The following is a 57,671-nucleotide window of genomic DNA, read 5'->3' on the forward strand; positions in this document are numbered from 1 at the left end:
ACCGTGATTGAACATAAAATGCACGCTTTTGCATATTTAATCCACCTGTCTATCCTCTATCAAGCACAATTATTACCCTATAAGGGGAGAAGATACCTCGTACTTTTGTTTTGACAATTAGAACTGGTAATATTTTAAATGAAAACTATAAATGAAATGTCTATTTATTTGTGTGGTAGGACTTGTTGTAGCTGCAACCGCATGGTCTCGTACCTTTAACATGAAGGAGCTTGGAGCTGATCCCCGAGGTATTGAATCTTGTACGGGGTTAATAAACCAAACGATTGAAAAAGCATCTTTTGAAGGAGGAGGAACAATTTATTTTCCGGCAGGTGTTTATTTGACAGCCACTATTCACATGAAAAGTAATATAACTTTGTATGTGGAGTCCGGAGCTGTTCTTCGTTTCTCTGATCGCTTTGAAGATTATCTTCCTTTTGTGAAGATCCGGTGGGAAGGTACAGTGATGAATACTTTGTCTCCCCTGATTTATGCGCATGATGCGGAGAATTTGACTATAACCGGGCGCGGAACGTTGGACGGTAATGGATTCAAATGGTGGAGCTGGGAGAAAGAAACACGGGAGCTGATTAAAAAGAACGGAGGAAAATTGCCTGCTTTGAATAAACTACAACGAATGTGGGAAGAGGCTAATGAAGATCTGGAAATTTCGGATTATTATAAACCTTCTTTAAAGCGTCGTATGTTTCGGCCTCCTTTTATTCAGTTTTATGAATGTAACAATGTGTTGATAGAGAATGTGAAAATTGTCAATTCTCCTTTTTGGACCATAAATCCGGCTTTTTGTGATAATGTAACAGTGCATGGAGTGACAATATATAACCCATCAAAAGATCCAAAAGGTCCCAATACGGATGGAATAAACCCTTCTTCTTGCCGGAATGTGCGTATTTCTGATTGTTTTATTAGTGTGGGGGATGATTGTATCACAATTAAATCGGGGCGTGATGCTGATGGACGGAAATATGGAAAGGCTTGTGAAAATATAACGATAACTAATTGTGTTATGCTTTCCGGTCATGGAGGGGTAGTTATTGGCAGTGAAATGTCAGGCGGTGTAAGAAGAGTTACAATTTCTAATTGTGTTTTCGACGGCACGGATTCCGGTATTCGCTTGAAATCTTCTCGTGGGAGAGGAGGAGTTGTTGAAGAGCTTCGGGTAGATAATATCGTTATGAAGAATATTCAGCGGAATGCTTTCATCTTTGATTTGTTCTATGATAAGGAATCAAAAGTGGAACCTGTCAGTGAACGGACTCCTGTTTTCCGGAACATTCATTTGAGCAATATCACAGGTTCTGATATCAAGCAAATTGGTTATATTAAAGGGATTGAAGAGATGCCTGTACAAGGTTTGTCCTTTTCAAATATTAATATGCAGGCAGAGGTTGGATTTATAGTTGATATTGCTGAAGATATTCGTTTTGATAATGTGGATTTCTCTTCGCAGACTGGTTCACCGTGGCAATTCAGTAAATGCACGGGTATTGTTTTGAATAATATTCGTTCAAAGTATCCTGCCGATCAGCAGGCAATTATTACTTTTGATGATGTTGATAATGCTATTATTAATGGTTGCTTTCAGATAATTCCTGTGAAGGAATTTTATAAAGCTAACAACAGCCGTATTATAGAGGGGAATAATTATTGGAAAAAAGAGAATTCCAATGAGCCGGAATTATAATATTGTCTGTTGTTTTTTGTTGTTCGGTATATATGAAAAGAACGATATTACAGACAATGTAATATCGTTCTTTTATTGGCTAGTTGGTTGTTTATACCTTACTTGTTATCGTTTTCACGAATTTCCACCCGGCGGATTTTACCGCTGATCGTTTTGGGAAGCTCTTCTACGAACTCGATGACGCGTGGATATTTATAAGGAGCAGTCACTTTCTTCACGTGGTTCTGTAATTCTTTAATCAGTTCCTCTCCGGCACGTGCCTTATAGTCTTTGGATAGAACAATCGTAGCTTTTACTACCTGACCGCGAATCTCGTCGGGTACTCCGGTTATAGCACATTCCACAACAGCCGGATGAGTCATCAACGCACTTTCCACTTCGAATGGGCCGATGCGGTAACCGGAACTCTTGATAACGTCGTCTGCACGACCGACAAACCAAAGGTAGCCGTCCTCGTCTTTCCAGGCAACATCGCCGGTGTAATAAATACCATCGTGCCAAGCTTCGTGAGTGCGTTCCGCATCCCGATAATATTCTTTGAAAAGTCCGAGAGGTTTTCCTTTGCTGGTACGGATTACAATTTGCCCTTGCTCACCGGCTTCAACAGAGCGACCTTCATGGTCGATCAAATCTACATCATATTGAGGATTCGGCAACCCCATGCTTCCCGGTTTCGGTTCCATCCAAGGCATGGTGGCGATGGTAAGAGTTGTTTCTGTTTGTCCGAAACCTTCCATCAGTTTGATACCCGTCAGTTTCTTGAAAGTTTCAAATACGGCAGGGTTCAATGCCTCTCCGGCAATGGTACAGTATTTTAGTGAAGACAAGTCGAACTTTGTCAGGTCTTCGTGAATCAAGAACCGGAAGATGGTAGGAGGTGCACAGAGAGAAGTGACATGATATTCTTGGATTTTTTCCAGAATAGCTGCCGGGGTAAACTTCTCGTGGTCGTAGACGAAGATATTGGCTCCGGCAATCCACTGTCCGTAGAGTTTTCCCCATACTGCTTTTCCCCAGCCGGTATCGGCAATGGTGAGATGAAGGCTGTTTTCATCCAAGTTGTGCCAAAAGCTACCGGTAACGATATGGCCTAACGGATAAGTAAAGTCATGTGCCACCATCTTAGGCTCACCGGTAGTGCCGGAAGTAAAATACATCAGTGAGATGTCATCATTAGTGTTTGCATGGCGGGGACGTACAAACGGAGCGGCATTCTCGATGCCCTGATGAAAATCTTCGAAGCCTTCCGGGATTTCCGGGCCGACACTGACTAGTTTTTCAACAGTGGGACATTCGGGAAGAGCATCTTTGATATGTTGCAGGATGATTCCTTCGCCGGCAGCTACAATCATTTTGATATCGGCAGCATTGCAGCGATAGATAATATCCTTCTTGGTCAGTAGGTGAGTAGCCGGAATGACGGTTGCTCCCAGTTTGTGAAGAGCGATGGTGCTATACCAGAACTCATAACGGCGTTTCAGGATCAGCATCACCATGTCGCCACGACCGATACCCAGACTCTGGAAGTAAGAGGCGGTCATGTCTGTAGATCGTTTCATGTCGGCAAATGAGAATTGGCGACTTTCGCCTTTGTCATTTGTCCAAAGTAAAGCGTTCTTGTCGGGGTGTTCGGCAGCCCAGGCATCTACTACATCGTAACCGAAGTTGAAGTTCTCCGGGACGTTTATTTTCAAGTTTTTGATAAAATCCTCTTGTGAACTGAAAGAGGTCTGTGATAAAAATCTTTCTACCATGATGTTATTACATAATTACTGCCAGAAAACGTACCGTTTTGCCATCGAGCGCTTTCATGCCATGTGGAAGTTTAGAGTTAAAATAGATACTGTCGCCTTGGTTGAGGATGATTTCTTTGCCTTCGATGTTGATAAGCATACGGCCCTCGATTACCAGATTGAATTCCTGTCCGTTATGTTTGTTGTAGTGGATCGGTTCGTCGTTTGCTTTCGGTTCAACAGTGACGATGAACGGGTCAGCGGTACGGTTCATGAATCCTGAAGCCAGTGATTGGTATTTATAAGCTTTGGTACGTTCGATGCTGACTCCTTTGCCGGCACGAGTCACGAAGTAGCTGCTCATTTTAGGCTCTTCGCCAAACATCAGGGCGTCGAGAGCTACATTATACGTACGGGCTATTTTTTGTAGCATGCTGACAGAGATGTCGTAATCTCCGGTTTCTGCAAGTCGGTATTCTTCAGCAGAGATGTCGCTGTCGCGGGCGATATCCTCTGCGGTCAGTTCCAGTACGTCACGTAATCCGCGGAGGCGTTCTGCGATCTGTTTAATTTGTTCATTCATACAAGTGGTTCGTATTTTTATGATTAATAATTTTATGGTGTTATTTGGAGGCTTTCATGGCTTTGATGATAGCGGAGGTGAATCCGTTGTGTTCCAATTCATTGATCCCCTTGATCGTGATTCCGCCCGGAGTGGTAACCTTGTCGATTTCTACGCTGGGGTGGGTATCATTGTTCTGAATCAGTGCGGCTGCTCCTTTTAAGGATTGTGCTATCATCTGCATGGCATCTTTGGGGCGAAGTCCCATTTCGATTCCGGCTTGCGTGGCTGCCTGAATATATTTCAATACGTAGGCGATACCGCAGGAGGCCAATGCGGTGGCTGCCGCTATTTTATCTTCGGGGATAAGCATCACTGTTCCCATCTCACTGAACAACCGGAGGATGAATTTGTCTTGTTCATCGTTCGTATTGCGGGCGGCGACAAGCGTCATACTTTCCAGTTCGCTGATAGCGGTATTTGGAATCAGACGGAACATTGCCATTTCCGGTGCTACGACGTAATGAGCCAGTTCTTCAAAACTGATGCCGGCAGCTACGGAGATGAGTATCTGTTTGCTTTTCAGTTTCAATTCGCGCATCACCGGTTCCATAAACCACGGTTTGACAGCAAGGATGACAATATCCGCACCTGTGGCAGCTTCCACATTGCTGTTGGTGATAGAGATATCCGGGAATTCCTTTTTCAGTTTTTCTAGTTTTCCGGCACTCGGATTGGACACGATGATGTCCGAATCGTCTATCAGACTTCCTTTTGCCAGGCCACGGGCTATTGAACCGCCCATGTTTCCTGCACCGATAATGGCTATTTTCATATACGCTTATTTTTAATGAGTTGTTAAAGACAAAGGTAACAGTTAATTACGAAAAAACAAAAAGCAGCCAGAATAAGAAATAAATTTCTAATAAAGGCTGCTTTTATCGTTGGCTGTTTATTAATCAAATGAGCGATTAGAGTACTTTCTTGAACCGGGCAAGGAAGTCTTCCGCTTCCTCCATACTAAGGCAAAGAGGAGGTAACAGGCGAAGTACATTCGTACCGCTTGCTCCGGTAAATACATGCTCGTCATAGATGAGGCGGCTGCGTAGTTCTTTGATGGGTTCTTCGAATTCGAGTCCGATCATGAGTCCGCGTCCGCGTACCTCTTTTATTTGCGGGAATTTCTTCAGTTCTTCCAGTAAGTAGTTACCTACTACCTTCGCGTTTTCTATCAGATTTTCTTGCTCAATGACGTCCATCACGGCGAGTGCTGCCGAACATGCCAGATGGTTTCCACCGAAGGTAGTTCCCAATTGACCATATACCGGTTTAAACATCGGGCTGATCAGGACACCTGCCATCGGGAAACCGTTGCCGATACCTTTGGCTACAGTGATGATGTCCGGCTTGATGTCATTATATTGATGGGCGAAGAATTTACCGCTACGTCCGTATCCGCTCTGAATTTCATCGAGAATCAGGATCGTTCCTGTTTCGCTGCAAGCTTTGCGGAGTTCCTGCATAAATTCGGTGGTCGGTATCTTGATACCGCCTACACCTTGTATTCCTTCAATGATAACAGCGCACGAGTCTCCCTTAGACAGTTCCTGCTTCATCGCTTCAATATCGTTGAGCGGGAGATAGGTGACATGACCGTTGTTGTTGATAGGGGCGATAATGGAAGGATTGTGAGTCGCTTCTACCGCAAGAGACGTCCGTCCGTGAAACGCCTTATTGAAAGATACGATTTTGGTACGTCCGTTATAGAAGGAGGCTAGCTTCAGAGCATTCTCGTTCGCTTCGGCCCCACTGTTAATCAGGAACAGGCTGTAGTCTTCGTAACCGGAAATTTTGCCCAGTCGTTCGGCTACCTCTTGTTGGAGCTTGTTGATGACGGAGTTTGAGTAGAAACCAAGTTTAGATACCTGGTTACTGATCATTGCTGTATAGTGAGGATGTGCATGTCCGATAGAGATAACGGCATGACCTCCGTAGAGATCCAGATATTCTGTTCCGTTCTCATCCCATACTTTGCAACCGTCGCCCTTGACAATGTTGATGTTATATAAAGGATATACGTCGAATAATTTCATAATTCTTTGTTTTTAAAAAGCTGAAGGCTTCAAACGTAGTCCTACGGTTTCTTCCAGGTTGAACATCAGGTTCATGTTATGAACAGCTTGTCCGCTGGCGCCTTTCAGCAAATTGTCGATACAAGAGATAATCAATAGTTTGTCACCATGTTTCTCCAGATGTATCAGGCACTTATTAGTATTAACGACTTGTTTCAAGTCAATATTCTTGTCTACGATGTGCACAAAGGAGTCTTTTGCATAATATTCCTCATACATACGAACGATTTCCTCCAACGCTACTTTGGTCTTGACTACCAGTGTCGCAAAGATACCACGAGCGAAATCTCCACGGTATGGAATGAAGTCGATCTCTGCATCGAAGCTGTTTTGCAGCTGTTTCAGCGATTGCTTGATTTCCGGAACATGCTGGTGCTCGAATGCTTTGTACACACTCATATTGTTGTTTCTCCAACTGAAATGACTGGTAGCACCCGGTTTCACTCCGGCTCCCGTACTTCCTGTAATGGCATTTACCATTACATCATCCGTCAGCATCAGATTTTTGGCAAGCGGGAGCAAACCGAGCTGGATGCAGGTTGCAAAACAACCGGGATTGGCTACGTGCTTTGCCGTACAAGTGGCACGGCGGTTCAGTTCCGGCAGACCGTAGATAAAGTCGTGGTCGTCGCTCATAATACGGTAGTCCATCGAGAGGTCGATAATCTTTAGGTCTTCCGGTATGTTGTGACTTTCCATGAATTTCTTTGTATCGCCGTGGGCAGTGCAGAAAAAGAGAACGTCGATTTCGTCCAAAGGCAACTGGTCGGTGAATCTTAGATCTGTTTCTCCATACAAGCCTTCGTGTACGTCGGTAATTCTGTTTCCGGCATTACTGCTGCTGTTGATAAATACGATTTCAGTTTCCGGATGGTTGAGCAGCAGACGGATTAACTCGCCTGCTGTATATCCTGCGCCACCAATGATTCCTGCTTTAATCATATCTCTTCGTCTTTGTGGTTGTTATAGTAAACACGTAGCGGTGTAGAAGTTACTTTGATAAAGCCTTTTGCGTCTTCGGCTGTCCAGCCTTTCTGCATTTCACCGTATTCTCCGAATTTAGTCTTCACCAGATCGTCTTCCGATTCTACACCTACGGTAGAGAAGGAAAGAGGGCGAAGTTCGAGGATAGCCGTACCGTTTACGTTACGCTGGCTTTCCTGCAACATAGCTTCGATGTCACGCATCACCGGTTCCAGGTATTGGCTTTCGTGGAGGAACATACCGTACCAGTTGGCTACCTGGTCTTTCCAGTATTGTTGCCATTTGCTCAATGTATATTTCTCGAGGAAGCGATGGGCGCCGATAATCAACATCGGAGCGGCAGCTTCGAATCCTACACGGCCTTTGATACCGATAATTGTATCACCCACGTGCATATCACGGCCGATACCGTATGCTGCACCAATCTCTTCTACTTTCTGGATGGCTTTGATCGGGTCGTCAAACTTCTCGTCGTTGACAGCTTTCAGTTCCCCTTTTTCGAAAGTCAGGCGAAGCTGTTCGCTGCCTTCTTTTTCAACGTGTTTGAGGTAAGCAGTTTCCGGGAGTCCTTGCGCGGAGTCGAGGATTTCGCCACCACAGATAGAAGTACCCCACAAACCTACATTATAAGAGTATTTCAGTTTGGTGAAGTCTGCGCTGAAACCATGCTTGTTCAGATAATCAATTTCTTCCTGACGGCTCAATGCCATGTCGCGGGTCAATGTGATGATTTCCACATTGGGAGCCAGTACGAGGAAAGTCATATCGAAACGGATTTGGTCGTTACCTGCTCCGGTAGAACCGTGCGCGATAGCATCCGCGCCGATTTCGTTGGCATAGCGTGCGATGGCCAATGCTTGGAAAATACGTTCGGAACTAACTGAAATAGGATAAGTACCGTTACGCAGCACATTTCCGAAAACCATGTATTTCAGGCTCTTTTCGTAGTATTCCTGGGTAACGTCCAGTGTCACGTATTTCACTGCTCCCAGTTTATAAGCATTTTCTTCGTTTGTTTTCAGTTGTTCTTCGCTGAAACCACCCGTATTGGCACAAGCTGCATATACTTCGTAACCTTTTTCTTTGGCGAGGTACATGACGGTGAACGATGTGTCCAGTCCGCCGCTGAATGCCACCACTACTTTTTTCTTCTTTTCTTCCATAGTGCTGTATCTTTTTAAATGTTATTTCTTTCTTGTTCCTTTTTTATGTTCCGCGGGTCTGTCGGATCGTACAGCATGGCTGTACAGATACAGAACTTGCGGTTTTTCGCTACCAGAATATCATGATTGATACATCCTTCGCATCCTTTCCAGAAAGCTTCGTCGTCTGTCAGTTCGTTGAAGGTGACAGGCACATAACCCAGTTCGGTGTTCATCTTCATGACAGCTGCTCCGGAGGTCAGACTGAATATTTTTGCTTTCGGCCATCGGAGACGTGCCAGTTGGAAAGAAGCTTGTTTGATACGTTTTGCCAGTCCTAATCCACGGAAATCAGGATGAACGATCAGACCGGAAGTAGCCACATATTGCTTGTTTCCCCATGATTCGATGTAGGTGAATCCGGCAAAAGTATCGCCACAAAGAGCAATAATCGCCTTACCTTCTTTCATCTTTGTCGCTACGTATTCGTGTGTGCGTTCCGCAATTCCTGTTCCTCGTACGGCGGCAGCATTTCTGATAGTTTCCAAAATAGTGTCAACGTAAACCTCATGTGAGGCGTCGGCTACCATAACATCTATTTGTTGAGTGTCCATTTCTTTATTATATAATAATAGGTATAATTATTCGATATTGGGAATGATGAGTGACAGAAGCTGACGTATTTTGCTGATGGCAACTCCTTCACGCAACACCAACATGATCGTGTCGTCACCGGCAATGGTTCCCAGAATTTCACTGAATTCATTGTTGTCGATGTCATACGCCATGCTGCTGGCATAACCGGGACGGGTGCGGATAACGGCAATGTTACCGGAAAACTGTAAAGAGATAAATCCGTTGTTACGTAACATTTCACCGGCACTCTGGTCGGTAGAACGTTTATACATAATGTTGTTCGGCAGTACATATACGTACTTTCCGTTCATACTGGCAGCCTTGGCTACTTTCAATTGTTTCAAGTCGCGGGAGAGGGTGGCCTGTGTCAGTTCGAAGCCTTCGCGGTTCAACTCTTGCAGCAGTTCTTCCTGCGAACCGACCTCCTTGCTCGAGATAATCATTTTGATGGCGTCTAACCGATTTGCTTTCTTCTTCATTGTATAATTATTCTAAGAATGGTGCAAAAGTATGCATTATTTCGGAGAAAATATGCATAAAACCAAAGTTTTTTTGCATAAAAGTGAAAAATATGCTAAACGGTGAGAGCCGGCTTTTTTGTTTTGTGTCAAAATGTATACCCTTTCAATCAAAATACATAAGGAAAGGGAGGAGGGAATCGCCTATCTTTGCAATGTAGGTAAATGGATACCTTAAATATATAGACAGAATACCATGAAACAAAACTTTTTTGCAGTCGACCTGGGCGCAACGAGCGGCCGTACAATCTTAGGAACTTTCATAGAAGGCGGATTAAATCTGGAAGAGATTAATCGCTTTCCTAACCACCTGATTGAAGTGGGTGGACATTTTTATTGGGATATTTATGCATTATATCGTCATATTATTGACGGATTGAAGTTGGTTGCTCACCGTGGTGAATCCATTGCTTCTATCGGTATTGATACCTGGGGAGTGGATTTTGTATGTGTTGGAAAAGACGGCAACCTGCTTCGTCAGCCTTATGCATACCGTGACCCGCATACGGTAGGTGCACCGGAAGCTTTTTTTTTCCGTATTTCGCGTAGTGAAGTCTATGGCAAAACGGGTATTCAGATTATGAATTTTAATTCACTTTTCCAATTAGACACTTTACGTCGCAATCATGACAGCGCATTAGAGGCGGCAGATAAAATTCTGTTTATGCCGGATGCGTTAAGTTATATGCTGACCGGAGAGATGGTGACGGAATATACGATTGCTTCCACAGCGCAGCTGGTGAATGCGCAAACACGTCGTCTGGAACCGGAGTTGTTGAAAGCAGTAGGATTGAGCGAAAAGAATTTCGGACGTTTTGTATTCCCGGGCGAAAAGGTGGGAGTATTGACAGAAGAAGTGCAAAAAATAACCGGACTGGGGGCAATTCCTGTAATTGCAGTAGCCGGACATGATACCGGTTCTGCTGTTGCTGCTGTTCCGGCACTCGATCGTAACTTTGCTTATTTGAGCAGCGGAACTTGGTCATTGATGGGAGTAGAAACGGATGCTCCGGTGATTAATGCCGAAACAGAAGCGTTGAACTTTACCAATGAAGGCGGTGTGGAAGGAACCGTCCGCCTGTTGAAGAATATCTGCGGGATGTGGTTGTTGGAACGTTGCCGTTTGAATTGGGGAGATACAAGCTACCCTGAATTAATCAGTGAGGCGGATGCTTGCGAGCCGTTCCGTAGTCTGATTAATCCGGATGATGATTGTTTCGCGAATCCTGCGGATATGGAAAAAGCTATTGCTGAATATTGCCGGGTTACCGGACAATCAGTTCCCGAGAAACGTGGACAAGTGGTACGTTGTATTTTTGAAAGTCTGGCTTTGCGTTATCGTCAGGTATTGGAGAATTTGCGTTCACTTTCTCCACGTCCGATTGATACATTGCATGTGATTGGTGGAGGTAGCCGGAATGATTTGCTGAACCAGTTTACAGCTAATGCGATAGGAATCCCTGTGGTAGCCGGTCCGTCTGAAGCGACAGCTATCGGTAATGTGATGATTCAGGCAATGGCAGCAGGTGAAGCAACGGATGTTGCCGGTATGCGCCAGTTAATCAACCGCTCTATCCCGTTGAAAACTTATCAGCCGCAAGATACGGAAGCGTGGGATATGGCATATATCCATTTTAAGAATTGCGTTCGATAATGCATTGAACAACCGACAGAATAATCATTTATTTAAACTAATAGAATATCATGAAAAAAGAAGAACTGATTCAGAAAGCGTATGAGATTGCTGTGGAACGTTATGCAGCAGTAGGTGTGGACACCGAGAAAGTATTGAAAACGATGCAGGATTTTCATCTGTCACTCCATTGCTGGCAGGCTGACGATGTTGCAGGATTTGAAGTACAGGCCGGCTCATTGACCGGAGGTATTCAGGCAACCGGTAATTATCCGGGCAAAGCTCGTAATATTGATGAATTGCGTGCTGACATTTTGAAAGCTGCTTCTTATATTCCGGGGACTCATCGTCTGAACCTGCACGAAATCTATGGAGATTTCCAAGGTAAGGTGGTAGACCGTGACCAGGTAGAACCGGAACATTTCAAGAGCTGGATCGAATGGGGTAAAGAACACAACATGAAACTTGACTTCAACTCTACCTCTTTCTCTCATCCGAAATCAGGTGACTTGTCTCTTTCTAATCCCGATGAAGGTATCCGTCAGTTCTGGATTGAACATACCAAACGTTGCCGTGCAGTTGCGGAAGCGATGGGTGAAGCACAGGGGGATCCGTGTATCATGAATCTTTGGGTACATGACGGAAGCAAGGATATTACGGTAAACCGTATGAAATATCGTGCATTGTTGAAAGATTCTTTGGATCAGATCTTCGCTACCGAATATAAGAATATGAAAGATTGTATCGAATCTAAAGTGTTCGGTATCGGTCTGGAAAGCTATACAGTAGGTTCTAACGACTTCTATATCGGTTATGGTGCTTCTCGTAACAAGATGATTACATTGGATACCGGTCACTTCCACCCGACAGAAAGTGTAGCTGATAAAGTATCTTCACTGTTGCTTTATGTGCCTGAATTGATGTTGCACGTAAGCCGTCCGGTTCGTTGGGATTCAGACCATGTTACTATCATGGATGATCCGACAATGGAACTGTTCAGCGAAATCGTTCGTTGCGGTGCTCTGGACCGTGTACATTATGGTCTTGACTACTTCGATGCATCTATCAACCGTATCGGTGCTTATGTAATCGGTAGCCGTGCTGCACAGAAATGTATGACTCGTGCTCTGCTCGAACCGATTGCCAAGTTGCGTGAATACGAAGCAAACGGACAGGGATTCCAACGTCTGGCTCTGCTCGAAGAAGAAAAAGCGTTGCCTTGGAATGCAGTTTGGGATATGTTCTGCTTGAAGAACAATGTTCCTGTTGGCGAAGATTTCATCGCGGAAATTGAAAAGTACGAAGCCGAAGTAACTTCTAAACGATAAGTTATGGAAATCTTAATCGGCTTATTGATTATAGCTATCGGTAGCTTTTGCCAGTCCAGTTCTTATGTACCTATTAAGAAGGTAAAGGAATGGAGCTGGGAAAGCTTCTGGTTAATACAAGGTGTATTTGCCTGGTTAGTGTTCCCGTTCCTGGGTTCACTGCTGGGTGTACCCCAAGAGAGCAGTTTGTTCGACTTGTGGGGAGCGGGAGGTGCTGGAATGAGCATCTTTTATGGTATATTGTGGGGAGTAGGAGGTTTGACTTTCGGACTTTCCATGCGCTATTTGGGTGTTGCGCTCGGACAAAGTATCTCACTGGGTACTTGTGCCGGTTTCGGTACCCTTCTTCCGGCTCTTTTTGCTGGTACAAATTTGTTTGAAGGTAACGGGCTGATTCTTTTATTGGGTGTTTGCATCACGTTGGCAGGTATTGCTATTATCGGGTATGCCGGTAGTTTGCGTGCACAAAACATGAGTGAAGAAGAAAAACGTGCTGCCGTAAAAGACTTTGCGTTGACAAAAGGGTTACTGGTCGCACTCTTGGCTGGTGTCATGAGTGCCTGCTTTGCTTTGGGACTGGATGCAGGAACACCTATTAAAGAAGCCGCTTTGGCTGGTGGAGTGGAAGGACTTTATGCTGGTCTTCCGGTTATCTTCCTGGTTACGTTTGGCGGCTTCCTGACAAATGCAGCTTACTGTTTGCAACAGAATGTGGCTAATAAATCGATGGGTGACTATGCTAAAGGAAAAGTGTGGGGCAATAATCTAGTATTCTGTGCATTGGCTGGTGTACTATGGTATATGCAGTTCTTCGGGCTGGAAATGGGTAAGAGCTTTCTTACGGAAAGCCCGGTACTGTTGGCTTTCTCCTGGTGTATCCTGATGGCATTGAATGTAACTTTTAGTAATGTTTGGGGAATAATTCTGAAAGAATGGAAAGGTGTGTCAAACAAGACCATAACTGTGCTGATAGCTGGTCTGATCGTACTTGTCTTCTCTTTAGTGTTCCCAAATTTGTTTTAAAAAAATCAAGAACGGATTACACGGATTACGCAGTTTTTTTATAACTTGCGACAAAATCCGTGTAATCCGTGCCTAATTAAAATATATATATAATGAAATCAATTTTAGAGAATCGTCCGGCACTTGCCAAAGAAGTAAACAAGGTAGCAGAAGTTGCCGGATACTTGTGGCAAAAAGGATGGGCTGAACGTAATGGTGGTAATATCACTGTTAATATCACAGAGTTTGTAGACGATGAAATCCGTCAGATGAAGCCGATCAGCGAAGTAAAATCTATCGGTGTGACTCTTCCTTATCTGAAAGGCTGCTATTTCTACTGCAAGGGAACTAATAAACGCATGCGTGATTTAGCCCGCTGGCCGATGGAAAATGGTTCGGTAATCCGTATCCTGGATGACTGTGCCAGCTATGTGATTATTGCGGATGAAGCTGTAGCTCCGACATCGGAACTGCCTTCTCACTTGAGCGTACACAATGACCTGTTGAGCAAAAACTCTCCTTATAAGGCATCTGTACATACACATCCGATTGAACTGATTGCTATGACACATTGTCCGAAGTTTCTGGAAAAAGATGTGGCTACCAATCTGTTGTGGAGTATGATTCCTGAAACAAAGGCATTCTGCCCGCGTGGTTTGGGTATCATTCCTTATCAATTGCCTAGCTCAGTGGAATTGGCTGAAGCTACCATCAAAGAACTGCAGGACTACGATGTTGTGATGTGGGAGAAGCATGGCGTATTTGCGGTAGATTGCGATGCGATGCAGGCGTTCGATCAGATTGACGTACTCAATAAGTCGGCTCTGATTTATATCGCAGCTAAAAATATGGGCTTCGAACCGGATGGTATGAGTCAGGAACAGATGAAAGAAATGTCAGTAGCTTTCAATCTTCCTAAATAAAACAACAAATAGCACAATTATGAATCGCATTATTTTAAATGAAACTTCTTACTTCGGTGCCGGATGCCGTAGTGTTATTGCTGTGGAAGCAGCCAGACGTGGCTTTAAGAAAGCCTTTTTTGTAACGGATAAAGACCTGATCAAGTTTGGGGTGGCTGCCGAAATCATTAAAGTATTTGATGAGAACCAGATTCCTTACGAACTTTATAGTGATGTAAAAGCTAATCCCACTATTGCAAATGTACAAAACGGTGTGGCTGCATACAAAGCCTCCGGAGCCGATTTTATCGTTGCTTTGGGCGGCGGCTCTTCCATCGATACTGCCAAAGGAATCGGTATTGTTGTGAACAATCCGGATTTTGCAGACGTGAAATCTCTGGAAGGGGTAGCCGATACCAAACATAAAGCGGTGCCTACTTTCGCGCTGCCTACTACTGCCGGAACAGCTGCCGAGGTAACTATCAATTACGTGATTATTGATGAAGATGCCCGCAAGAAAATGGTTTGTGTAGATCCGAACGATATTCCTGCCGTAGCTATCGTAGACCCCGAACTGATGTACTCAATGCCAAAAGGACTGACTGCTGCTACAGGTATGGATGCTTTGACTCATGCCATCGAAAGTTATATCACTCCGGGTGCCTGGGTAATGAGCGATATGTTCGAATTGAAAGCCATTGAAATGATTGCTCAAAACTTGAAGGCAGCTGTGGATAATGGTAAAGATGTGGCAGCCCGCGAAGCTATGTCACAGGCACAATATATTGCCGGTATGGGATTCTCGAATGTCGGTTTAGGAATTGTTCACTCGATGGCTCATCCGTTAGGTGCGTTCTATGATACTCCTCATGGAGTAGCTAATGCCTTATTGTTGCCGTATGTGATGGAATACAACGCTGAATCTCCGGCAGCACCGAAATATATCCATATTGCGAAAGCAATGGGAGTAGACACTGCCGGAATGAGTGAAGCGGAGGGAGTAAGAGCTGCCATTGAGGCGGTGAAAGCACTTTCTGTCAGCATCAATATACCGCAGAAATTACATGAAATCAATGTGAAGGAAGAAGATATTCCTGCACTGGCTGTAGCCGCTTTCAATGATGTTTGCACAGGTGGTAATCCTCGTCCCACTTCAATAGAAGATATCGAAGCTCTATATCGCAAAGCTTTCTAAATCTGGCTGTATAGGGTTTGTCTCAGATAAACATCCGGAGATACCTGAAGGTACGTTCCGGATGTTTTTTTGTATCCTGGCGTGTGTTTTCTGAAAATAATGTCTATTTTTGTCCAACTCAATTGCATGAAAACACACTGATATGATCGAGGATAATAGTTTAGGATTAGAATTTAAATATCTGATTGTAAATGACATGGACCGTAAATTCGGCCTGTGGGTAAATACCGTCGGCTATCAGTCCATTCCTCCCGATTCACCTTATCCGTTGAAAGAGCATCCTTCCGGTTACTTCTTTAATGCGGAAAAAGGAAGAGTGCTTCGTGAGTATCAATTGGTTTATATCACCAAGGGACGTGGTTTGTTTTCATCCGATTCTACTTCCGAGAAGCAGGTTTGTAAAGGCCGGCTGATGGTATTGTTTCCCGGACAATGGCATACTTATCGCCCATTGCGGCAGACTGGTTGGACGGAATATTATATCGGTTTCGAGGGGCCTATGATAGACGCCATTGTTAATGATGCTTTTTTGTCGCAAGAACAACAAATACTGGAAATTGGCATTAATGAAGAGTTGGTCTCATTATTCTCCCGTGCTCTTGCTGTGGCCGAAGCAGATAAGATTTCCGCGCAACAATATCTTTCCGGGATTGTGCTCCACATGATAGGAATGATTCTTTCTGTTTCCAAGAATAAGTTTTTTGAGATGAGTGACGTGGATCAGAAGATTGAACAGGCAAAAATCATTATGAATGAAAATGTTGCCGGCAATGTGGACCCGGAAGAGTTGGCTATGCGACTTAATATTAGTTATTCATGGTTCCGACGTGTTTTTAAGGAGTATACAGGCTATGCTCCGGCTAAATATTTTCAGGAATTGAAACTTCGTAAGGCTAAACAAATGTTGGTCGGAACTTCCCAGTCAGTAAAAGAGATTTCTTTTTTTCTAGGTTTCCAGTCAACCGAATATTTTTTCTCTTTTTTCAAGAAACGTACGGGGCTTACTCCATTGGAGTATCGTTCGTTCGGGCGGGAAGAATGAATAGGATGAAGTTCCATATCTATTAGTTATTGGGTTCTGATTTTGGGAATATCATAAAAACAGTTACTTTTGTGGTAAGATTAATGTGTTATAAACCATCATTCTTGATATGCGCGGACAAAAACTATCTAATATCCATTTTCTTATTCTGCTATCTCTTTTTGGATTTGTATCCCCTCTTCAATCACAGGAATATAAGTTCAGAACATTAGGTGTGGAGGATGGATTGTCGCAAATAACGGTGAGCGATATTTGCCAGGATGAGAAGTCGCGTATATGGATTGCCACGCTGGATGGTTTGAATTGTTTCGATGGCAATCATATCAAAGTCTTTAATCATTTTCATAACGACTCCATCAGTTATGGTAATTTATATGTGACTCAGATGGTGGAAGACGGTCAGGGGAGTCTTTTTCTCTTGACTTCTACCGGACTTTTTCAGTTCGACCTTGAAACGGAGAAATATTATATTCTTCCGGTGTCTTCTCCTTCCACTCTTGCCAAAGGAAAGCTGGGAGTGTGGATTGCAGAAGGGGGAAAACTCTTCTTGTATGATAAGAATACCCGTTCCGTGAAACCAATGTATGCGGACTTACATTTGCCGGATAGTGGGCCGACGATGGTGGAAGGTTCGGAAGGAAATCTTTGGGTTGCTTTGAAGGATGGTGGGGTGATGCGTGTAGATACTTGTGGATCGATGTCGCTTCATTTGCCCGGAGTCAAGGTGATGAAACTGATAAAAAGTAACGATCAGAATATTTGGATCGGTTCGCAGGATCATGGCGTTTTCTGTTTTTCACCTCAAGGTGCAGTCATACATCACTATGAATATAATGACAAGAGTGTTTACACGGTCCGGGATGATATGGCAAGAGCGTTATGTCAGGATTTGGAAGGGAATATATGGGTAGGTTATAGAAGTGGATTGAGCAAGATTGAAGTGGCTACCGGTAAAATATATCATTATCAGGCGGATCCTAACCGGGTGGGGGCTATGTCTAATCGTTCGGTGACTTCTCTTTATACAGACAAACAAGGAACTGTCTGGGTGGGGACCTATTGGGGCGGTGTGAACTTCTTCTCCCCGGAATATCAACATTTTGTACATTATCATGCTTCAGACACCGGATTGTCTTTTCCGGTGGTGGGTGCTATGGCGGAAGATAAATCCGGAAACATATGGATATGTACTGAAGGAGGAGGGCTGGATTTATATCAACCGGAACAAGGAACATTCAAGCATTTTAATGCGCATACCGGATATCATTTTAGTACGGATTATCTGAAAGATGTCGTTTTTGATGAGGTTAATAACTGTTTGTGGATTGCCGCTGACTTTACAAATAAGGTCAACTGTTTTCATCTTGATAACTATCGGAATGACATATATGACCTCGAACCGCTCGGAGAGGAAAGTGTGGGAGAAGCCCTGTTTGCTTTGGCCGATACTCCTCGTAAGTTATATGTCGGCACAACATCAGCAGTTGTCAGTTTGGATAAACAGACCTTAAAAACTGAAGTGTTGCTTCATCAAAAGGAGTTGTTTACACATAATTATAACACTTTGTTGCTTGATTCGAAAAACCGGCTATGGTTTGCTTCCGATGATGGTTGTGTAGCTTATGTGATTGATGAAGGGCGGTTTGAAACGTATAGGATAAGTCTGAAGAAGCAGGTCAGATCTCAAAAAGAGCTGGTCAATGTCATCTATGAAGATCGAAAGGGAAACATTTGGGTAGGAACACATGGCAACGGGCTTTTCTTGTTGGATAAGAAAGACCGTTTGTTTCGCTTACATACTTCTGAAAGCGTATTGTCGGGAGAAAATATCAGAGTGTTGGGCGAAACACCTTCCGGAAATTTGCTGATTGGTACGGGACATGGATTGTCAATGTTGGAACAGAAAGACGGGAAAGTGATAAACTTCAATTCTAAAACAGGATTCCCGCTGACTCTTGTCAACCGGAAATCCATGCATGTATCCCGCAATCATGATATTTATATGGGAGGAGCTACCGGCTTGGTTACCATTCGCGAAAGTAGTTTGTCTTATCCTCCGAAAATATACGATTTGGAGTTGGCGCATTTGTATGTCAATAACAAAGAGATAACCACAGGCGATCAGACCGGAATCCTAAATAAATCTTTTGCCTATACCGACCGGATTAAATTGAATTATTTGCAGAATGTGTTTTCTATCGGTTTCTCGACAGATAATTTTCTGCACATCGGCGGTGGTGAGGTAGAATATCGATTGATAGGTTCTAATGATGAATGGAGTGAGAATCGTTTGGGAAATGATATTACTTATACGAATATATCTCCGGGTGATTATGTTTTTGAGATCAGGCTGAAGAACTTTCCGGAAGTAATCAGATCTCTTCATATAACGATCACACCCCCTTTTTATGCCACCTGGTGGGCCTATACCATTTATATATGTGTGATTCTGACAATTCTATTCTTTGTGGTGAGAGAATATAGAATCCGTTTATTCTTGAAAACATCATTGGACTTTGAACTTCGTGAGAAACAGTATATTGAAGAAATGAACCAATCCAAACTGCGTTTCTTTACTAATATCTCACATGAAATCAGAACCCCTATTACCCTTATCCTGGGGCAGGTTGATTTGCTGCTGAATTCCGGTAAGTTGTCTACCTATGCCTATTCGAAACTACTGAATATACATAAAAATGCCGGTAACCTGAAATCATTGATAACAGAGTTACTTGATTTCCGTAAACAGGAACAGGGACTTTTGAAACTGAAAGTTTCTCAATTTGACTTACATTCTCTACTCGAAGAGCATTATGTTTTGTTCAAAGAATTGGCAGCTAACAGGAATATTTCGTTTGTTTTGCATGCAGAATGTGAGCAATGTCTTGTGTGGGGAGATCGTATGCAACTACAGAAAGTGGTTAATAACCTGTTGTCGAATGCTTTTAAATATACTTCAGACGGTGGAAGTATCAGTATGGAACTGGCTGATGGAACAGATGAATGTATGTTTTCCGTTTCGGACAATGGAGCGGGGATATCTGAGGAAGATTACGTGAAGATATTCGAACGATTCTATCAGGTTGAGAATATAGGACAGTATGGAGGAACGGGTATCGGATTGGCTTTAAGTCAAGGTATTGTGAAAGCTCATCAGGGAGACATAACTGTAGAGAGTCAGTTGGGGAAAGGTTCATGTTTTAAGGTCACTCTGAAAAAGGGGGATGCACACTTTGATTCTTCTGTTGCCCGGGTTGAACCGGAGCAGGATAAGGAATATATTTATTATTCGGAAGATAAAGAACTATTGGTTAAGGAGGTACAGTCGGCTCAAAGTGAGAGTGGGACTACTGACTGCAAGCTATTGGTTATTGATGATAATGAAGAAATCAGAAATATCCTTGTAGATATCTTTTCTCCATTGTACACGGTTGAGACTGCAAGTGATGGTGAAGAAGGGTATGAGAAAGTAAAAATGATGCAACCTGATTTGGTTATTTCGGATATCATGATGCCCGGAATGCCCGGAACGGAATTATGTGCCAAAATTAAGAACAATATAGAAACCTGCCATATCCCCGTCGTTCTTCTGACAGCTCTTAGTGCGCCGGAACGCGAATTGGAAGGATTGAGAATTGGAGCGGATATTTATGTGGTAAAACCATTTAATATGCGGCGGTTGGTTATGCAATGCAATAATCTGATTAATACTCGCAGACTCTTACAGAATAAATATGCCCATCAGCTGGATAGCAAAGCAGAGAAGATTGCAACGAATGAACTCGACCAAAAGTTTATCGAACAAGCGACACAGGTGGTAGAAGATAATATGGAAAATCCCGAATTTAGTGTAGATGTCTTCTCACGTGAGATGGGGGTAGGGCGTACTGTCTTATTTCAGAAGATAAAAGGTATCACGGGAAGTACGCCAAATAATTTTATCATGAACCTGCGTCTGAAAAAAGCGGCATATTTTCTGCTGAATGCTCCGGAAATGAATATATCGGATATTGCTTACCGGTTAGGATTTGGAAATCCTCAATACTTCAATAAATGCTTTAAAGAACTTTTTGATATTGCTCCTACGCAATATCGAAAAGCTCATAATACCTCCTCCGAACCCTCTGTAAAGTGATTGAAATAAGTCATCTGAATTTTTAGACTAGATAAAACGAACAATTCGATAGGGTGCAATATGCTCAAATACGATACTTTTGTGGCGTTGGATAATGCCAGCTTGTACTTGAGTTTTCTTTGATTGGGTGTGTCCGCACACACTTTTATTTGGTAGACCGGGTACTGTGTAATCTTTATTCTAATATAATAATTATTGTATAGTATTATGAAAGACGAATACTTGTATAACAAATAGAAAGATAACATCTTATTGGAGAGAATCAATATATTTCCCCCAATTAATTAAGTAGTGAGTAAAACCTTGATAATTAACCAATTTAATTTTATTCTAGTTATGAAAAATTTGCAGAGTAGGACAAAAGTGCGGTTGTTGCAGTCGTTCCTTTTGATTTCCTTGAGTCTCTTTTTCCTTGTTGATCCGACTTATGCTCAAGGCGGGTTTGCAGTGAAGGGAGTTATTGTGGATAAAACAGGATTTCCTTTGCCTGGCGCCAACGTGATGGAGAAAGGAACATCTAATGGGACAATTACGGATTTAGATGGTAATTTCTCATTGAATGTTTCAAAGAAGGGAGTTACCTTGACTGTATCATTTATGGGATATACCCCTAAAGATGTAGTAGTGAAAGATAAAACAATGAATATTACGCTTGAAGAAAACTCTAAGCTATTGGACGAAGTAGTGGTAGTGGGTTATGGTACGATGAAAAAGCGTGATGTAACAGGAGCTATTACTTCCATCTCAAGCGAGGCTATTGAGCAAAAAATGGCTACCAATGTTTTTGAAGCATTGCAGGGTACTACTGCCGGTGTACAGGTTGTGTCCGGTTCCGGACAGCCCGGTGAATCTTCTTCTATTAAAATCCGTGGTACTTCCACTTTCTCTGCCGAAGGAGTGACTCCTCTCTATATTGTAGACGGTGTTCCTTTGGAAAGTATCGATGGTATCAATACCAATGATATTACTTCTATGGAGATTTTGAAGGATGCCGCTTCTGCGGCTATCTACGGTTCCCGTTCGGCGAACGGGGTGATTATCATCACTACCAAAAGTGGTCAGGAAGGTAAAGCCCGTATTGATATCAAGTATAATCACTCATGGGGTACATTGTCTCACAAGGTGCCACAGGCAAACCGTAAAGAACGTTTGTTGTACGACCAATATCGTAAAGAGTATTTTGAAACATACGGCGGAGGTAATCCGGATGAAAGTAGTGATATACTGAATGATCCGTTGAACTCTTTCTTTAATGTGGATAACGATTATTTGGACATGATTACAAGCACTGCACAAAAAGACCAGGTGGATATCAGTGTAGGTGGTGGTACAAAGAAACTGAAATATTTCATCAATACCGGTTATTATAACGAGAAGGGTATTATTTCCAATACCGGTTTCCAGAGATTGAATACTCGTATCAACTCCGATTATTCACCGACAGACTGGATGAATATGGGTAGCCGTATTTCTTTGACTTATTCTAAAAAGAAAGGTCTGAATGAAGGTACTTTATTGAGCGCAGTATTGACTCGTCGTCCTTATTTCAATACTTATTATCCGGATGGCTCTCTGGTCGGAGTGTTCAATGGTCAGAAGAACCCTATTGCGCAGGTCAATTATACCACCGACTTTACTGATTCTTATAAGGCTAACTTCTTCCAGTTCTTTGAAATCAAATTCAACAAGTATTTGAAGTTCAGAGCCAATATTAATGCCAATTTTTATCTGGATAAGCGTAAAAAACTCGAACCGAGTCTTATCACTGATGAATGGCAGAAACAGAATAAAGGTTATTCTTATAATTACTTGAACTGGAACTGGATGAATGAAGACATCCTTACTTATGCACGCAAAATAAAAGATCATAATTTTACGGCCATGGTAGGTGTCAGCGCTCAGCAGTGGCGTTATGAAAACGAAACATTTGTGGGGATAAACTCGTCTACAGATTTTATCTATACAATGAATGCTTTTGCCGCAAACCTGGATTTGTCATCTACAGGCTCCACATTAAGCAATCACTCTATGGCTTCCATTTTTGCCCGTGTGACTTATGATTATAAAGGAAGATATTTGCTCAATGCCATTATGCGTCGTGACGGTTCTTCTCGTTTTGCCAAAGAGAACAAATGGGGTAATTTCCCTTCCGTATCTGTGGGATGGCGCTTCTCGGATGAGAAATTCATGAAATTCTCGAAAAAGTTTCTCGAAGATGGTAAGATCCGTGCAAGTTTCGGTATCACGGGTAACGAAGCAATCGGCAACTACGACTATATCTACTCTTATTCTCCGAATTCTATTTATGACGGAGTGGGTGGCGTTATTCCGACTCGTATTGGTAAGGACAATCTGAAATGGGAGGAAACTAAACAATTCAACCTTGGTCTGGACCTGAATTTCTGGAATAGTCGTTTGACAATCACTGCCGATTACTACGATAAATATACAGACGGTTTGCTGGCAAACTACCAGTTGCCTAAAGAATCCGGTTTTGCATATATGAAAACCAATGTCGGTGAAATGAGTAACCGCGGTTTTGAAATAGCTGTTACCGGTGATATTATCCGCACGAAGGACTGGAAGTGGAATGCTTCTTTCAATATCTCCAGAAACATCAACCGTATTGAAAAATTGTCTGAAGGTAAGGCATATATGGAAGGTGATATTTGGTGGATGCAGGAAGGTGGCCGTGTGGGTGACTTCTACGGATTTAAAAGCGCGGGTGTCTTTGCATACGACGAATCGAATGCTTTCACTGATAAATGGGAACAGTTGACTCCGGTGTTTGAGAATGGCGTATTCCAATACAAGTATTTATTGAATGGAAAGGAATATGCAGGTAATATTCGTCAAAAGACATTGCCGAACGGTAAACCGTTCCGTGGAGGAGATTACAACTGGGAGGAACCGGAAGGAACCCGTGACGGTGTGATTGATGATAATGACCGTATGGTGATCGGTAATGCCATGCCTGATGTAACCGGAGGTTTGAACACAACGGTGACTTGGAAAAATGTAAGCCTGTATCTGGGATTCTATTATTCACTGGGAGGACAGATTTATAATTCGGCCGAACACAATCGTAACATGTTCAAATATACCGGAACCACTCCTTCACCGGAAGTCATTCATAATATGTGGTTGCATCCGGGCGATCAGGCCATCTATCCGCGTCCGTATAATGATGAATTCAACAATGCCCGCATGGGTAACTCGTTCTATCTGGAAGACGCTTCATTTATCCGTTTGCAGAACATACGTGTAGCCTACGATCTTCCTGAAAACTGGATAAAGAAGCTGATGTTGAAGAATATAAATATCTATGCTTTTGTAAACAACGCCTTGACATGGACCAACTACTCGGGATTCGATCCGGAATTCTCTACCAGCAATCCTTTGCAGGTAGGTAAAGACTCTTACCGTTATCCGAGAAAGAGAGAATATGGTATTGGTTTTTCTGCAAACTTTTAATTGAAGATATCGTATGAAGAATATTAAATATTTTGTTGGAGCTGTATGCCTGGCTCTATCATTGAATAGCTGTTCAGACTTTCTGAATGAGGAACCGGTAAGTGAAATTCCGGCAGGTGACATGTGGCAGACTGCCCGTGACGCTAAGGCAGGTATAAATGAAATCTATGGATTGTTACGTTCCACTTTACGGGAGAACTACTTCTATTGGGGGGAGTTCCGTTCGGATAATGTAGCTCCCGGAGCACCGGTAATGGCCGATCAGGCACGTGTTATCAACAACCTGATGTCTACGGACGAGAAATGCGCAAAGTGGACGACTCTGTATCAGATGATTAACCAGGCAAATCTGGCTATTAAATATATTCCTAATATCAGTATGCCTGATGTGGCAGACCGAAATGACTATCTCGGACAAGCTTATGCGTTGCGTGCTTTGGCCTATTTCTACGCTATCCGTGTTTGGGGAGATGTACCTTTGTTTACAGAACCTACAGAAAAGTATTCAGAAGCGATCTATAAAGAGCGTACGGATAAAAACTACATTTTGGAACATGTCATTCTTCCGGATCTGAAGAAAGCGGAAGGACTGATAAACCGCAACAAGAACTATGAACGCAAACGTATTTCTATTTGTGGCGTATGGGCCATCATGGCGGATGCTTATATGTGGAACGAAGAATATAATCTGGCCGATCAAACAATTGACAAGATGGCGACTATTGCTTCCAAAAAGGGCGGTCGTTTTGTAGACTTCGAACCTAACATTTCTACTTGGCATACCATGTTTACGGAAGAACTGACCAATAAACCTTCTGATGATACACCGGAAAATGATGAATATAACTCCAGAGAGTTTATTTTCCTTGTTCATTTCAATATGGATGAAGTCGGCACGAATGGTTACAGTTATATGTATCAATGGTTTTCCGGTTCAGGAAACCGTGCGGCAGTCATGTCTGATAAGTTTATGAGCATCTTTGATGAAAAGGATATGAAAGGTGATTTACGCAAAGATTATACAGTGAAGAATTATCAAAATGGAAATGAATTGCGTAAATATATGGCAGGTGACATCAGTAACTCTTTGAATAAGACATGCGAAGTAGCCTATCCAATCTATCGTTACACAGATATGATGTTGTTGCAAGCTGAAGCTCGTGCTCATCAGGGAAAATGGGGGGAAGCTTTGGATTTAGTAAAAACTGTACGTGACCGTGCCGGATTGAATACACTGACTGAGAATGATTTTGCTTCAGAAGAAGAGGTGGTCAATTATATCTTGCGTGAACGTCAGGTGGAGTTAGCCGGAGAAGGACGCCGTTGGTTTGATTTGCTGCGTACAGGAAAGTGGAAGGAAGTGATGAAACCGATTAACGGAATGGAGCAGGACGGCAATGAACTTTTCCCGATCCATTATTCACATATCTTGGAAAATCCGAAGATTGTGCAGAATACGTATTATGGTAATACTAACAACTAAAAAGGTAGAAGCAATGAAAAAGACAATATTATATAAGACTCTTTTCTTTTGTTGGACAATTTTGGCATTGACCGGTTGTGATCTGGACTTGCAAAAGAACTATGATTATGAGCCTTCGGTGGATGATCCGTATGTAAAAGTGACAGCGTGGGAATATTTTCAGGATCACAAAGATATGTTCTCGGAGTTGATAGCAGCTATTGAATATACAGGCTTGAAGGACTATTATACACAGACTGATAATAAATATACTTTTCTGGCTTTGAATAATGCCGGTATGCAGCTTTATCGGGAGAATGAATTTGCTGGTGTAGCTTCCATTACAGATTGTGATAAAGAAAAGGTGAAGAATATGTTGCTTTATCATATTGTAGATGGAGAATATAGTTCTTATGGGCAATTACAGGTAGAACCGATGTTCGTCTTGACTATGCTGAAAGGTGAGACTGGATTGATGACAATGTCTGTATGGAAAAATCCATGGCAGGCTGCAGTAGGTAAGATTCTGGTGAATCAGACCGGAAGCAACGGAAAATCTCCGCAACGGCAAGCTAAGACTAGCAATATTCTGCCGACAAATGGTGTGATTCATATATTTGAGAACTATTGCAAATATTCCAAATAACCACAGTTAATTAAAAAGAGAACTAATTATGATTCGTAAAATATATACCTTATTAGTATTAGGACTTTGCTTGGGCTTTACTGCCTGTGGCGACGATAATGATGGTCTGGATCCTAATGCAGCGGCTCCTGTGATCAATTTCCCTATGGAGCAACTGGACGTTGATTTGAATAAAGTAGACAATCTGCCGGTAGTGGCTGTTATTAAATCACAGGCAGGACTTCAGAGTGTGACAATGAAATTGCAGACAGTAGAGGGAGTGACAGAATATAAAACAGTAACCGACTTTTTCAATCCCAATTCTTATAGTCTCTCTGAAAACTTGGAATATAATGCTAACTACGAAGCCTTTATAATTGAGGCTACGGATAAACTGAATCATGTTACGAGTGGGACTTTACCAATTGCTGTTACCGATGTAATGGCACGTCCTGTCATAACATTCGATCCGGAAGAGATTGTATATGATGAGATGGATGAAAATCCGGTAATGCCTCGTACCACTTTTAAAATTATTTCGGAAGCAGGCTTGAAGAAAGTAGAAAGATTCTTAGTTTCTGTAGATGGACAAACATCGAAAGGTGGTGATATACTGAATGGTGACAAAACGTATGAGTATGATGAATTGATAGAATATAAAGAAGGTGATAAGGGCTTTAAAGTGAAAGCAGAAGATATATATGGTAATATCACCATTTCTACTTTGCAGGTGTCATATAAGACAGTTCCGGTTCCTGTATTGACTTTAAGTAAAGAACTTATTACTACTGATGAAGGAGTAGATACAGAAGTTCCAATGCATATTGAATCGGTTCGTGGCGTAAAATATGTGGCTATATCCCGAGTGGAAAATGGTATAAGTACAGAAATTTTCCGTGAGGAGATAGGTGGTGACAATAAGAACTTTGATTATACACCTAAAGTACAATTAACAGAAGAAACATCTCAATTAAAAGTGGTTGTTTCTGACGGTCGAGAGGGTAAAGAAGTAGTAGGGATCGTAAGAACTTATGTGAATATGGAAGTTGTCCAGCTCAAAGTCGGTAGCCAAGTTTTGGCAAATGCAGAACCGTTCGCTCTGATTTCATTGAAGGATATGAAGACGTATTCGGTGGATGAAGCCATTTCCAGTGTGGAAAGCGCTAGGAATGTTGATATAAAGTTCTTTATAAATTCTAATAGTGGTGTTCTTTCTTTCCGTTTTTATTCTATGGAAAATGTAGAAAGTAAAAATCCTTTATATAAAGGATCAGATGGAAAGACTTTGAGTAATTTACCGGCAAAGAATATGACTAAATATGTCCTATTCCCTGCGGATTTTGATTATGATACAGCTTCCCGTTCTTCTATTCAGAATGAATATTTGAAAGGAAATGCTGATCAGAAAGTGTATATGACAATTGATAATTTTGTCGGTAGTGTGATTGGATTTAAGACCGGTGGTGCCTCAAGTGCTGGTGGAGAAAGATACGGTGTTATAAAAGTGCTTGATGTTTCTGGCAAGATGGATAATAATACGATGAAGCAGATTGCGACTGTTGAAATCAAATTCCCTAAAAAGAAGTAAACAGGGTAGTATTACCTACTGCCTGAAGTCTTAATAGAAAACTTCTTTTCTATTAAGACTAAACTTCCCTTTCATTGGGAATAAAGTTGTTTTCTGTTCGATACAAACTATAAACGAAGCTTACGTTTTTATAAATGCAAGTTGCGTTTATAAAAACAAAGCTTGCAATTATAAAAATAAAGCTTGCGTTTATAGTTTATAATAAGGATAAAAGAAGTTTGCAACAAGAGGGAAGGAAGTTCTCTCCTAGTGGAGGATAACTTTTCTATTAATAGTCAATGCGAGAGTTATTAACAGCTATCCCGGTGAACTTAGATAGAATATACGAAAGATGCGATTGATAACAAGCACATTGGTTAAGTAATAATGTGCAGTAGCTGAAAGTAATATGAGAAAACATATAATATATAAGTATTTCCTCTTTTTATCTTTGGTCGGACTGATGCAGTTAACGCTTGGTTGTTCCTCCTCTTCCAACGAAATAGAACCTTTGAAACCGGAAGGAGGAGATACTCCTTTGGAAAAAGATGAATATACTTTTATGAATGTAGAATACCGGAAATGGCAGAACGGAACTTTCCAGGCATGGACAACAGCAGATTCAAGGGAAACCCGTATCATTGATAATATGAATTGGTATACTCCCTCTTCGGGTTATAGCCGGACTGCATGGGGAGGACGAATCGGTTTGCAACCTTCATCTGTGGTTGGAAAAGAAGGTTTTTTCCGAGTGGCTAGTTGTGGCGACCGTTCTTATTTGCTGGATCCGGATAATGGAGCTGTTATCATTCATGGAATTCAGCATGTTCGTCCGGGAGAATCTACTGCTCATAAGAAGGCTTTCAGTACTCGATACGGTAGTGAGGCACGATGGAGTGAAGAGACAGGCAAACTGTTGGCAGACAATCATATAAACTATATTTCGTATGGTTCAAACCGTATTGAAGTATTTCCTGCTGCAGTACGTGTTAACTTGTTGACGCCTAAGACGCAAAAGATTGCTTATGCAGAGAATCTGTATCTGCTCCGTACCTTTATGTGGGATATGAGTAAGAATTTGGGCTATGCGTTTGATGATGACAAGTATAATCGCTTAGTTCTTCTTTTTGAACCCACATTTGCTACGTACATAGATCGTCTCGTACAAGAGAAGTCGGCTTTATTTGCCGGCGACAAGCATTTTATCGGCTTCTATCTTGACAATGAATTGCCGTTTGCCAGTTATCAGAATACTGACCCTTTGCGGGGAATTGATCTGAAACATTTCTTGTCCCTGCCCGAACGCTATAAAGCTGCCCGGGAGTATGCAGAAAAGTTCATGCGGGATAACGGTATAACTTCTGTCGGAGCGATCACCAAGAAAAATCAGGAAGACTTCCGGGGCATGGTTGCCGATTATTATTATCAGTTGACTACTGCCACCGTCAGGAAGTATGATAAAGAGCATTTGATTTTGGGAACACGTTTGCATGACTGGAGCAAATACAATCAGAAAGTGGTGGAAGCTTGTGCCCGTTATTGCGATCTTGTTTCCGTCAACTATTATGCACGTTGGCAACCGGAGGCAGATTTCTTGGCGAACCTGAAAGCATGGTGTGGAGCGAAACCTTTTTTGGTTTCGGAGTTCTATACGAAAGCGGAAGATGCCGGTTATCAAGGAACTGGATATGCCAATACCGAAGGAGGTGGATGGTTGGTACGTACACAGAAAAACAGAGGTGAGTTTTATCAGAACTTCTGTCTTCGTTTACTTGAAACCCGGAATTGTGTGGGTTGGGTACACTTTGAGTATAATGATGGATACGGTTCGGATGGGAAAGCGTCCAATAAAGGAGTCGTTTCCATCGAATACGAACCTTATGAATCTTTCCTGTCGCAGATGCGGCAGTTGAATCTTGCTGTTTATTCATTGATTGACTATTATGATACCAAATCGGTTCAGTAGATCAACGTAAACCATTAAAAGACAAATAGGAAAAAATAGAATTAAAATAGTTATAACCATGAAGAAGTTTAGTTTATTCGCAATCCTTTTAGGATTTAATATAGCTTTGGGAGCTTGTTCCGATGACGATACCACTCCTGTAGTACAAAATGAAATCTTTCAACTGCCGGAAAAGGCCTATGTGTTGGCGGAGCAATCCAGACGGGCTATCGTCATTAGAGATGCGGAGACGAATCGCAATATCTGGAGTTGGGATCCTTATACAGCTTGTGTTCCTGCTGCCCAGCAGGGTTGGTTTGTCAATCCGAGCGAAGTAAAACCTGTTTTCAATAGACGCTATATCTTGATGACTGCCTCCGGCGGAGCTGTGGCTTTAATCCGTTTGTCGGACCATAAATTAATGTTCTATGCAAATTGCGGACAGAATCCTCACTCTGCAGAGGTATTACCCGATGGAAATATTGTGACGGCAGAATCGAAATCCGGTGAAATCAATACCTTTGTGGTTGACACGGTTAAGGTATTGGGAGCAAAGGCTAATACGGTGAAGCTGGGTAATGCCCACAATGTAGTCTGGGATAAGAAAAGGTCGTATCTGTATGCCACGGCTACAATAACGGGCGGAGTTACCGCATTATTCCGTTTTAAGTATGATGGTAACCGGAGCAATCCTAAACTGACAAATCAGACTCGTATTTATACGTTCGACAAAGAATCGGGCGGACACGATTTGTTCCCGGTATATGGTGAAGAAGATAAACTGTGGCTTACTGCCGCTTCGGCTGTCTACAAGTTTGATTTGACCGGAGTTACGGATGCTACGACCAATGCGTCCGCCGAACCGACTTGTGAAAAGGTCTACAGCATAGGCGATATAAAGAGTATCTGCAACGGACCGGACGGAATCCTGATGTTGAAACCGACTGAAGAGTGGTGGGCTGAAGGACTTGTAAATGAGAAGGGAGAAGAACTTTTCAAGATGGACGGAGCTAAGATTTATAAAGGTCGTTGGATGATAGACAATACTTTCAGTTATCCGGAGAAGCATGATTTCGTATTGGGAGAGGATTAATTTAAGTATCGTTGAAGATTGATAAAGTATATGTTGAATAATTAAGTTTGGAACAATGAGGAAACTTCTTCTTTTTTTATTGGTATCCATCTCATTACCGGCCTTGGCGCAGAACGGAAAGAAAGTGTATGCTGACTTCCACGGTGTGCGTTATACCCGGCAACATGATGGAAAGTTGGGGCGTTGGGAGATGTATGCCAATACGGAGAAATCAAGTACGGGAAGGAAATCCCTGTGTTATAATGCCGACCTGATAGACAGTGAAGGACGACATGAGATAGCGGCAGTGGCCTATCCCCAAGTCGGAATGCAGTCCAATCTCGATCCTGATTATATCGAATATCAGATATTGTCGGCAAAAGCTGCCAAGATAGACGGATTCTTCATCGAATGGGGATTCAAGCCTCACGAAAATGATATTCTGCTGCGTGAGATGCAGAAAGTGGCAGCGAAGTATAACTTCGAGATCGGTGTGAACTGGTGCGACGGTTGGTTGTATTATGACTGGATTACGAAGATTTATCCGGAAGTTAATACTCGTGAGGCAAAGACCGGATATATGGCTAAATGTTACCAATATTTAGTAGATAGTGTCTTTACCGGTCCGACTGCTCCTATGGTGAAGGGAATACCTGTCTTTTATCATTTCGGTCCTGGAGCGAAAGTGGATGAATACAAGAAAGTATTATCACTGGTGAAGTTTCCGCAAGGAATGAAGCAGCCCGTTGCCTTACGTCGTTGGGCGGATTGGGGAAAACTGGAAAACGATAAATACATTCCTGTCACCCGCAGTGATGATATGGATGCCTGGAAAGAAGTAGGGGAAATACCGACCGCATGGCTTCCTGCCCGTGTCCGTACAAGAGATCAGGCACATGCTGAATGGGATAATTATGCCACACAGGATGATGTTATTGAGTTTATGAAACCTTTCCGTGATTCGATTTGGCATAGTAACAATCCGGCTTATACCATTAAGTCGGGATTTGCCATGCCGGGAATGGATAACCGGGGATGTGCAGGCTGGGGACGTGGACATTTCTATTATATCCCTCGCAATAATGGAGAAACTTATCAAAGTATGTGGAAATTCTGTATGGCGGAGAAAGACAGTCTGGACATGATGTTTATCGCTTCGTGGAGCGACTATACCGAAGGGCATGAAATAGAACCTACCATCGAAAACGGTGACCGCGAACTGCGTACCACTTTAAAGTATGCGGCAGAATTCAAAGGCGAACAGGCGGACGAGCGTGGATTAACTTTGCCTTTAATGCTTTTCCGTTTGCGAAAAGAAGCCCGTTTCCTGGAAAAGACGAAGATGGACGTATCTGCTTGTCAACGTTCGCTTGATAAGGCAGCGATGCTGATTAGCCAGGGACGTTATCCGGTGGCGATAGGTTTGTTGTCACAAATAGAAAATGATGTCAAGACAGCCAAATCCGCTTTGGCGGTTGAGATGATGCGTTTGCGTGAGTCGGACATGAAAATCCAGGGAAAGCGAAAATCTGGTGGCTACAGTGCCGAAGAAACGCTTTCTATCTCTTTGCCCAAAGAATTGGTTTCCAAACTGCAAATGAATAACTATGTAGGGTATCTCTATTTTGAATACCTGGACAAAGGAAATGAATCTCTTTTTATACGTTCATCCACACAGCGTGAACCGAAAGAACCGTTTAAAATTGTATCCCGGATACGTACCGACAATACAGGTGAATGGAAAAGTGCAAAAGTGGAACTGTATAAAGATAATATCGTAAATGGATTCAATATGCCTACTTTCTATTTAAAAGGAAATGTCGTTGTCCGTAATTTATCATTAGGCTATACCATCTACACAGTCAAATAAATGTATTGATGAAGAGTTTGAATAATTGGTTATTAGTTTTATCCGTACTATCCTGTTTCGGGTGTTCCTCTACGGTTCATGAAGACAGCAGAGGATGTGCTTTCGTATCCGACAGTATCCAATACAGAATTGAGTTTATGTCGGAGGGATGCGTACGGATTCTGTCTTTTCCCGAAGGTGACACGCTGGTAACAAAAAGATTGGTTGTCGATTCGCAAAAGCCAGCCTTCAAAGATTATAAATGGAAAGATACAGGGCGGCAACTGATCTTTTCTACCCGTGAGCTTTCCGTTGCTTTTGATAAAGCCGATGCGGCTTTCACTTTTCAGGAAGTATCGACAGGAAAAATATTACTGAAAGAGAAAGAAGCTAAAAAGGCACGACACTTCAAACGAACGGTTGCCGGAGGTGAGCAATGCCTCGAAGTAACCCAACGTTTTGTTCCTACTGATGATGAGGCTATTTACGGTCTGGGGCAGTATCAGAACGGAATCATGAACTATCGTGGAAAATCCGTACTACTGTTGCAGGCAAATATGGATATAGTCAATCCGTTCCTTATCTCGACGAACGGATATGGTATTTTGTGGGATAATTATTCTTCTACAAAGTTTGAAGACACGGAGGAAGGATACTCATTTACTTCTGAGGTAGGCGATGCTTCCGACTATTATTTTGTATATGGCAAGAATATGGACGAAGTCGTTGCCGGTTATCGGAAATTGACGGGAGACGTGCCGATGTTCGGAAAATGGGTATATGGTTTCTGGCAGTCCAAAGAACGCTATAAATCGTTCGATGAATTGAAAGCTGTCGTAAAAGAGTACCGTAAACGGGGGATTCCGCTGGATAATATTGTGCAGGACTGGGAATATTGGGGAGATAAACCTCATTGGAATAGTCTGACGTTCCATCCTGCGAACTTCAATCATCCCCGACAGGTCATTGAAGAGCTTCATCAACAGCACCATGTTCACTTTATGCTTTCCGTATGGCCAGGATTCGGACCGGAAACGGCTGTCTATCAGTCACTCGATTCCATCGGTGCATTATTTAGCGAACCTACATGGGCAGGTTATAAAGTTTTTGATGCATACAATTCTGCCGCACGGGATATCTTCTGGCAATATCTCAAGAAAGGACTCTATGATATGGGCGTGGATGCTTGGTGGATGGATGCAACGGAGCCTTCTTTCCGGGACGGATTCACACAGTTGAAACAGGAAGAGAGGACGAAATCAGCCGGAAATACTTATCTGGGCAGTTTTCATCGTTATCTGAATACCTATTCTTTGGAAATGTTGAAGGACTTCTATCAACGTCTGCGGACCGAAAGCGATCAGAAGCGCATATTTATCCTGACCCGCTCCGCCTTTGCTTCGCAACAGCATTATGGTACGGCGGTATGGTCGGGCGATGTCTCGGCTTCATGGGAGAATATGCATAAACAACTGGTTGCGGGCTTAAACTTGTCTATGTCCGGCATTCCGTACTGGACTTCCGATACGGGAGGATTCTTCGTCACAGAACGTGATGCTAAATATCCCGACGGACTGAAAAGTAATGATTATAAAGAGTTGTATTCCCGTTGGTTCCAGTTCAGCGCGTTTACTCCTGTGTTCCGTGCTCACGGCACGAATGTGCCGCGTGAAGTTTGGCAATTCGGTGAAAAGGGGACACCATCTTATGATAATCAGGTGAAATATATCCATCTGCGTTACCGTCTGTTGCCTTACATTTACTCGATGTCTCACCAAGTCACAGCCAATAGCTATACCTTGTTGAGAGGCTTGGCAATGGATTTCACTACAGATACCCGGACTTTTGATATTGATAACGCCTATATGTTCGGCACTTCTTTACTGGTACGTCCGGTATTTCATCCGCAATCGGAAGAAAAGAACATCAGTGTTTATCTGCCGGAACACAACGGCAAATATTGGTACGACTTCTGGACCGGAAAGGCCTTTGAAGGAGGAAGAGAACAAATGCAGACAAATACTCTCGACATCCTTCCCCTGTATGTAAAAGCCGGTTCTATTTTGCCCTTGGCAGAAGTGAAGCAATATGCGATGGAATACCCCGACCGTGAATTGGAATTGCGTATTTATGGAGGAGCGGACACCTCTTTCTTATGGTATGAGGACGAAGGCGACTCCTACCGCTATGAAGACGGCGTATGTTCAAAAGTACCGATGCAATGGAAAGATTCGGAACGGACATTGACGATTGGGCTACGTGAAGGAAGTTATCCCGGTATGCCGGAACAAGTAAAAATGCGTGTGAAGTTATATCTGCCTGACGGTGCTGCTCTTGAGAGTAAAGAGTGTGTCTATACAGGCAGAGAGGTAAAAATAAAGTTTTAATTAGATGCATACATAGATTATGAAGAAGTTATTCTATATCTTTATTCTATTGTTTATTGTGGGATGGGCGCAGGCACAGCAACGCGTGGTATACACCATCAACGACGGATGGAAATTTACAAAAGGATCTCCGTTTGAAGCACAACTGACTGGTTGTGACGATTCTTCATGGGAGACGGTCAATATACCTCATACCTGGAATGATAAAGATGCAGACGATGAAACTCCGGGATTCTATCGGGGGCCGGTCTGGTATCGAAAACAGTTGTTTATAGACAAAAGCCAGGAGGGACGTCGGGCAGTGATCTACTTTGAAGGAGCCAATCAGGAAGTACGATTCTACCTGAACGGTCAGTTCGTTGGGGAGCACAAAGGAGGATATACCCGTTTCTGTTTTGACATCACTCCCCATTTGCGTTATGGACAGGAAAACCTGTTTGCCATTTATGTAAACAATGTCTATAATCCGAATATTCCCCCCTTATCTGCCGATTTTACTTTCTTTGGCGGTATCTACCGGGACGTCTATTTGCAGTTTATGAATCCGGTGCACATTGCAACGAATGATTACGCTTCGTCGGGAGTTTATATCCGTACCCCCGAAGTGAATAACTCCGCTGCTTCGGTAGAAATCACTACGCTATTGACGAATGATATGTCCCAGGCTACGGAAGTCAGGGTGGAGAATATAATCTGTGATGCGGATGGCAAGGAAGTGAAAAAGACGCAGGCAGAAGTAAAACTGGCAGCCGGTGAGACGAAGACGGACATCTCCAAAAAGATAAAAATAGATTCTCCTCGTCTGTGGGATATAGACGATCCTTATCGCTATATGGTATATACCCGTATTCTTGATAAAAGAAAGGGTACTTTGCTGGATGAAGTGGTGAATCCGTTAGGTTTACGCTGGTTCAAGTTTGATTCGGAAAAAGGTTTTTTCCTGAATGGCAAAGGACGCAAACTGATCGGAACTGCCCGCCATCAGGATTATTTTCAGAAAGGAAATGCTTTGCGTGACGAATTGCACGTACAGGATATATTGCTGTTGAAGGAGATGGGAGGAAACTACCTGCGTGTATCACACTATCCCCAAGATCCTGTAATCATGGAAATGTGTGATAAATTGGGCATTGTGACCTCGGTTGAAATTCCCGTCGTTAATGCTGTTACAGAAACCGAAGAGTTCCTGCATAATTCCGTTGAGATGGCGAAAGAAATGGTACGTCAGGACTTCAACCGTCCTTCTGTAATGATTTGGGGTTATATGAATGAGATTTTCCTGCGCCGTCCCTATACCGAAGGCAAACAGTTAGAAGATTACTACCGTTTCACGGAAAAAGTAGCCCGTGCCTTGGAGGCGACCATCCGTGAGGAAGATCCTTCAAGATATACGATGATGGCTTATCACAATATGCCTCAATACTACGAAGACGCTCATCTGACCGAAATCCCGATGATTCAGGGATGGAACTTGTATCAAGGTTGGTATGAACCGGATATCAATGAATTCCAGCGTTTGCTCGACCGTGCCCATAAAGTATACAAAGGAAAAGTGCTGATGGTAACGGAATATGGACCGGGAGTGGATCCGGGAGTTCACTCGTACCAGCCGGAACGTTTCGACTTCTCGCAGGAATATGGACTGGTATATCATAAACATTACCTCAATGAAATGATGAAACGTCCGTTTATAGCCGGTTCCAGTCTGTGGAATCTGAATGATTTTTATTCCGAATCCCGTGTAGATGCTGTTCCTCATGTAAACAATAAAGGCGTTGTCGGATTAAACAGAGAGAAGAAAGATGTTTATTGGTTCTATAAGACAGCATTGTCACGTCGTCCGATACTTGTCATTGGTAATCGGGAGTGGAAAAGTCGTGGGGGAGTAGTGAATACGGCACAGAAAGAATGTGTCCAATCCGTCCCTGTATTCTCTAATGCAGAAGAAGTAGAGCTGTTTGTGAATAACAAGAGTCTGGGGAAGAAAAAGATAGAAGATAATTGTGCTTTGTTTGATGTACCGTTTGTGGGTGGAGAGAATCTGCTGGAAGCTGTTGCTGTGACTGGTGATAACAAGTTGCGTGATATGCTTCGGATTCAGTTCCAGTTGGTAGGCTCGCGGTTGAAAGACGAAGCTGTGCCATTCACAGAAATAAATGTAATGTTAGGTTCTCCAAGATATTTTGAAGATCGTGCTGCAAACGTAGCATGGATTCCCGAACAGGAATATAAGCCCGGTAGCTGGGGATTTATCGGTGGAACATCTTATCGTCGTAAAACAGGATTCGGCACCATGCTTGGTTCGGATATTGATATTCATGGAACAGACATGAATCCAATCTTCCAGACCCAACGCGTTGGAATAAAATCTTTTAAGGCTGATGTACCGGATGGAGAATATTCCGTATATTTGTACTGGGCAGAATTGGAATCGGACAAAGAAAGAGAAGCATTGGTTTATAATCTGGGAGCTGACTCGGAACAAACATTTGCTGGAAATCGCAGCTTTGGTATTTCAATCAATGGGACAACTGTTTCAGATGATTTCAACGTAGCCCGTGATTACGGATATGCCCGTGCTGTTATCAAAAAGTTTATAATAACAGTAAAGGATGGAAGAGGGGTAAGTGTCGACTTCCATAAAAAAGAAGGAGAACCCATTCTGAATGCTATCCGTATTTATAGAAACTATTAATCATAAACACAGTTCGTATGCTTAGGTCTATTTATTTACTGTCTTTTTTCCTCCTGCAATCCCTGTTTGCTTTTGCAGGAAATGTAAAGGAAGATGTTCCATCCACTTTTGATTTATATGTGTGCATCGGACAATCCAACATGGCAGGACGTGCAACATTGACTCCGGAAGTCATGGATACGCTGCAAAATGTATATCTATTGAATGATAAGGGGAATTTTGAACCGGCAGTAAATCCTCTCAATCGTTATTCGACAGTCCGTAAAGACCTGTCGATGCAACGCTTGGGACCGGCTTATGGTTTTGCCAAAGAAATGACACGGAAAACGAAACGTCCTGTCGGACTGGTCGTAAATGCACGGGGTGGTTCTTCTATCATCTCTTGGCTAAAAGGCAGTAAAGATGGATATTATGAAGAAGCCCTCTCCCGGATTCGGATTGCGATGAAACAGGGAGGTGTTTTAAAAGCGATCCTTTGGCATCAGGGAGAAGCCGATTGTTCCAATCCGGAAGCATATAAACAGAAACTGATTTCTTTGGTGAAAGATCTGCGGGAGGATTTGAATATGCCGGATCTACCGGTTGTTGTCGGACAGATTTCTCAATGGAACTGGACGAAGAGAGAAGCGGGTACTGTTCCCTTTAATCAGATGATTAAAAAAGTATCTTCATTTATCCCCCATTCCGATTGGGTATCGTCGAAAGGATTGGGATGGTATAAAGATGAGAAGGACCCTCATTTTAATACAGAAGCACAATTATTATTAGGGAAACGTTATGCGGAAAAGGTATGGAAGTTCTATAAGCATAAATAAGGTCAATCGGGAATCTCTGTTGGTTGCATTATATGAATAAACGTGAGATCGCTGATTGATGTAGAAAAAATAGTGACGGTATATGCTCAGGATACTAACGGTATCGCTGTCATATACCGTCACTATTTGCATTGGATAGCGTCACTATTTTCTTTTATGTAGAATGGCTTATTTATGGCAGCCTTTTTAATTCCTTCAATGAACTTTTTATGCCCTATCTTAGGTTGTGAATAACTAAATACTGCCTTGTTGATAGAAAAAGGGACTATTAGGTTAATTGTTTTATTATGAGCTAATTAACCTGTTAATAACTTTGTTGATATCCTTGTTGATAACTGAAATGAGGTTGTGAATAAAGGGGTCAATGTAAAAAACAGGTTGTTAAAATGTGATAGTCTTGCTAACTTTGCGGTATGAAACAATGGCAGATATTAAAAACAATCTTTCCGGAGATTATCACGGCCAACTTTGAGTTTGTCAACTACGAGGAAACGTACGAACGGCTGGATTACTGGCTTGACGAGCGTGGTTATATGTCTCGCGAAGATTACAAGAAGGGTACTGTCCGCGAATATGGCTTTACCGAAGAACGTGTGATACAGGATTTTCCGATTCGCGGGAAGGCGGTATACTTGCATGTGCGACGGCGTAAGTGGCGCGACATGGAAGACGGGAGTATCTTTACCTATGACTACGATCTGACGGAAGAAGGCAGCCGCCTGACCCCTGAGTTCGTTGCTTTTTTAAAAGAGGAGGATTGAATCCACCCCTGAGAGCATACGCTCAATCGGTGCTCATTACGGTGTAAATGGCTCCAACCTATCGCGGCAGTATAAGGAGATTTTCAGTGGCTACAGGCAGTGGAAGCAGCTGTGTCACGCCGATGGGTACGTGCTATATCCGCAGAACATCGGTCCGAACCTGGCCATCGACGAGTCTTCGCTCAGCTGCGGCGAGCTCTATACCTTTGTCACCAACCGTGACGCTCACGGCGGGAAGGGCGCGCTTGTTGCGGCGATACGTGGTACCAGGGCTGAAACGGTCATTGCAGTTCTTGAGAAGATATCTTCTGCCAGACGAAAGACGGTAAGAGAGATAACGCTCGACCTTTCGTCATCCATGATGCTCATAGCCCGTCGGTCATTCCCCAAAGCCATCGTGACCAACGACCGTTTTCATGTCCATAAACTCTACTACGATGCCATAGACGAGCTGCGGATATCTCTGCGGTGGATGGCAAGGGATATTGAAAACGAAGAGATTGCACGCTGTCGCAGGGAGGGCATTCCGTATGTTCCTTACCGTTATGCCAACGGCGACACCCGGAAACAGCTCCTTGCACGTGCCAAATACATTCTGACAAAACATGCCTCCAAATGGACGAAGTCCCAGCAATGGAGAGCCGACATCATTTTTGAATTTTATCCCGAGCTGAAACACGCGTATGATCTTGCCATGGACCTCACCCGCATATTCAACCAAAAAGTTGATAAGGACACTGCCCGGCTGAATCTTGCCCGATGGTACGACAAAGTGGAGAAAATGGCCGGAGGCCAATTCCGCACTGTTACAGAAACATTCCGCAACCACTATGACACAATCCTGAATTACTTTGTCAACCGTTCCACCAATGCCGGCGCTGAATCTTTCAACGCAAAAGTCAAGGCATTCAGAAGTCAATTCCGAGGCGTTACTGATATCCCATTCTTTCTGTTCAGACTCTCCAAGCTATGCGCCTAAAAAGAATCTCACACTCGGGTAGTTTTTTAACACTTCAACCTGTTTTTTACATTGACCCGAATAAAGTCAGTAAAGAAGAGTTGTCATAAAAAAGAAGAACCGCATTTCTGCGATTCTTCTTTTTCTTTAGTTGCGGAGATCCGACTCGAACGAATGACCTTTGGGTTATGAGCCCAACGAGCTACCAACTGCTCCACTCCGCGATGTTTAACGGGTGCAAAGGTACGGCTTTTTTTGAAACAAACAAATAATTCGCTGAATATTTTTCGAATAAATCATCACTTTTTTCTTATTTGGTTGAGAATGAGCGAACTAATGATGAAACTTTTTCTTAGCACCTATTAATATACAAATGTTAATATTCTATCTATTTTCTTGTATGGTCTAAAGAAAAGAATTACTTTTGCTCAAAATATTCAGCAATGTGCAATTTGTAACCTATGACCGTATCCAAGACAAAAGCCAAGTTAGTAGATGTAGCCCGTCAGCTTTTTGCAAAGATGGGGGTGGAAAATACGACTATGAACGATATCGCTCTTGCTTCTAAAAAAGGGAGACGAACGCTCTATACTTATTTTAAAAGTAAGGATGAAATCTATTTGGCTGTTGTGGAATCGGAATTGGATATATTGTCGGATATGATGAAGCGGGTAGCCGAGAAAAACATTTCTCCGGACGAAAAACTGCTGGAGCTGATATATACCCGATTAGATGCAGTGAAAGAGGTGGTCTATCGGAACGGGACGTTGCGTGCTAACTTCTTCCGTGATATATGGCGGGTGGAGAAGGTGCGTAAGAAATTCGACGCAAAGGAAATACAGTTCTTTAAGGCAGTTCTTCTGGAAGGACAGGCTAAAGGAGTTTTCCATATTGACGATGTGGAGATGACTGCAGACTTGATACATTATTGTGTGAAAGGTATTGAAGTACCTTATATTCGTGGTCATATAGGTGCACATCTGGATGAAGATACAAGAAATAGATATGTGTCCAACATTGTGTTTGGCGCACTGCATAGAACAGAAATTTAATTAAATAACTTTTAGTATGGGATTATTAGACGGAAAAACAGCCATTGTAACCGGTGCTGCTCGCGGTATTGGTAAGGCTATCGCTCTTAAGTTTGCCGCCGAAGGCGCAAACATCGCATTTACTGACCTTGTCATTGATGAAAATGCAGACAATACAACTAAAGAATTAGAAGCAATGGGCGTGAAAGCCAAAGGTTACGCTTCTAACGCTGCTAACTTTGAGGATACTGCAAAGGTCGTAGAAGAAATCCACAAGGACTTCGGACGTATCGATATATTGGTAAACAATGCCGGTATCACTCGTGACGGCTTGATGATGCGTATGAGCGAACAGCAATGGGATATGGTAATCAACGTGAACTTGAAGTCTGCATTTAACTTCATCCACGCTTGTACACCTATCATGATGCGTCAAAAAGCTGGTAGCATTATCAATATGGCCTCTGTTGTCGGTGTTCACGGAAATGCAGGTCAGGCTAACTATGCTGCTTCTAAAGCAGGTATGATTGCATTGGCTAAGTCTATCGCACAAGAGTTGGGCTCTCGCGGCATCCGTGCCAACGCTATCGCTCCGGGATTTATCCTGACAGACATGACGGCCGCTCTTTCTGACGAAGTAAGAGCTGAATGGGCAAAGAAAATTCCTTTGCGCCGTGGTGGTACTCCTGAAGATGTGGCAAACATCGCTACCTTCCTGGCTTCTGATATGTCATCTTATGTATCAGGTCAAGTGATTCAGGTAGATGGTGGTATGAATATGTAATCGAACAGAATGACTGTTGTATACGAAGACAACCATATCATTGTAGTCAACAAGACCGCTTCCGAGATTGTCCAGGCAGACAAGACGGGGGATACGCCGCTTTCGGAGACTGTGAAGCAGTATCTGAAAGAGAAGTATCAGAAACCCGGAAATGTTTTCCTCGGTGTGACACACCGGCTGGACCGCCCCGTAAGCGGTCTTGTTATTTTTGCCAAAACGAGTAAGGCACTAACAAGGCTCAACGAAATGTTTCGCACCAGTGAGGTGAAAAAGACTTATTGGGCAGTCGTGAAAAATGCGCCGAAAGAACCGGAAGGTGAATTGGTACATTTCCTTGTGCGTAATGAAAAGCAGAATAAAAGTTATGCATACGACAAGGAAGTGCCGAACAGCAAGAAAGCGATCTTGCATTACCGGTTGATTGGTCATTCGGAAAATTACTTCTTACTCGAAGTTGATTTAAAAACCGGACGGCATCATCAGATCCGTTGTCAGTTGGCAAAAATGGGATGTCCTATCAAGGGCGATTTGAAATATGGTTCTCCACGCTCCAATCCGGATGGGAGCATTTGTCTGCATGCCCGGAGAGTACGGTTCATACATCCTGTCTCAAAAGAACTGATAGAGCTTGAAGCTCCTCTTCCCGAAGGGAATTTATGGAAAGGATTCACCATAGATTAATATGGATTTCCCCAGATTCATTGATTATAAATTTAGGCACGGATTAACGCTGTTGTTTTACAATTCATCATGCTAAAGACCTTGTAATCTGCGCCTCATAATATATGGATTATTTAGCAAGAGTGCTTAGTATACAGTTTTTTGTGGGAATTCGTGTAAGGCTGTGACCGGAACTCTTGCCAAAAGAGTAAATCTGCCTGCCATTTTTCTAGTAAACTCTAGCGACAGTTAGTAAATACCTAAATAGGTTGTATATTTGCATCATTCACTAATTATTATTTTCAATCATACCAAAGAAAAATACGAATGAAGGCATTTAAACTACTTGTACTAACTTCCTGCTTCTTGCTTGTGGCAGGAAATGGAGTGGCGCAACGGAACTATTCAAAAAGTGAAGGATTATTGCAGTACGTCGATCCGTATATCGGGTCCGGCTATCATGGGCACGTCTTTGTAGAGACGAGAGTTCTGTATGGAATGGTGTAGTTAGGCCCGACTAATATCCATAAAGGATGAGGCTGGTGCTCGGGTTATCATTATTCCGACAGTATCCTGATCGGTTTCTCACATACCCATTTGAGTGGTACAGGGTGTACTGACTTATGTGATATTCTCATCATGCCATTGAATGAAATTCGTACTCCCAGGGGAAATCAAGATGATATACGTGACGGTTATGCTACCCGATACTCTCATGAGAATGAAGTTGTCCGTCCCGAATATTACTCTTTGATCCTCGATCGCTACAATATCAAAGCGGAGCTGACGGCTACGGACCGTGTAGGCTTCCATCGTTATACTTATCCCAAAGGAAAGCCAACTTCCATACTGTTGGAGATTTCTGTGAAGGAAACGGATGGCAGTCTACATTCTTTGCTCTGCAAGACCCATACGGACTGATTGCTTTGTTTGGCGGTGACAAACCATTTACAACAAAGTTTGATGGTTTCGATAAGAGTTATATCACTTATCAGGATATTATAGATGGTAGCACATTGAAGTTTGTTATGGGAAAAAAGCCTAATAAAAACTTTGGTAAAGCTCCGGCGAGCAGACCGGTTGTTTTGAATAAAATAAATTAAGTGAGGAGATTGTTCTAGGCAGGATTGTATTTATTACAAATGAAATTATATCAGTGATGAATAGGAAGATGATAATCAGTATTCAATTTCCAGCTCATCACTGATATGCTAAGACAGTTTTATTGGCACTTTTCTAGAGTATACTTTTGGTCAGTGGTCGTTTGTATATCATATTCATAGTACATTTTTGCTTTGGGTAGTTCAAGAGGAGCATTAGCAGCAACCAAAGGTTTACTTATAGCTTGTCCAACGATAAATGTATTCGTACATTTTTCATTTGTCGCCGGTAAAGGGCTTCCGTTTAACATTAAAGGTGCTTCAGATCGTATCCGCAATGTTCCTCCAAGCTTTGAAGTGATAGTGACTTTTTCCAGTGAGTTGTTACTCCATTGCATATCGTCTATAACAAATCCTCCACGGCATCTTAATCCTTTTACAGAACCTGTAGACCATGCGGATGGTAGAGCTGGTAATAAATGAATAGCATTTGTATGACTTTGGACTAGCATTTCAGCGATACCGGCAGTGCAACCAAAGTTTCCGTCGATTTGAAAAGGGGGATGTGCATCGAATAAATTAGGATAAGTACCTCCATGTGTGCCTTCTTGAGCTAAAGTGGGACTTAATTGCTCTGTTATGAGCTTGTATGCTTTTTCTCCATCCAGGAGACGTGCCCAAAGGCAAACTTTCCATCCCATAGACCAACCGGTTGAATGATCTCCTCTGTTTATTAGTGATTTCTTTGCAGCTCCAAACAACAAAGGAGTATCGAAAATATTAATCTGGCGTCCCGGATACACTCCCCATAAGTGAGATAGATGCCGGTGTTGATCGGTAGGATCATCCCAATCGTCTGTCCATTCTTGCAATTGTCCCCACTTGCCTATTTGCATAGGAGGCAGATTTTGAGCGTAATAATGCAAACTGTCTACAAAAGACTTTGATTCAACAAAAGAGGCTGACTTAACAGGTGATTTTAGATTTGAAAGAATGATTGCGGCAGTGGCTGTATTATGGAACAAGTCATATAGCATTTGATTATCAATAGTGGCTCCAGCCACTAAAGAGGCTTCGCTACGTACTCCGTTCAAAATCGGACTATTTTCCGGAGAATAGGAAGGAGTAGCAACCAACCAATTGCTTCTAGGGTCACGAACCAGGAAATCAAAGAAAAATTCACAGGCACCTTTCATTATGGGATAAACGTCTTCCAGATACTTTATGTCACCCGAAAATAAATATCGATCCCATAGATGTTGGCAAAACCAGGCACTGGCAGTAGGCCAGATTCCATAAAACGGGCTATCTACAGCACCGGTAGCGCACCAGATATCAGTAATATGATGTACGGTCCACCCCCTGCATCCATACATCCGGGCACTTTCTCTGCCTTGTTCTGCTACATTTCTAATTAAACCAATTAATGGAAGATGTTCTTCTGATAGATTTGTCAGTTCTGCCGGCCAGTAATTCATTTGTAAATTTATGTCGTTTGCAAATTTACCATCCCAAGGGGCATACCTTTTTTCATTCCAGATACCTTGTAAATTGGCCGGTTGTCCTCCTGGCTGTGAACAACAGATTAATAAATAACGGCCAAATTGAAAATAAGTAGAAATCAAGTGTGGGTCAAAATGCTCTTTGGATTCAGCCAAACGAATATCAGTGGGCTTTTGTGCTTGTGTATTTTCTCCTAAATCGAGTGAAACAGTACCAAATTTGGAACGATAGAAATCAATATGTTCCTGTTTGGCTTTTATATAAGATTTACGTGAAGAATTCAGGTGAGCTAGTGCTTTCTGCTCTTGGTTTGCTGAAATATTTTTGTAGTTTACAAAATTTGTTCCAATGGATACATAGAGAGTAACGTCATCAGCGTTTTTAACATGCATGACACTATCGGATATAACTTCTATTTGTCCACCCTGGTGTTTTATTTTTGTTAAAGCGGTAAAATATACTTTTCCTTCCACTCCTTCATGGTCATCAGTTTTTCCGTCCAGGCGTAACATTTGTTTCATGAAAACACTTTTCTCTGTACTTGGATAAGGAGAAGTAAAATGCGCATAAAAAGAAATCTTTCCTTTTTGCGAGGCCGTCAAACGAATAATTAGTAATTGGTCGGTAAAAGAAGTAAATATTTCACGCGTATATTTTACTCCGTTAGATTTGAATCGTATTGTAGAAAGAGCATTTTCGATATTTAAGTCCCTGTAATAGTCAGTATAGCCCTCAATACCTTGAAAGTCCAATTTTAAAGAGCCGACTGTTTGGTAAGGCATACCGTTGGAACCGGTGGAGCAGATAGCCGGCCCTGCCATATTCTGTGCTTCTAGATTCTTTCCTGCAAAAATCAGATCACGGATAGCGGGAAGTGCATCTTTAGCTTTGGCATTGATGTTATTGTAAGGAGAACCACACCATACACTCTCTTCGTTTAACTGATATTCTTCATATTGAGGGTCTCCGAATATCATGGCACCTATTCGACCATTACCTAATGGCAGTGCTTCTATCCAGGATCGGGCAGGATGATTGTACCAAAGCTTTAAGGGGGTGGATGGAAAAACGTCCACTGTCCCCAATAGCATAAATACATTTAAAAGAAAAATTGCAAAATGTCTGTTCATAATTATTATCTTATTGATTCATTAAATAAAGGAACAGCCACATTTGTTCGAAAAAGATTCGTTCCTATGTGGCTGTTCTGCTTTTCTGTATATAAGACTATTTTATTACCTTATATTTTATTTCTATAGGTGATAATTGTCTGTTATTCATTCGGGCAACGTACATTGCTAATCCACTGTAAATTTCCCCAGCCTTGACATTCAGCATCCCATCCGTGACCGGTAACGTCATGAATAATATTTCCTTCGCCTTCATTAATTCTCCAATAAGCGAGCAGACCGTCGGCCAAAGGATTTACGCCACACATATTGTTTACTATTTCTTTGGCAGTTAAGGCTTTGTTCCAAACACGCACTTCACTAATGGAGCCATTTAGAGGTCGTCCGCCTTCAGATCGGCCAATATAGAAACCGCGGCTCTTTTGCTCATCCCTTAAATCAATCCAGGGGGCAGTAGTAGCCTTGGAAATCTCTAATTTCCCGTTAACGTAGATTTTTACGGTAGCAGCATCAAATACAGCCGCCAAATGATACCATTTTCCGGCAACCAGTTCTGTTGGGACTGTTGTTTCTACACCATCGCCTGCAATCTGAATTTGATTCGGTTTGATTGTTACATCTCCAAAACGGAAGTTGAAATGTCCTTCTATTCCCATTACAGTGCTGATATAAGGACTGTACTGCTGAAATCTATTAACGCAGACGCGAGCCTCGTATGATAGTTGGGATAATTTGAGTGAACTTGGGTGTTTTTCAAAAGGAATTTTGAAATATCGGTTACTGATATTAGCCGCATACGTACGTAAAGGTTTAGAAACTATAATGTAGACAGTACGGGAAGCCTCTAAAACGGAAAGCCCTCCTCCTTGTACCTGAACAATGCTGACGGGCAATAAATAAGTAACTTCCGGTTCAAACTTATCCAGATTTTGAATTGTTAGTTCCAGTGACTTGGAAACGTGCTCTCCTTGTTCAATTTTTAATTCAGTAGAGGAGAATTTATAAGTATTTTCTGGGAGTAGTTTGTAAGAGGTGCCTTCTTTTTTATTATATTCTTCTACTTTGGCTGCATTCACTTCTGTATTTACTGTAACTTCAGATTCAACCTTGCATGATGCTGTCACGGAAAGGCCGATAGAGGTCGGATCTTCCGTAGATATTCTTTTGACAACAGAAGATTCCGTACCTGTAAAGTACAACATATCTTCATAAGGTGCTGCATTTTGGCATGAATTCAGACACAGTATTCCAGCCAGAATGCTTCCAATGCTAAAACATATTTTTTTCATATTCATCGTATTTACATTAAATGATTATTTACCGGCCGGATTCATAATCTGAATGGCTTGGCGTACATATTTGTAATTGACTTCATGCTTTGCGTCATTCTCAATATTAAGAGCACCGACTCCGCCTTTTGTACCGTCTGCAGGATTCCAATAGGCAAAACCTAAGATTGCAGGTATTTTACCATGTTCCGAATCAGTAAAGTTTCCTCCTCCTGTTTCCCACTTTTCATAGTTTACAGCTGGCACATACTGGTCGGGACGAAATTTTGCTTTCTTTGCGTATCCCCAGCCGTTGGTATCTAAATAGCTAGGCGTAGTGGCTTGGTAAGACTGGTGAATAAAATAATCGAAATATTTGGTGGTTTTATCTGCAATGGATGGGTCTAGTGTTTCGCCATCAATCACCAGCATTTTTCCTGTTCCTGATGCAGGACCCAGTCGTTTTCCCAGCTCTTCCACCAAAATAGTCATTCTGTCATTATAACTAGCCAGATTCCCATGACCGCCCCAATGTGGCTCATAATCCAAATCGTAACCGTCAAAATCATTAGCATATACGGAATCGCATATTGCATTTGCATATTTTCGGATTGCCGCTTCAAAGGTTGACGGATTATTGTTGTCCCAGCCCCAGAATTTTTCTCTACTTGCTTGATCTATATTATGTTCTAAGGGAGTAAACTCAACACCAATGTTAGTAATCAAAGAGCTGATTAATACACGTGTCCCTTTCTTTGTTTGCACATGTCGCATATCCTTCAAGCGGGCTTCATCCATATTTTGCCAACCTCCCCAACCAACAAAGACCAAGTCGAGGCTATCTGGAAGCCCGTCCAAATAATTCACTCTATTGGGACCTTTGCCTGACCATTGTTTAAACCAGCCGCACGCAATAGGATGCTTGCTTTTTTTGTAAGCTCGCAAGTTTTCGTAATATTCATCACTCATCTCAAAAGGTTTCTGCAAGAACAATGCTTCCGGTTCGTTTTCACAAGCCTGGAAAACAGTGAATAATACACCTAATAATCCGAATATTTTTATATATTTTCTCATAATCTATTTTTTTATAAATGGTCATCTCTCTTTTTTATCCCACCATAGTTTTGTACCGCCGGTGTCAGGTCCACCTAACAGGCTGATAGCTTTGGTTACTTCCACAGTATTGTTATCATATTCTGATTGTGGGAAAGTCATGCGTCTTATTTGAAGGTCAGTATCAATTGTGTTTCCACTATTGTTCACTATTACGGGGAACACTTTTGGATAATCTGTACGTCTGAATTCGGTCCATGCTTCCTGTCCATCGGGAAACATGGCGATCCATTTTTGAGTGATGATTCGTTCCAGATTTTTCTCAAATCCGTCAGACTCTTTCCATGGAATAGTGATAGTAGACAAAGATGGGTCTCCTTTCTTAATATCATTACCTCCAACCTGGTCAATAAATTCTGCCGGAATCTTGGATTCATTTGTCAGATAATCAGCTCTCATGGTAGCTCCCCAGTCTTTGAAAGATAATTGAATACCTGTTTCGTATAGATCTTTGGCATTTCCTTTCATTTCTTTAACCCAGCCGCGAAGAGCTCCTTCCGCTCTTAAAAAATAGACTTCAGACACACACATCCATCGAACCGGATTTTCGGCTTCTATATTGGGGACGGATAAAGGTAAATAATTATTTTTGGCGTTGATGTTAACTCCGTTTCTCACTCCGAAATATCCATTTTTCTTCTCTTTGAATGTTGATAGCCTGAAATAGGAAGATATGCGGGCATCATCATATCCGGTCAAGAAAGATTGCATATTAGCTCCCATGCGGGTATCGCTGTAGTCATACCAAATTTTCTTTAAGGGGTTGTAGACGGTTAATCCGTTGGCGGAAGCTAGCTGCGCATTATCTTCTACTGTTTCCATTACACCGGACGTAACAGCTTCTTTGGCATATTGTTTTGCCTTGTCTTTATCTACATATACAGTATGCATAGCCAGACGAAGTTTTAGAGAGTTGGCAAATTTCAGCCATTTGGTAAAATCACCTCCATATACTAAATCATAATTCTTTAGAGGGTGAGCTTCAGGAGTTTTTGCCACAAAATCTTCTATAATAGCGATCGCTTCATTCAATTCTTTGAAGAAAGTTTCATAAACTACATCCATTGCGTCATAGGGGGTCGTAATGAGCCCTTTCCCGAATTCGTTATATGGAAGTGGACCATAATAATCTGCCAGGCGGTGCATCGCTGCGACTTTCAGCACCAAAGACAAAGCATATTCAATACTGTTTTTCTCTGCTTTTTCCGACACCATTTTCCATGCAGGCATTACCTTTTCAAAAGCAACTTTGAAGGCCCTGTCTTTCCATCTTACCTGATGATTCAAGTCGTAAAAATTATTTGCTACGAATTTATCATTAATGGCTCCCATGTAGCCGGCGAATATATCTCCAGCCAGATTCTGTGCTTCCTGGTAATCGCCAGCAGCTGCATCTGTCGGTATAACGTCCCTTTGCATGGTGGTTATGAATCCTCCCACTTTCAGGTTGTCATAATTCAGCATATCATCAGTTACTCCGTAATCATTTGTATTCATATCTCTGAACTCACTTGTGCATGAGTTGAAAAAACAGCAGTAACTCATTATAGAGCATATTGCAATGCTATATTTCAATTGATTCTTTAAATTCATATTCATACATTTTGGATTAATTAAAAACCAACTTTCAAGCTAAAGCCTATACTTCTTAAACTCGGCTGCATAAAATAGTCGAATCCTTGATAGTAAGTCGATGTAGAAGCGGACAATTCCGGATCGAAAGGGGCTTTGTTGTAAAACATAAACAGGTTTTTACCTATAACGGAGAGTGTCAGTTTGTCAACCACATTGCCTAACCATTTTTTAGGAAATGTGTAGCCGAGTGAGAGTTCCTGTAAACGTACATTGGTAGCGCTGTATACATATTGCGAGAGAATACCGGTATTGCCTTTACCTACTACTTCATAGTAATCGCGCGCATCGATAGGATTGTTCCCATTTAAAGGTACTCCACCATTGTCACGTGCTATAGCCGATGCTTCAGATACGCCATAACGGTCCATTATAGCTTGCGTAGCCGATACTCCTACGCCACCGACACGAGCTGTAATCAAGAAGCTTAAGTTCACCCCTTTCCACTCAAATGAGTTGTTGAATCCCCAGTTAAAACGAGGAGCAGCACTTCCGGCTTTGATCCAGTTGTTGGAATCTTCAGAAATAGCACCGGTGGCAGGATCCATATAGATATATCCTTTTTCATCGGTTCGTAGACCTGATACGTAAATATCATTCATTGTTCCTCCTTCTTTCAGAATCATCTTGTAAGAACCTTGTGGTTGGAAAGGTTCTATCTCAGTTACTTGAAGTTTTTCTCCTGTTAATGGATTTACTGCGTCATCCGGTAAAAGTTCTTTTATTTTATTACGGTTCATCGTGAATGTAATCCCCGAGCGCCAATTCACAGGTCCTAATGCCTGTTTGTATACAAGACTGGCTTCAATTCCCCAGTTGTTGACTTTTCCTCCATTCAAATAGAATTCTTTATATCCAGAGCTGGGAGGCATTGTAAATGTAAAGAATTGGTTGTAAGTGTTTGAATTGTAGTATGTAGCGTCAATTGACAGTTTACCGTCAAACAAGCGCAAATTAATACCGGTTTCGAAAGACTTTGTCCGTTCCGGCTTTAAAAATGTTGCGGGTACATTGGGCAGTGTTTCCAGTACACCTTCATTAATATTATAAGTGGTGTTGGTTACAAACCGTTGAGGGGCATTACCCACTGCACTGTAAGAAGCTCTAAGCTTCAGAAAAGAGATTTTTGCTTTTGATAAGTCAAAGAACTCAGTCATGACTGCCGACAATCCGACAGAAGGATAAAAGAACCCCTTCTTCTCATGACTGGTAAAAGCCAAAGAAGAATACCAGTCGTTACGTCCTGTTACATCCAAAAAAATACCGCTTTTATAGCTTAGTTGGGCAGTACCGAATACGGCTTGATTATTTTCTTCATATCCACTTTGAATTGCGTGTGTATCTGCTGCTCCTTTAATGATATTTGCGAAAATAAATAGATTGGGAACTGTTTGCAAGTGTCCTTCATATCCATTGACTTCTTTCTTTGCGGTAGAGAAATTGCCGCCTAAATTGATATTCACTCCGAAATTTCCGAATTTGCGGTCGAAATTAGCTATTATATCACCATAAACATTTTTGTAATCAGTCTTTTGGTGCATATAGTTACCTTTGTCCGAGGCAAAAAGTAAGTCTGTTGAAGCAGACAATTTTCTCTCATAGGTATCTCCGGCGTTATCCATGCGTAGGCGGCCGGTGACATTTAATCCGTCTATAATACGATAACGTAATGTTCCTGAAAAGATATAGCGGTCTTTTACATTTTCAAATCGTTCACGGTTCATAATCCAGAATGGATTTTGCATGGACAAGTCCTGAACGCCATACTCCCAATATTGAGTCTTGAAACCACGTTCGGGGTTATAACGCTCATAAAGTTTATACTTTTCAATATCATCACCACGAGGAAACAAGTACAAGGGAATTAAGGGGTTATGATATTGACCTTGTGACATCATATTCTGACTGTAGCTTTTGACATAAGATGCGCTGAAGTCAAAAGTCAGCTTGTCTTTAATCAATTCTGCAGTGTTACGAACTGTAAAATTGTAGCGGTTGTACTCATTATTAGGAATAATCCCCCTTGCATTTGTTGCGGCTGCAGAAATATAGGTCTGATTTCTGTCTGTACCGGTAGATACACTCAAAGAGTTTGTTTCTGTAAAGCCGGTTTGAAAATAATCAAAAGGGTCGTATGTAGAAGGAGTTTCCAGCTTGTTTCCCCAACTACTGAATTGCCCTTCTTCAGAGCCGTATGTATTTTGGAACTTGGGTTTCACAAAAGGAGTCATAAATTGTGTATCATTGCTGTAATTCACTTTGATTTTTCCTTCTTCTCCTTTTTTAGTTGTAATAAGAATTACTCCATTCGCACCTTGTGTTCCATATAAAGCTGCTGCAGCCGCCCCCGTTAAAACAGAAACACTTTCGATATCATCCGGATTCAGGTTGGAGATACCATCACTGTCGCCGCCATCCGGATTTTCGTAAAATGATTCTGTCTGATCTGTTTTCATGGAAGAGAGAGGAATGCCGTCTAATACATACAGCGCGTTGTTGTCTCCAAACAAAGACTTGGTACCACGCATAACAACACGGGTAGATCCTCCGATACCAGATGCACTTTGATTGATGGTAACACCTGCGATTTTTCCAGATAAACTATTAACAAAGTTGGCGTCTTTCACAGCTGTCAGATCTGTGGATTTCATTTCCTGTACATTGTATGTCAAGGACTTTGTTTCGCGCTTGATACCCAATGCGGTTACTACCACTTCGTTAAGAAGCTGATTGTCTTCAGACATAACAATAGATAAGTTTGTATTATTTCCAATTTCAACTTCTTGTGCAGCATATCCTATATACGATATATCCAGTATATCTGTTTCTTTTACTTGCAAGGAGAAATTACCGTCCATATCAGTAATAGCGCCGACGGATTTGCCTTTTACTTTTACATTGACTCCGACTAGAGGTTCACCTCTCGAATCTATGACCTGTCCCGTGATTTTCTTGTCTTTACTATCTTTAACATTCTTTTTTGGGATAATCATTATGTAATCATCCTTTATTATATAAGTAAAGCCGGTTTTTTGAAGGATATTATTCAGGGCTTGTTCTAAAGGTTGATTCTCAATGTCTACTGAAATCTTTTCTTTGGGAAATTTTGAGTCATTATATGCAATAGCCATATTAGACTGTTTTCGGACTTCCGTTAAGGCAGTCTGCACTGAAATATTCTTTCTTTTTATAGTTATTTTACTATTTCTTTGTGCGTAAATATTCATTCCCATTAATAATAGGAGAATAATTAAAATACTTTTTCTTGCTGTTTTTAGATATAAATTCATATCTTAGTAGCGTTTTTAGTGTTAAACTTATGGTATTCTTCTCAGGTTACAATAGCAGCTTACCGCAGCTTTAAGACTAGATTCATCTCATATCCGGAGAAGGTGGGGCCTCTTCCGGATACTTTTTTTACATAGGCATATCCGATTTAAGAATTCAACAATAATGGTAAATACCTTACTTCCAATAGATATAACAGGTATTTTCTTTCAAGTGATAATCAAATTCACCAATAACTGTCTGCATTACTTCTAGCACTTCTTTAATATTTGCATTTTCTTTGAATACAAAGCTATACCGGTCTTGATTAATTTTCTTTTTCGAAGTTTGGAATGTTATGCTGTAATGACGTTCCAAGGTCTGTATTACCTCATTGATAGTAGCTTTATTGAGTACAATTTCTCCGCGTTGCCATGCTGTCACATCTTCTACGTCTGTTTCCAATAATACGCTTTTTAATGTACTTTTAGTATATACAACCTGTTGTCCAGGTGTCAAAATATAGTTTGTGGTATCATTGCAGTTTACTCTCACTTTCCCCTCTAGCAAGGTAGCAGTCAAAAGGTCCTCTTCCGGGTAAGCTTTTACATTAAATTCTGTACCTAAAGCAGTGATGGACATATCGGCAGACTTCACAATAAATGGCTTTTGGGGATTTTTGGTAACTTTGAAATCAGCTTCTCCCAACAAGTACACTGTGCGGGTTTTGCCTTCCAAATTCTCCGGATAGAATATATGCGAACCGGAATTCAGATGAATGATGCTGCCATCAGGGAGAGTGACAACCTCTCTCTTTCCATTTTTAACATAGTGTTCTACCATTGCCACAGCATCGTTCTCAATATGTTTTTCTGTAAACCATAAAGTGCCGGTGACCGACAAACAGATAATGAATACAGCAGCGGCAGTATATCTCCATATCGGTAAACGGTTTATTCTAATGATAGGAGCCGGTTGCACACCAATCTTATTCAGTACTTGGCGGAATGATTCTTCTGTATTTTTATCTGTCTTGTTTTTAGTCTTCGACCACAATTTGCGAAATATCACATCTTTCTCTGTTGCAGAATGATCACTTATCATCCAACGGTAGAAAAGATTGGTCGTCCGCTTTGAATAATCAAAACTAATGAAGTTCTTTACTATTTTTTCAAAATTACTTTTCATGTATCTAATTCAAGTGTTTATATATAAGAGACAACTTGCTTTGCATACATACTTAGTCTAAATAGAAAAAAAATAGAAATAAAATGATTTTTTTCAAATCTTGAAGAGATTTATAGATATGATGTTCTACTGTGCGAACTGAAATATTTAGCTTCTCGGCAATTTCCTGACTACTTAAACCTTCCTCCCTGCTCATCGAAAAAATGCGCCTGCGTTGTTCGGGCATACGTTCCAGGGCCATCTGTACTAGAAGTTCGAGTTCATGAACCTGAAGCTCGTCATCCGGTTTGGGCAAATCTCGCTCGGATATCTTCATCTTCTCTGCAGCGATTTCCAAGTAGTCAAGTTCTACAATTCGATGTTTTAGGAAATTATAAATATGATTTCTGACTACAGTATAAAGATAGCTATCCATTTTCTTACGGTTCATCCATAAATCCGGGTGTTCCCATAATTTAACGAAAATGTCTTGGGCTATATCTTCTGCATCTTCTTCCGATTTTAAGAGTTGCCAGGCGAAAGTTTTTACTTTGGGGAAATTTTTATTGAAAAAAGCTTGAAAACGTACTACTTTGTCTTCTACATCTGTAATAGCCATTGTGTTTTTTCCTTTGTTTTTTAATGGTTAACAAGTAAACTGCAACTATAAAATTAGAGAGTTTGTGGCAAAGTTACAGATTTAATATTCAAATCAAATATTTCACTATCAATTTAATTGAAATTTGTGTCAAAGGATATTTTGTCATCTTGAATCCGATATTGGAGAATTATTCATTTAGAGTTGAACAGTATTTTTAAGTTTGTACATCTTTCTATGATTGCTTGTATTTGTTTTGGATTTATTCAAAAGTAACTTGTTGGGAGTTGGTAGAGCAAATGTTAATAGCTAAAATCAGGTATTAATAGACGAGAATCCAACTATTAATACCTGATTTTTGAGATGTTACCTTTATTACTAATAAGATTATTTCTGCTGACGTTCGTCAAATTCTAACTCCACCTTTACCGGGAAGTGATCCGATGGAGTGCGGGCTTGATAAGCTTTGATGTCGATTTCTTCCGGACAGTCGTTTGCCTGCTTCTTTTCGCCGTTTCCTACGATGCTCCGGTAGGTATCTGTCAGTACACCGTATCTTTTCACATGAAAAGACGGAGATACAAATACATGGTCGATACGGCTTTCAGTAAAGCAGTTCGGGGCGAAGCCATTGAAGGTTCCGTTCACTGCATAGCGGAAGTCACACTTTTCGTATGAGTCGCAGAGCACTCCCTTGTCTACAAAAGCATCGTATGACTGATGAGTCTGATCGACATTGAAGTCACCGGTCAGGATAGCCGGAAGGTTTTTACCTTTGCCGAGTTCTTTCATTTTCTCCTGCACGAGGTATGCACTTTCCACACGAGCTTTTTTGCCGATATGGTCCATGTGTAAATTGAAGAAAAGGAACTCAAAACCGGTATCTTTACATTTGAAGTGTCCCCAACTGCAGATGCGTGGCAATACGGCATCCCAGCCTTTGCTTGGTACGTCCGGAGTTTCTGACAGCCAGAAATCGCCTTTCTCTACCAGATCGAACTTATCGGTACGATAGAAGATGGCAGAATGTTCTCCTTGATCTTTACCGTCATCACGGCCTACACCAATGTAGTCATAACCGGGAAGAGCTTCTTTCATATCTTTCAATTGATGAAGAAAACACTCCTGCGTTCCGAAAATATCGAAATCGTGGTATTGTACCATCTTGGCTATTACCGGGTAGCGTTGTCCCCAACCGTTTCCGTGAAGAGAATCGCTTCCATTGGCGTTTCTTAGGTTGTAAGAGGCAACAGTGAATGCGGTAGGCTGATAGTTACTTTGACAACCGCAGAGGGCTATCGCAACAAGGGCAATAAGTAAAAGGTTTTTGAGTTTCATGTTTTTATAGTTTGTTTGGTAGATAATTTATTGACTTCCAAAAGTACAATTTTTTATTCAAATGGAAGAGAGTGAGGTATATCTTTTTTGTGATTCCCATTATTTATTGGGCATGGAACTCATTGGGTATTGAATATTAGCCTGTAGAATGATGTAAGAAGATAGGATAATAAAAAAGCCATCCCCGGAATAGACGAAAGTAGGGATGGCTTTTTTTGTAGTGTGCTTACTATTCTTCGGCAGACTATGTCCTGCATGTTGTTGGCAAGGTTATTCCTTGACAGGCTCAGCCGGTTTGTCTTTTGATGTAGTGTCTGTGACAACTGTATCATTGACAATGGCGGCTAGTGCAACCAGTTCTGCCTTTGCAGGCGCGTCTTCTTTAGTTACAGTATCTTTTACTACTGTATCGTTGACAACTGTCGCATTGATTTCTGTCGGGGCTGTCACAGCTTCTGCAGAACTCTGAGCCTTTACAAGGAATGAACCACCACAAACAAACATAAACATTGCTACTACTAATACTAATTTTTTCATAATCGTTTGCTTTAATGATTATTAGACATATGTTTTCAATTCTCTACTTTTGTGTTAAGGAATCGGTTATTGCTTTTTCGTTAACATCTAATTAAAGATCAAAGCGCGTGCCAAAATGGAAGACTGTATGGTAAGTGGCTGATTAATAAAGATATGCGAAAATAAAATCAACCATGACGTTGGGGAAGTATGTGTGGAGTGTGTGGAAACTGTGGCGGGGAGTGTGGAAAAATTCCACACTCCCCGCCACAAATCTTTTGTTTGGTCATCTATTTTTTTCATCC

The 57,671-nt window shown here is 41.8% G+C and carries 41 protein-coding genes, 1 tRNA gene and 1 pseudogene; 25 read left to right on the forward strand and 18 right to left on the reverse strand.

The window, feature by feature from the left end:
* Nucleotides 1-151 precede the first annotated feature (151 nt).
* Nucleotides 152-1,705, forward strand: a complete 1,554-nt coding sequence (locus tag GD631_RS07680) for a glycoside hydrolase family 28 protein (protein ID WP_143257040.1) — start codon at nucleotides 152-154, stop codon at nucleotides 1,703-1,705.
* A 98-nt stretch (nucleotides 1,706-1,803) separates the two neighbouring features.
* Here GD631_RS07680 and GD631_RS07685 read toward each other — a convergent pair whose 3' ends face one another.
* The 8 genes from GD631_RS07685 to GD631_RS07720 all read right to left on the reverse strand — a co-directional run bounded on the left by GD631_RS07685 (nucleotide 1,804) and on the right by GD631_RS07720 (nucleotide 9,373).
* Nucleotides 1,804-3,459 carry an AMP-binding protein gene (locus tag GD631_RS07685; RefSeq protein ID WP_143257041.1) on the reverse strand — a complete coding sequence of 552 codons (1,656 nt, stop codon included), beginning with the start codon at nucleotides 3,457-3,459 and terminating at the stop codon, nucleotides 1,804-1,806.
* A gap of 7 nt (nucleotides 3,460-3,466) precedes the next feature.
* Nucleotides 3,467-4,021 carry a helix-turn-helix domain-containing protein gene (locus GD631_RS07690; protein ID WP_143257042.1) on the reverse strand — a complete coding sequence of 185 codons (555 nt, stop codon included), beginning with the start codon at nucleotides 4,019-4,021 and terminating at the stop codon, nucleotides 3,467-3,469.
* A gap of 40 nt (nucleotides 4,022-4,061) precedes the next feature.
* On the reverse strand, nucleotides 4,062-4,835 hold the full coding sequence (gene proC, locus GD631_RS07695; RefSeq protein WP_143257043.1) for a pyrroline-5-carboxylate reductase: 774 nt from the start codon (nucleotides 4,833-4,835) through the stop codon (nucleotides 4,062-4,064).
* Nucleotides 4,836-4,971: 136 nt separating this feature from the next.
* Nucleotides 4,972-6,093: an aspartate aminotransferase family protein gene (locus GD631_RS07700; protein WP_143257044.1), complete on the reverse strand. Its 1,122-nt coding sequence runs from the start codon at nucleotides 6,091-6,093 to the stop codon at nucleotides 4,972-4,974.
* Between the two features lie 12 nt (nucleotides 6,094-6,105).
* Nucleotides 6,106-7,074, reverse strand: a complete 969-nt coding sequence (gene argC, locus GD631_RS07705; protein ID WP_004310469.1) for an N-acetyl-gamma-glutamyl-phosphate reductase — start codon at nucleotides 7,072-7,074, stop codon at nucleotides 6,106-6,108.
* Entirely contained in the window at nucleotides 7,071-8,279 is a 1,209-nt protein-coding gene (locus tag GD631_RS07710) for an argininosuccinate synthase (protein ID WP_004310468.1), read from the reverse strand. Before GD631_RS07710 ends, argC begins: the two co-directional genes overlap by 4 nt.
* Nucleotides 8,280-8,293: 14 nt before the next feature.
* Entirely contained in the window at nucleotides 8,294-8,872 is a 579-nt protein-coding gene (locus GD631_RS07715) for a GNAT family N-acetyltransferase (protein ID WP_143257045.1), read from the reverse strand.
* Between the two features lie 27 nt (nucleotides 8,873-8,899).
* Nucleotides 8,900-9,373, reverse strand: coding sequence for an arginine repressor (locus GD631_RS07720; protein ID WP_004310466.1), 474 nt, complete (start codon nucleotides 9,371-9,373; stop codon nucleotides 8,900-8,902).
* Between the two features lie 235 nt (nucleotides 9,374-9,608).
* Between GD631_RS07720 and rhaB the strand changes: the two genes are divergently transcribed.
* The 19 genes from rhaB to GD631_RS07815 all read left to right on the forward strand — a co-directional run bounded on the left by rhaB (nucleotide 9,609) and on the right by GD631_RS07815 (nucleotide 40,280).
* Complete coding sequence (gene rhaB / locus GD631_RS07725) at nucleotides 9,609-11,066, forward strand: rhamnulokinase (RefSeq protein ID WP_143257046.1); 1,458 nt, start codon at nucleotides 9,609-9,611, stop codon at nucleotides 11,064-11,066.
* 50 nt (nucleotides 11,067-11,116) lie between these two features.
* A complete protein-coding gene (locus GD631_RS07730) occupies nucleotides 11,117-12,373 on the forward strand; it encodes an L-rhamnose isomerase (RefSeq protein ID WP_143257047.1) in 1,257 nt (418 codons plus the stop codon).
* 3 nt (nucleotides 12,374-12,376) lie between these two features.
* Entirely contained in the window at nucleotides 12,377-13,396 is a 1,020-nt protein-coding gene (gene rhaT, locus GD631_RS07735) for an L-rhamnose/proton symporter RhaT (protein WP_143257048.1), read from the forward strand.
* 92 nt (nucleotides 13,397-13,488) lie between these two features.
* Nucleotides 13,489-14,298, forward strand: a complete 810-nt coding sequence (gene rhaD / locus GD631_RS07740; protein WP_143257049.1) for a rhamnulose-1-phosphate aldolase — start codon at nucleotides 13,489-13,491, stop codon at nucleotides 14,296-14,298.
* A 19-nt stretch (nucleotides 14,299-14,317) separates the two neighbouring features.
* The gene (gene fucO, locus GD631_RS07745) at nucleotides 14,318-15,472 is read left to right on the forward strand and encodes a lactaldehyde reductase (RefSeq protein ID WP_143257050.1); all 1,155 of its coding nucleotides are present in this window, start codon (nucleotides 14,318-14,320) and stop codon (nucleotides 15,470-15,472) included.
* A 142-nt stretch (nucleotides 15,473-15,614) separates the two neighbouring features.
* A complete protein-coding gene (locus GD631_RS07750) occupies nucleotides 15,615-16,514 on the forward strand; it encodes an AraC family transcriptional regulator (RefSeq protein WP_143257051.1) in 900 nt (299 codons plus the stop codon).
* A gap of 109 nt (nucleotides 16,515-16,623) precedes the next feature.
* Nucleotides 16,624-20,649: a hybrid sensor histidine kinase/response regulator transcription factor gene (locus tag GD631_RS07755; RefSeq protein ID WP_143257052.1), complete on the forward strand. Its 4,026-nt coding sequence runs from the start codon at nucleotides 16,624-16,626 to the stop codon at nucleotides 20,647-20,649.
* A 336-nt stretch (nucleotides 20,650-20,985) separates the two neighbouring features.
* Nucleotides 20,986-24,123, forward strand: a complete 3,138-nt coding sequence (locus GD631_RS07760; protein ID WP_143257053.1) for a SusC/RagA family TonB-linked outer membrane protein — start codon at nucleotides 20,986-20,988, stop codon at nucleotides 24,121-24,123.
* A gap of 13 nt (nucleotides 24,124-24,136) precedes the next feature.
* The gene (locus GD631_RS07765; RefSeq protein ID WP_143257054.1) at nucleotides 24,137-25,606 is read left to right on the forward strand and encodes a RagB/SusD family nutrient uptake outer membrane protein; all 1,470 of its coding nucleotides are present in this window, start codon (nucleotides 24,137-24,139) and stop codon (nucleotides 25,604-25,606) included.
* Between the two features lie 13 nt (nucleotides 25,607-25,619).
* Nucleotides 25,620-26,231, forward strand: coding sequence for a fasciclin domain-containing protein (locus tag GD631_RS07770; RefSeq protein ID WP_004310456.1), 612 nt, complete (start codon nucleotides 25,620-25,622; stop codon nucleotides 26,229-26,231).
* A gap of 28 nt (nucleotides 26,232-26,259) precedes the next feature.
* Complete coding sequence (locus tag GD631_RS07775; protein WP_143257055.1) at nucleotides 26,260-27,798, forward strand: hypothetical protein; 1,539 nt, start codon at nucleotides 26,260-26,262, stop codon at nucleotides 27,796-27,798.
* Nucleotides 27,799-28,186: 388 nt separating this feature from the next.
* The gene (locus tag GD631_RS07780; RefSeq protein WP_143257056.1) at nucleotides 28,187-29,743 is read left to right on the forward strand and encodes a hypothetical protein; all 1,557 of its coding nucleotides are present in this window, start codon (nucleotides 28,187-28,189) and stop codon (nucleotides 29,741-29,743) included.
* A 58-nt stretch (nucleotides 29,744-29,801) separates the two neighbouring features.
* Nucleotides 29,802-30,815: a DUF6528 family protein gene (locus tag GD631_RS07785; protein WP_143257057.1), complete on the forward strand. Its 1,014-nt coding sequence runs from the start codon at nucleotides 29,802-29,804 to the stop codon at nucleotides 30,813-30,815.
* A 55-nt stretch (nucleotides 30,816-30,870) separates the two neighbouring features.
* Nucleotides 30,871-32,664, forward strand: a complete 1,794-nt coding sequence (locus GD631_RS07790; protein ID WP_143257058.1) for a glycoside hydrolase family 99 protein — start codon at nucleotides 30,871-30,873, stop codon at nucleotides 32,662-32,664.
* An 8-nt stretch (nucleotides 32,665-32,672) separates the two neighbouring features.
* Complete coding sequence (locus tag GD631_RS07795) at nucleotides 32,673-35,030, forward strand: glycoside hydrolase family 31 protein (protein ID WP_143257059.1); 2,358 nt, start codon at nucleotides 32,673-32,675, stop codon at nucleotides 35,028-35,030.
* A gap of 19 nt (nucleotides 35,031-35,049) precedes the next feature.
* Nucleotides 35,050-37,725: a glycoside hydrolase family 2 TIM barrel-domain containing protein gene (locus tag GD631_RS07800; protein ID WP_143257060.1), complete on the forward strand. Its 2,676-nt coding sequence runs from the start codon at nucleotides 35,050-35,052 to the stop codon at nucleotides 37,723-37,725.
* Between the two features lie 17 nt (nucleotides 37,726-37,742).
* Nucleotides 37,743-38,540: a sialate O-acetylesterase gene (locus GD631_RS07805; RefSeq protein WP_143257061.1), complete on the forward strand. Its 798-nt coding sequence runs from the start codon at nucleotides 37,743-37,745 to the stop codon at nucleotides 38,538-38,540.
* A 413-nt stretch (nucleotides 38,541-38,953) separates the two neighbouring features.
* Nucleotides 38,954-39,301 (forward strand): ISAon1 family transposase N-terminal region protein, encoded by a 348-nt coding sequence (locus GD631_RS07810; protein ID WP_143260734.1) that lies wholly within the window; start codon nucleotides 38,954-38,956, stop codon nucleotides 39,299-39,301.
* A complete protein-coding gene (locus GD631_RS07815) occupies nucleotides 39,297-40,280 on the forward strand; it encodes an ISAon1 family transposase (protein ID WP_425321961.1) in 984 nt (327 codons plus the stop codon). The genes GD631_RS07810 and GD631_RS07815 overlap by 5 nt, the downstream gene beginning before the upstream one ends.
* A 130-nt stretch (nucleotides 40,281-40,410) precedes the next feature.
* On the opposite strand, the gene GD631_RS07820 is transcribed toward GD631_RS07815, so the two are convergent.
* A tRNA-Met gene (locus GD631_RS07820) sits at nucleotides 40,411-40,483 on the reverse strand.
* Between the two features lie 237 nt (nucleotides 40,484-40,720).
* On the opposite strand from GD631_RS07820, the gene GD631_RS07825 reads away from it, so the two are divergent.
* From GD631_RS07825 to GD631_RS22420, 5 genes and pseudogenes are all read left to right on the forward strand, one after another.
* On the forward strand, nucleotides 40,721-41,311 hold the full coding sequence (locus GD631_RS07825) for a TetR/AcrR family transcriptional regulator (RefSeq protein ID WP_120067072.1): 591 nt from the start codon (nucleotides 40,721-40,723) through the stop codon (nucleotides 41,309-41,311).
* A gap of 16 nt (nucleotides 41,312-41,327) precedes the next feature.
* Nucleotides 41,328-42,074, forward strand: a complete 747-nt coding sequence (gene fabG / locus GD631_RS07830; RefSeq protein WP_143260522.1) for a 3-oxoacyl-[acyl-carrier-protein] reductase — start codon at nucleotides 41,328-41,330, stop codon at nucleotides 42,072-42,074.
* A 9-nt stretch (nucleotides 42,075-42,083) separates the two neighbouring features.
* Nucleotides 42,084-42,755 carry an RluA family pseudouridine synthase gene (locus GD631_RS07835; RefSeq protein ID WP_143260524.1) on the forward strand — a complete coding sequence of 224 codons (672 nt, stop codon included), beginning with the start codon at nucleotides 42,084-42,086 and terminating at the stop codon, nucleotides 42,753-42,755.
* Nucleotides 42,756-43,061: 306 nt separating this feature from the next.
* A pseudogene (locus GD631_RS07840) lies at nucleotides 43,062-43,619 on the forward strand (glycoside hydrolase family 92 protein); the annotation flags it as partial.
* Nucleotides 43,620-43,633: 14 nt separating this feature from the next.
* Entirely contained in the window at nucleotides 43,634-43,837 is a 204-nt protein-coding gene (locus GD631_RS22420) for a hypothetical protein (protein ID WP_223225950.1), read from the forward strand.
* A gap of 119 nt (nucleotides 43,838-43,956) precedes the next feature.
* On the opposite strand, the gene GD631_RS07845 is transcribed toward GD631_RS22420, so the two are convergent.
* The 9 genes from GD631_RS07845 to GD631_RS07885 all read right to left on the reverse strand — a co-directional run bounded on the left by GD631_RS07845 (nucleotide 43,957) and on the right by GD631_RS07885 (nucleotide 57,387).
* On the reverse strand, nucleotides 43,957-46,467 hold the full coding sequence (locus GD631_RS07845; protein WP_143260532.1) for a glycoside hydrolase family 95 protein: 2,511 nt from the start codon (nucleotides 46,465-46,467) through the stop codon (nucleotides 43,957-43,959).
* A gap of 143 nt (nucleotides 46,468-46,610) precedes the next feature.
* A complete protein-coding gene (locus GD631_RS07850) occupies nucleotides 46,611-47,756 on the reverse strand; it encodes a DUF1735 and LamG domain-containing protein (RefSeq protein WP_185911602.1) in 1,146 nt (381 codons plus the stop codon).
* 24 nt (nucleotides 47,757-47,780) lie between these two features.
* Nucleotides 47,781-48,809 (reverse strand): glycoside hydrolase family 18, encoded by a 1,029-nt coding sequence (locus GD631_RS07855; RefSeq protein ID WP_143260540.1) that lies wholly within the window; start codon nucleotides 48,807-48,809, stop codon nucleotides 47,781-47,783.
* Between the two features lie 21 nt (nucleotides 48,810-48,830).
* The gene (locus tag GD631_RS07860; protein ID WP_185911603.1) at nucleotides 48,831-50,345 is read right to left on the reverse strand and encodes a RagB/SusD family nutrient uptake outer membrane protein; all 1,515 of its coding nucleotides are present in this window, start codon (nucleotides 50,343-50,345) and stop codon (nucleotides 48,831-48,833) included.
* A 116-nt stretch (nucleotides 50,346-50,461) separates the two neighbouring features.
* Nucleotides 50,462-53,611 carry a TonB-dependent receptor gene (locus GD631_RS07865; RefSeq protein ID WP_223225948.1) on the reverse strand — a complete coding sequence of 1,050 codons (3,150 nt, stop codon included), beginning with the start codon at nucleotides 53,609-53,611 and terminating at the stop codon, nucleotides 50,462-50,464.
* 334 nt (nucleotides 53,612-53,945) lie between these two features.
* Nucleotides 53,946-54,935 carry a FecR family protein gene (locus tag GD631_RS07870; RefSeq protein WP_143260555.1) on the reverse strand — a complete coding sequence of 330 codons (990 nt, stop codon included), beginning with the start codon at nucleotides 54,933-54,935 and terminating at the stop codon, nucleotides 53,946-53,948.
* 52 nt (nucleotides 54,936-54,987) lie between these two features.
* The gene (locus GD631_RS07875; RefSeq protein WP_143260557.1) at nucleotides 54,988-55,533 is read right to left on the reverse strand and encodes an RNA polymerase sigma-70 factor; all 546 of its coding nucleotides are present in this window, start codon (nucleotides 55,531-55,533) and stop codon (nucleotides 54,988-54,990) included.
* Between the two features lie 366 nt (nucleotides 55,534-55,899).
* On the reverse strand, nucleotides 55,900-56,850 hold the full coding sequence (locus tag GD631_RS07880) for an endonuclease/exonuclease/phosphatase family protein (RefSeq protein WP_143260558.1): 951 nt from the start codon (nucleotides 56,848-56,850) through the stop codon (nucleotides 55,900-55,902).
* Between the two features lie 270 nt (nucleotides 56,851-57,120).
* Entirely contained in the window at nucleotides 57,121-57,387 is a 267-nt protein-coding gene (locus GD631_RS07885) for a hypothetical protein (RefSeq protein ID WP_117936073.1), read from the reverse strand.
* Between the last annotated feature and the right edge of the window lie 284 nt (nucleotides 57,388-57,671).

The sequence above is a fragment of the Bacteroides luhongzhouii genome (genome assembly GCF_009193295.2).
Taxonomy (GTDB): domain Bacteria; phylum Bacteroidota; class Bacteroidia; order Bacteroidales; family Bacteroidaceae; genus Bacteroides; species Bacteroides luhongzhouii.

What these genes read in the sequence shown, in the direction of transcription:
- GD631_RS07810 (WP_143260734.1), top strand. Translation starts at nt 38,954, where the DNA reads ATGAAACAATGGCAGATATTAAAAACAATCTTTCCGGAGATTATCACG.
- GD631_RS07690 (WP_143257042.1), bottom strand. Translation starts at nt 4,021, where the DNA reads ATGAATGAACAAATTAAACAGATCGCAGAACGCCTCCGCGGATTACGT.
- GD631_RS07865 (WP_223225948.1), bottom strand. Translation starts at nt 53,611, where the DNA reads ATGGCTATTGCATATAATGACTCAAAATTTCCCAAAGAAAAGATTTCA.
- rhaB (WP_143257046.1), top strand. Translation starts at nt 9,609, where the DNA reads ATGAAACAAAACTTTTTTGCAGTCGACCTGGGCGCAACGAGCGGCCGT.
- GD631_RS07775 (WP_143257055.1), top strand. Translation starts at nt 26,260, where the DNA reads ATGATTCGTAAAATATATACCTTATTAGTATTAGGACTTTGCTTGGGC.
- proC (WP_143257043.1), bottom strand. Translation starts at nt 4,835, where the DNA reads ATGAAAATAGCCATTATCGGTGCAGGAAACATGGGCGGTTCAATAGCC.
- GD631_RS07765 (WP_143257054.1), top strand. Translation starts at nt 24,137, where the DNA reads ATGAAGAATATTAAATATTTTGTTGGAGCTGTATGCCTGGCTCTATCA.
- GD631_RS07850 (WP_185911602.1), bottom strand. Translation starts at nt 47,756, where the DNA reads ATGAAAAAAATATGTTTTAGCATTGGAAGCATTCTGGCTGGAATACTG.
- GD631_RS07805 (WP_143257061.1), top strand. Translation starts at nt 37,743, where the DNA reads ATGCTTAGGTCTATTTATTTACTGTCTTTTTTCCTCCTGCAATCCCTG.
- GD631_RS07720 (WP_004310466.1), bottom strand. Translation starts at nt 9,373, where the DNA reads ATGAAGAAGAAAGCAAATCGGTTAGACGCCATCAAAATGATTATCTCG.
- GD631_RS07880 (WP_143260558.1), bottom strand. Translation starts at nt 56,850, where the DNA reads ATGAAACTCAAAAACCTTTTACTTATTGCCCTTGTTGCGATAGCCCTC.
- GD631_RS07700 (WP_143257044.1), bottom strand. Translation starts at nt 6,093, where the DNA reads ATGAAATTATTCGACGTATATCCTTTATATAACATCAACATTGTCAAG.
- fucO (WP_143257050.1), top strand. Translation starts at nt 14,318, where the DNA reads ATGAATCGCATTATTTTAAATGAAACTTCTTACTTCGGTGCCGGATGC.
- GD631_RS07715 (WP_143257045.1), bottom strand. Translation starts at nt 8,872, where the DNA reads ATGGACACTCAACAAATAGATGTTATGGTAGCCGACGCCTCACATGAG.
- GD631_RS07770 (WP_004310456.1), top strand. Translation starts at nt 25,620, where the DNA reads ATGAAAAAGACAATATTATATAAGACTCTTTTCTTTTGTTGGACAATT.
- GD631_RS07825 (WP_120067072.1), top strand. Translation starts at nt 40,721, where the DNA reads ATGACCGTATCCAAGACAAAAGCCAAGTTAGTAGATGTAGCCCGTCAG.
- GD631_RS07800 (WP_143257060.1), top strand. Translation starts at nt 35,050, where the DNA reads ATGAAGAAGTTATTCTATATCTTTATTCTATTGTTTATTGTGGGATGG.
- GD631_RS07685 (WP_143257041.1), bottom strand. Translation starts at nt 3,459, where the DNA reads ATGGTAGAAAGATTTTTATCACAGACCTCTTTCAGTTCACAAGAGGAT.
- GD631_RS07780 (WP_143257056.1), top strand. Translation starts at nt 28,187, where the DNA reads ATGAGAAAACATATAATATATAAGTATTTCCTCTTTTTATCTTTGGTC.
- GD631_RS07870 (WP_143260555.1), bottom strand. Translation starts at nt 54,935, where the DNA reads ATGAAAAGTAATTTTGAAAAAATAGTAAAGAACTTCATTAGTTTTGAT.
- GD631_RS07845 (WP_143260532.1), bottom strand. Translation starts at nt 46,467, where the DNA reads ATGAACAGACATTTTGCAATTTTTCTTTTAAATGTATTTATGCTATTG.
- GD631_RS07750 (WP_143257051.1), top strand. Translation starts at nt 15,615, where the DNA reads ATGATCGAGGATAATAGTTTAGGATTAGAATTTAAATATCTGATTGTA.
- GD631_RS07785 (WP_143257057.1), top strand. Translation starts at nt 29,802, where the DNA reads ATGAAGAAGTTTAGTTTATTCGCAATCCTTTTAGGATTTAATATAGCT.
- GD631_RS07885 (WP_117936073.1), bottom strand. Translation starts at nt 57,387, where the DNA reads ATGAAAAAATTAGTATTAGTAGTAGCAATGTTTATGTTTGTTTGTGGT.
- GD631_RS07730 (WP_143257047.1), top strand. Translation starts at nt 11,117, where the DNA reads ATGAAAAAAGAAGAACTGATTCAGAAAGCGTATGAGATTGCTGTGGAA.
- GD631_RS07680 (WP_143257040.1), top strand. Translation starts at nt 152, where the DNA reads ATGAAATGTCTATTTATTTGTGTGGTAGGACTTGTTGTAGCTGCAACC.
- GD631_RS07860 (WP_185911603.1), bottom strand. Translation starts at nt 50,345, where the DNA reads ATGAATACAAATGATTACGGAGTAACTGATGATATGCTGAATTATGAC.
- fabG (WP_143260522.1), top strand. Translation starts at nt 41,328, where the DNA reads ATGGGATTATTAGACGGAAAAACAGCCATTGTAACCGGTGCTGCTCGC.
- rhaT (WP_143257048.1), top strand. Translation starts at nt 12,377, where the DNA reads ATGGAAATCTTAATCGGCTTATTGATTATAGCTATCGGTAGCTTTTGC.
- GD631_RS07755 (WP_143257052.1), top strand. Translation starts at nt 16,624, where the DNA reads ATGCGCGGACAAAAACTATCTAATATCCATTTTCTTATTCTGCTATCT.
- GD631_RS07710 (WP_004310468.1), bottom strand. Translation starts at nt 8,279, where the DNA reads ATGGAAGAAAAGAAGAAAAAAGTAGTGGTGGCATTCAGCGGCGGACTG.
- GD631_RS07790 (WP_143257058.1), top strand. Translation starts at nt 30,871, where the DNA reads ATGAGGAAACTTCTTCTTTTTTTATTGGTATCCATCTCATTACCGGCC.
- rhaD (WP_143257049.1), top strand. Translation starts at nt 13,489, where the DNA reads ATGAAATCAATTTTAGAGAATCGTCCGGCACTTGCCAAAGAAGTAAAC.
- GD631_RS07835 (WP_143260524.1), top strand. Translation starts at nt 42,084, where the DNA reads ATGACTGTTGTATACGAAGACAACCATATCATTGTAGTCAACAAGACC.
- argC (WP_004310469.1), bottom strand. Translation starts at nt 7,074, where the DNA reads ATGATTAAAGCAGGAATCATTGGTGGCGCAGGATATACAGCAGGCGAG.
- GD631_RS07875 (WP_143260557.1), bottom strand. Translation starts at nt 55,533, where the DNA reads ATGGCTATTACAGATGTAGAAGACAAAGTAGTACGTTTTCAAGCTTTT.
- GD631_RS07760 (WP_143257053.1), top strand. Translation starts at nt 20,986, where the DNA reads ATGAAAAATTTGCAGAGTAGGACAAAAGTGCGGTTGTTGCAGTCGTTC.
- GD631_RS07855 (WP_143260540.1), bottom strand. Translation starts at nt 48,809, where the DNA reads ATGAGAAAATATATAAAAATATTCGGATTATTAGGTGTATTATTCACT.
- GD631_RS07795 (WP_143257059.1), top strand. Translation starts at nt 32,673, where the DNA reads ATGAAGAGTTTGAATAATTGGTTATTAGTTTTATCCGTACTATCCTGT.